The sequence below is a fragment of the Photorhabdus caribbeanensis genome (assembly GCF_018448885.1).
In the GTDB taxonomy this organism is placed as follows: domain Bacteria; phylum Pseudomonadota; class Gammaproteobacteria; order Enterobacterales; family Enterobacteriaceae; genus Photorhabdus; species Photorhabdus caribbeanensis.
The window spans coordinates 1-57,671 of the sequence record NZ_RCWB01000002.1 but is presented as its reverse complement, the minus strand read 5'-3'; the positions used below and the strand labels follow the sequence as shown (position 1 = coordinate 57,671).

The 57,671-nt window shown below is 42.4% G+C and carries 54 protein-coding genes and 3 pseudogenes (1 of these 57 running past the window's edge); 25 read left to right on the top strand and 32 right to left on the bottom strand.

Annotation, left to right across the window (positions count from 1 at the left end):
* The 10 genes and pseudogenes from EAE90_RS02225 to EAE90_RS02180 all read right to left on the bottom strand — a co-directional run.
* On the bottom strand, positions 1 to 172 hold the beginning of the coding sequence (locus EAE90_RS02225; protein ID WP_214052092.1) for an MFS transporter. It extends 1,040 nt beyond the left edge of the window; only the first 172 of its 1,212 coding nucleotides appear in the window; it begins with the start codon at positions 170 to 172; its stop codon lies off the left edge, out of view.
* A gap of 24 nt (positions 173 to 196) precedes the next feature.
* A complete protein-coding gene (locus EAE90_RS02220) occupies positions 197 to 586 on the bottom strand; it encodes a hypothetical protein (RefSeq protein ID WP_214052091.1) in 390 nt (129 codons plus the stop codon).
* A gap of 36 nt (positions 587 to 622) precedes the next feature.
* Positions 623 to 1,096 (bottom strand): ATP-grasp domain-containing protein, encoded by a 474-nt coding sequence (locus EAE90_RS02215; protein WP_214052090.1) that lies wholly within the window; start codon positions 1,094 to 1,096, stop codon positions 623 to 625.
* 67 nt (positions 1,097 to 1,163) lie between these two features.
* A complete protein-coding gene (locus EAE90_RS02210; RefSeq protein WP_214052089.1) occupies positions 1,164 to 1,322 on the bottom strand; it encodes a hypothetical protein in 159 nt (52 codons plus the stop codon).
* 316 nt (positions 1,323 to 1,638) lie between these two features.
* Complete coding sequence (locus tag EAE90_RS02205) at positions 1,639 to 2,121, bottom strand: SAM-dependent methyltransferase (protein WP_214052088.1); 483 nt, start codon at positions 2,119 to 2,121, stop codon at positions 1,639 to 1,641.
* The gene (locus EAE90_RS24195) at positions 2,109 to 2,243 is read right to left on the bottom strand and encodes a tautomerase family protein (protein WP_214052087.1); all 135 of its coding nucleotides are present in this window, start codon (positions 2,241 to 2,243) and stop codon (positions 2,109 to 2,111) included. The genes EAE90_RS02205 and EAE90_RS24195 overlap by 13 nt, the downstream gene beginning before the upstream one ends.
* 210 nt (positions 2,244 to 2,453) lie before the next feature.
* Positions 2,454 to 2,615: pseudogene (locus tag EAE90_RS02195) on the bottom strand (IS1 family transposase); the annotation flags it as partial.
* A 1,253-nt stretch (positions 2,616 to 3,868) separates the two neighbouring features.
* Positions 3,869 to 5,110, bottom strand: coding sequence for an ATP-binding protein (locus tag EAE90_RS02190; protein ID WP_214052086.1), 1,242 nt, complete (start codon positions 5,108 to 5,110; stop codon positions 3,869 to 3,871).
* A gap of 502 nt (positions 5,111 to 5,612) precedes the next feature.
* Positions 5,613 to 6,086, bottom strand: coding sequence for a hypothetical protein (locus tag EAE90_RS02185; protein WP_214052085.1), 474 nt, complete (start codon positions 6,084 to 6,086; stop codon positions 5,613 to 5,615).
* Positions 6,086 to 6,583, bottom strand: coding sequence for a hypothetical protein (locus EAE90_RS02180; protein WP_214052084.1), 498 nt, complete (start codon positions 6,581 to 6,583; stop codon positions 6,086 to 6,088). Before EAE90_RS02180 ends, EAE90_RS02185 begins: the two co-directional genes overlap by 1 nt.
* A gap of 641 nt (positions 6,584 to 7,224) precedes the next feature.
* Between EAE90_RS02180 and EAE90_RS02175 the strand changes: the two genes are divergently transcribed.
* Positions 7,225 to 8,100, top strand: coding sequence for an alpha/beta fold hydrolase (locus tag EAE90_RS02175; RefSeq protein ID WP_214052083.1), 876 nt, complete (start codon positions 7,225 to 7,227; stop codon positions 8,098 to 8,100).
* Positions 8,101 to 8,255: 155 nt separating this feature from the next.
* Here the strand turns inward: EAE90_RS02175 and cynS are convergent, their stop codons facing one another.
* Both cynS and EAE90_RS02165 read right to left on the bottom strand, forming a co-directional pair.
* Positions 8,256 to 8,726, bottom strand: coding sequence for a cyanase (cynS, locus tag EAE90_RS02170; protein ID WP_214052082.1), 471 nt, complete (start codon positions 8,724 to 8,726; stop codon positions 8,256 to 8,258).
* A gap of 51 nt (positions 8,727 to 8,777) precedes the next feature.
* Positions 8,778 to 9,413 carry a carbonic anhydrase gene (locus EAE90_RS02165; protein WP_214052081.1) on the bottom strand — a complete coding sequence of 212 codons (636 nt, stop codon included), beginning with the start codon at positions 9,411 to 9,413 and terminating at the stop codon, positions 8,778 to 8,780.
* A 343-nt stretch (positions 9,414 to 9,756) separates the two neighbouring features.
* On the opposite strand from EAE90_RS02165, the gene cynR reads away from it, so the two are divergent.
* Positions 9,757 to 10,659, top strand: coding sequence for a transcriptional regulator CynR (gene cynR, locus EAE90_RS02160; protein WP_214052080.1), 903 nt, complete (start codon positions 9,757 to 9,759; stop codon positions 10,657 to 10,659).
* A gap of 47 nt (positions 10,660 to 10,706) precedes the next feature.
* Here the strand turns inward: cynR and EAE90_RS02155 are convergent, their stop codons facing one another.
* The 9 genes from EAE90_RS02155 to EAE90_RS02115 form a co-directional block, all read right to left on the bottom strand.
* On the bottom strand, positions 10,707 to 11,903 hold the full coding sequence (locus tag EAE90_RS02155) for a Wadjet anti-phage system protein JetD domain-containing protein (RefSeq protein WP_214052079.1): 1,197 nt from the start codon (positions 11,901 to 11,903) through the stop codon (positions 10,707 to 10,709).
* Entirely contained in the window at positions 11,900 to 15,295 is a 3,396-nt protein-coding gene (locus EAE90_RS02150; protein WP_246550250.1) for an ATP-binding protein, read from the bottom strand. Before EAE90_RS02150 ends, EAE90_RS02155 begins: the two co-directional genes overlap by 4 nt.
* 13 nt (positions 15,296 to 15,308) lie before the next feature.
* Positions 15,309 to 16,205 (bottom strand): DUF4194 domain-containing protein, encoded by an 897-nt coding sequence (locus EAE90_RS02145; RefSeq protein ID WP_214052077.1) that lies wholly within the window; start codon positions 16,203 to 16,205, stop codon positions 15,309 to 15,311.
* Between the two features lie 45 nt (positions 16,206 to 16,250).
* On the bottom strand, positions 16,251 to 17,711 hold the full coding sequence (locus EAE90_RS02140; RefSeq protein ID WP_214052076.1) for a DUF3375 domain-containing protein: 1,461 nt from the start codon (positions 17,709 to 17,711) through the stop codon (positions 16,251 to 16,253).
* Between the two features lie 346 nt (positions 17,712 to 18,057).
* Entirely contained in the window at positions 18,058 to 21,330 is a 3,273-nt protein-coding gene (gene pulA, locus EAE90_RS02135) for a pullulanase-type alpha-1,6-glucosidase (RefSeq protein ID WP_214052075.1), read from the bottom strand.
* 368 nt (positions 21,331 to 21,698) lie between these two features.
* Complete coding sequence (locus EAE90_RS24590) at positions 21,699 to 21,845, bottom strand: hypothetical protein (protein ID WP_422615972.1); 147 nt, start codon at positions 21,843 to 21,845, stop codon at positions 21,699 to 21,701.
* A gap of 674 nt (positions 21,846 to 22,519) precedes the next feature.
* Positions 22,520 to 23,011, bottom strand: a complete 492-nt coding sequence (locus tag EAE90_RS02125; protein ID WP_214052073.1) for a GlcG/HbpS family heme-binding protein — start codon at positions 23,009 to 23,011, stop codon at positions 22,520 to 22,522.
* A gap of 107 nt (positions 23,012 to 23,118) precedes the next feature.
* The gene (locus EAE90_RS02120; protein WP_214052072.1) at positions 23,119 to 23,745 is read right to left on the bottom strand and encodes a response regulator transcription factor; all 627 of its coding nucleotides are present in this window, start codon (positions 23,743 to 23,745) and stop codon (positions 23,119 to 23,121) included.
* Positions 23,745 to 25,082, bottom strand: a complete 1,338-nt coding sequence (locus tag EAE90_RS02115; protein WP_246550248.1) for a sensor histidine kinase — start codon at positions 25,080 to 25,082, stop codon at positions 23,745 to 23,747. The genes EAE90_RS02120 and EAE90_RS02115 overlap by 1 nt, the downstream gene beginning before the upstream one ends.
* A gap of 730 nt (positions 25,083 to 25,812) precedes the next feature.
* On the opposite strand from EAE90_RS02115, the gene EAE90_RS02110 reads away from it, so the two are divergent.
* A complete protein-coding gene (locus EAE90_RS02110) occupies positions 25,813 to 26,508 on the top strand; it encodes a pirin family protein (protein WP_214052070.1) in 696 nt (231 codons plus the stop codon).
* 47 nt (positions 26,509 to 26,555) lie between these two features.
* On the opposite strand, the gene pckA is transcribed toward EAE90_RS02110, so the two are convergent.
* The 4 genes from pckA to EAE90_RS02090 all read right to left on the bottom strand — a co-directional run bounded on the left by pckA (position 26,556) and on the right by EAE90_RS02090 (position 31,876).
* Positions 26,556 to 28,175, bottom strand: coding sequence for a phosphoenolpyruvate carboxykinase (ATP) (gene pckA, locus EAE90_RS02105; RefSeq protein WP_214052069.1), 1,620 nt, complete (start codon positions 28,173 to 28,175; stop codon positions 26,556 to 26,558).
* A 217-nt stretch (positions 28,176 to 28,392) separates the two neighbouring features.
* Positions 28,393 to 29,265: an Hsp33 family molecular chaperone HslO gene (gene hslO / locus EAE90_RS02100; RefSeq protein WP_214052068.1), complete on the bottom strand. Its 873-nt coding sequence runs from the start codon at positions 29,263 to 29,265 to the stop codon at positions 28,393 to 28,395.
* 22 nt (positions 29,266 to 29,287) lie between these two features.
* Positions 29,288 to 29,704 (bottom strand): ribosome-associated heat shock protein Hsp15, encoded by a 417-nt coding sequence (gene hslR / locus EAE90_RS02095; protein WP_214052067.1) that lies wholly within the window; start codon positions 29,702 to 29,704, stop codon positions 29,288 to 29,290.
* A gap of 57 nt (positions 29,705 to 29,761) precedes the next feature.
* The gene (locus EAE90_RS02090; RefSeq protein ID WP_214052066.1) at positions 29,762 to 31,876 is read right to left on the bottom strand and encodes an intracellular growth attenuator family protein; all 2,115 of its coding nucleotides are present in this window, start codon (positions 31,874 to 31,876) and stop codon (positions 29,762 to 29,764) included.
* A 348-nt stretch (positions 31,877 to 32,224) separates the two neighbouring features.
* Between EAE90_RS02090 and nudE the strand changes: the two genes are divergently transcribed.
* Complete coding sequence (gene nudE / locus EAE90_RS02085; RefSeq protein WP_214052065.1) at positions 32,225 to 32,773, top strand: ADP compounds hydrolase NudE; 549 nt, start codon at positions 32,225 to 32,227, stop codon at positions 32,771 to 32,773.
* A 42-nt stretch (positions 32,774 to 32,815) separates the two neighbouring features.
* Here the strand turns inward: nudE and mrcA are convergent, their stop codons facing one another.
* Positions 32,816 to 35,344, bottom strand: coding sequence for a peptidoglycan glycosyltransferase/peptidoglycan DD-transpeptidase MrcA (gene mrcA / locus EAE90_RS02080; protein ID WP_214052064.1), 2,529 nt, complete (start codon positions 35,342 to 35,344; stop codon positions 32,816 to 32,818).
* A 119-nt stretch (positions 35,345 to 35,463) separates the two neighbouring features.
* On the opposite strand from mrcA, the gene pilM reads away from it, so the two are divergent.
* The 16 genes from pilM (at position 35,464) to EAE90_RS02000 (ending at position 47,979) form a co-directional block, all read left to right on the top strand.
* On the top strand, positions 35,464 to 36,294 hold the full coding sequence (pilM, locus tag EAE90_RS02075; protein WP_214052063.1) for a pilus assembly protein PilM: 831 nt from the start codon (positions 35,464 to 35,466) through the stop codon (positions 36,292 to 36,294).
* 2 nt (positions 36,295 to 36,296) lie between these two features.
* On the top strand, positions 36,297 to 36,848 hold the full coding sequence (locus tag EAE90_RS02070) for a PilN domain-containing protein (RefSeq protein WP_214052062.1): 552 nt from the start codon (positions 36,297 to 36,299) through the stop codon (positions 36,846 to 36,848).
* Positions 36,835 to 37,380, top strand: coding sequence for a hypothetical protein (locus tag EAE90_RS02065; RefSeq protein WP_214052061.1), 546 nt, complete (start codon positions 36,835 to 36,837; stop codon positions 37,378 to 37,380). The genes EAE90_RS02070 and EAE90_RS02065 overlap by 14 nt, the downstream gene beginning before the upstream one ends.
* Positions 37,373 to 38,407: a type IV pilus secretin PilQ gene (pilQ, locus tag EAE90_RS02060; RefSeq protein WP_214052060.1), complete on the top strand. Its 1,035-nt coding sequence runs from the start codon at positions 37,373 to 37,375 to the stop codon at positions 38,405 to 38,407. The genes EAE90_RS02065 and pilQ overlap by 8 nt, the downstream gene beginning before the upstream one ends.
* A gap of 369 nt (positions 38,408 to 38,776) precedes the next feature.
* A complete protein-coding gene (aroK, locus tag EAE90_RS02055) occupies positions 38,777 to 39,298 on the top strand; it encodes a shikimate kinase AroK (protein ID WP_036779445.1) in 522 nt (173 codons plus the stop codon).
* A 47-nt stretch (positions 39,299 to 39,345) separates the two neighbouring features.
* Entirely contained in the window at positions 39,346 to 40,434 is a 1,089-nt protein-coding gene (gene aroB, locus EAE90_RS02050) for a 3-dehydroquinate synthase (protein WP_214052059.1), read from the top strand.
* Between the two features lie 167 nt (positions 40,435 to 40,601).
* Positions 40,602 to 41,528 (top strand): SPOR domain-containing protein, encoded by a 927-nt coding sequence (locus EAE90_RS02045; protein ID WP_214052058.1) that lies wholly within the window; start codon positions 40,602 to 40,604, stop codon positions 41,526 to 41,528.
* Between the two features lie 83 nt (positions 41,529 to 41,611).
* Positions 41,612 to 42,424 carry an adenine-specific DNA-methyltransferase gene (gene dam / locus EAE90_RS02040; RefSeq protein ID WP_214052057.1) on the top strand — a complete coding sequence of 271 codons (813 nt, stop codon included), beginning with the start codon at positions 41,612 to 41,614 and terminating at the stop codon, positions 42,422 to 42,424.
* A 60-nt stretch (positions 42,425 to 42,484) separates the two neighbouring features.
* Complete coding sequence (gene rpe, locus EAE90_RS02035) at positions 42,485 to 43,165, top strand: ribulose-phosphate 3-epimerase (RefSeq protein ID WP_036779454.1); 681 nt, start codon at positions 42,485 to 42,487, stop codon at positions 43,163 to 43,165.
* Complete coding sequence (locus tag EAE90_RS02030) at positions 43,155 to 43,859, top strand: phosphoglycolate phosphatase (RefSeq protein ID WP_214052056.1); 705 nt, start codon at positions 43,155 to 43,157, stop codon at positions 43,857 to 43,859. Before rpe ends, EAE90_RS02030 begins: the two co-directional genes overlap by 11 nt.
* A 4-nt stretch (positions 43,860 to 43,863) precedes the next feature.
* Positions 43,864 to 44,901, top strand: coding sequence for a tryptophan--tRNA ligase (gene trpS / locus EAE90_RS02025; RefSeq protein WP_214052055.1), 1,038 nt, complete (start codon positions 43,864 to 43,866; stop codon positions 44,899 to 44,901).
* A 357-nt stretch (positions 44,902 to 45,258) separates the two neighbouring features.
* Complete coding sequence (locus EAE90_RS24585; protein ID WP_214052054.1) at positions 45,259 to 45,393, top strand: DUF4160 domain-containing protein; 135 nt, start codon at positions 45,259 to 45,261, stop codon at positions 45,391 to 45,393.
* Between the two features lie 133 nt (positions 45,394 to 45,526).
* Positions 45,527 to 45,820 carry a BufA1 family periplasmic bufferin-type metallophore gene (locus tag EAE90_RS02015; protein WP_214052053.1) on the top strand — a complete coding sequence of 98 codons (294 nt, stop codon included), beginning with the start codon at positions 45,527 to 45,529 and terminating at the stop codon, positions 45,818 to 45,820.
* 24 nt (positions 45,821 to 45,844) lie between these two features.
* Complete coding sequence (gene bufB, locus EAE90_RS02010) at positions 45,845 to 46,771, top strand: MNIO family bufferin maturase (protein ID WP_246550246.1); 927 nt, start codon at positions 45,845 to 45,847, stop codon at positions 46,769 to 46,771.
* Positions 46,740 to 47,498, top strand: a complete 759-nt coding sequence (locus EAE90_RS02005; protein ID WP_214052052.1) for an HvfC/BufC N-terminal domain-containing protein — start codon at positions 46,740 to 46,742, stop codon at positions 47,496 to 47,498. The genes bufB and EAE90_RS02005 overlap by 32 nt, the downstream gene beginning before the upstream one ends.
* A 1-nt stretch (position 47,499) precedes the next feature.
* Positions 47,500 to 47,979: a DoxX family protein gene (locus EAE90_RS02000; RefSeq protein WP_214052051.1), complete on the top strand. Its 480-nt coding sequence runs from the start codon at positions 47,500 to 47,502 to the stop codon at positions 47,977 to 47,979.
* 10 nt (positions 47,980 to 47,989) lie between these two features.
* Here the strand turns inward: EAE90_RS02000 and EAE90_RS01995 are convergent, their stop codons facing one another.
* The 4 genes from EAE90_RS01995 to sodA all read right to left on the bottom strand — a co-directional run bounded on the left by EAE90_RS01995 (position 47,990) and on the right by sodA (position 50,802).
* Entirely contained in the window at positions 47,990 to 48,190 is a 201-nt protein-coding gene (locus EAE90_RS01995; RefSeq protein WP_214052050.1) for an anti-sigma factor family protein, read from the bottom strand.
* Positions 48,183 to 48,773, bottom strand: a complete 591-nt coding sequence (locus EAE90_RS01990; RefSeq protein ID WP_214052049.1) for an RNA polymerase factor sigma-70 — start codon at positions 48,771 to 48,773, stop codon at positions 48,183 to 48,185. Before EAE90_RS01990 ends, EAE90_RS01995 begins: the two co-directional genes overlap by 8 nt.
* Positions 48,774 to 49,385: 612 nt before the next feature.
* Positions 49,386 to 50,057, bottom strand: a complete 672-nt coding sequence (gene yiiM / locus EAE90_RS01985) for a 6-hydroxyaminopurine reductase (RefSeq protein WP_214052048.1) — start codon at positions 50,055 to 50,057, stop codon at positions 49,386 to 49,388.
* Between the two features lie 118 nt (positions 50,058 to 50,175).
* A complete protein-coding gene (gene sodA / locus EAE90_RS01980; RefSeq protein WP_214052047.1) occupies positions 50,176 to 50,802 on the bottom strand; it encodes a superoxide dismutase [Mn] in 627 nt (208 codons plus the stop codon).
* 373 nt (positions 50,803 to 51,175) lie between these two features.
* Between sodA and acs the strand changes: the two genes are divergently transcribed.
* From acs to EAE90_RS01955, 5 genes and pseudogenes are all read left to right on the top strand, one after another.
* A complete protein-coding gene (gene acs, locus EAE90_RS01975; protein WP_214052046.1) occupies positions 51,176 to 53,131 on the top strand; it encodes an acetate--CoA ligase in 1,956 nt (651 codons plus the stop codon).
* Between the two features lie 63 nt (positions 53,132 to 53,194).
* Positions 53,195 to 53,506 (top strand): DUF485 domain-containing protein, encoded by a 312-nt coding sequence (locus tag EAE90_RS01970; RefSeq protein WP_214052045.1) that lies wholly within the window; start codon positions 53,195 to 53,197, stop codon positions 53,504 to 53,506.
* Positions 53,503 to 55,152 (top strand): cation/acetate symporter ActP, encoded by a 1,650-nt coding sequence (gene actP, locus EAE90_RS01965; RefSeq protein WP_214052044.1) that lies wholly within the window; start codon positions 53,503 to 53,505, stop codon positions 55,150 to 55,152. The genes EAE90_RS01970 and actP overlap by 4 nt, the downstream gene beginning before the upstream one ends.
* Before the next feature lie 263 nt (positions 55,153 to 55,415).
* Positions 55,416 to 56,888: a phosphoethanolamine transferase gene (locus EAE90_RS01960; RefSeq protein ID WP_246550244.1), complete on the top strand. Its 1,473-nt coding sequence runs from the start codon at positions 55,416 to 55,418 to the stop codon at positions 56,886 to 56,888.
* A gap of 31 nt (positions 56,889 to 56,919) precedes the next feature.
* Positions 56,920 to 57,124: pseudogene (locus EAE90_RS01955) on the top strand (transposase); the annotation flags it as partial.
* Here the strand turns inward: EAE90_RS01955 and EAE90_RS01950 are convergent.
* Both EAE90_RS01950 and tnpB read right to left on the bottom strand, forming a co-directional pair.
* A pseudogene (locus EAE90_RS01950) lies at positions 57,121 to 57,378 on the bottom strand (IS66-like element ISPlu20 family transposase); the annotation flags it as partial. The pseudogenes EAE90_RS01955 and EAE90_RS01950 sit on opposite strands and share 4 nt — an antisense overlap.
* Before the next feature lie 63 nt (positions 57,379 to 57,441).
* Positions 57,442 to 57,671: IS66 family insertion sequence element accessory protein TnpB (gene tnpB, locus EAE90_RS01945; protein ID WP_214052042.1), on the bottom strand; the 230-nt coding region annotated here is incomplete at its 5' end.

The window sequence follows — 57,671 nt, the reverse complement described above, 5'->3', positions numbered from 1 at the left end:
CCAATAATCCGCCAATCCCTGTCGCTGACATGTTAAACTGCCGATAAAGGATCATCGCTAAAAAAGGCCAAACCATAAAATAGGCGGCTCTTGTTAACAGTGTCCCCAGTAACATGATAAAAATTGGGGGAGGTAAATGTTTTAATAAAGATAATCTGAATAGAGATGCCATTGGTTCACCAGGATACGTATTGAGTTACTCTGACTCTATTTCGATAATAACATTTTCTTTAAGGTGGTGGCTTTCAAATTCAGCCTGCTCCGCTGTTACACCACACGCAATAGCATACCCTAATCGTTGAGAGCTATTTTTAAGTGATTCAATATGTTCTCCAACGTTAACATCAAAATGGATAAAGTCATTCTTTGTGTAATTTATCTTTTTAACAATGCCAGAAGGTGCGGTGATATAAGAAATAGCGGCATATTTACTGAACTTCTTACTCAAGTCAGGTGAAATATTTAACGAAACTTGGATAACTGCTTTCCACATATCAATACCAGTAGCCATTTCCACTAATTCAGGAATATGATCTCCTCCTAACCGAGCTCCTACTTCAATGACTTTGACACCATCACTTGTCACCTTAACCTCCGTATGTCCTCCTCCATTATATACACGTCATCTTTCAAGTTGCCTCTGGGTATAAATACCTAACGCGAACAAGGCTTGTGTTACCACTTTTTCTATTTCGATTTTTTGTTGCAATAGTATATTAGCAGGCAATGTATGTCCTAATTCAAAAAAATAACCATTATTTGATACGTATTTTTTAGTAATTGTGATAATGCTCACAACACCATTAAAGGAAATAGATTCAATACTGTATTCTTGTCTTTCTAGATATTCTTCTATCAAAAATAAAGAAGATTTTTTTACTCCGAATGGAGGAGTTATTTCACAGACTTCACGGAAATTTCTTTCCAATTCGATGACATTATCATTACGTAAAACACCTCGACTTCCGGCCATGTTAATAGGTTTTATAATGTTTGGATACCCAATTTTGGCTGCTTCTATTTTTGCGCTGTCAATATTCGAAATTAGAGCGTATTTAGGGATAGGAGCATTTTTTTGCCTAAAAGATTCTCTCATTAGCGGCCTCGCTGGGCGATGTCGGGACCGCCTGAGTCACGGATTTGCTGACCATAGTCATTCGCCCTTATGCACTGGAAACCCGCCGACACAGGATCTGATCCGCATCGCCAATCATCTGATGGAAATAGACATACATGACTTCTTCGTGGAGTTCTGCGCCTGACTCACCCACAGCACCTGCGTCAGATACAAATTGGATTCCTGAATCAGCAAATCTGCCCAAATCTCCAGCTCATGCATTTTGTCATTGGCTTTGATCCGTCGTTTGACGTAATTGCAGTAGTGACAGATGTAATCACACAAAGGCAAGAGCAGGTAGAGATGGGTCTCTTTGCCGGTACCATCAAAGTCTTTGTAGGTCTGAAAGGTGTCTTGAGAATATCCCCGTGATTTGAGGTCACGTTGATATTGTACTCGTGGACCGGAATATTGAGTTCTGGATTGTTGTGTAACAATGTTTCTAAAACAGTCGGATGGGCCATGCGCATCATGATGATGCTCCTCGAATGTCAGTGATGATTCAGGACATGAATCCCTCGTTAGTCATAGTACTGTGCCATAATGGCCGAGATCCATGCAGGCTCACGTATTGCTGTTTGTGGCTCAAAGGCTTGCATGTAAGGTTTGATGTCGATCACCGGTGTGCCATCAATGGCATCAAGGGCTTTGACGGTTAAGGTCAGCCCATCACAGGCCAGCAGTTCACAGCAAGACACCCCCAGCCGATTGGGGCGCGCTTTGGCCCGTTGCCCGAAGATGCCGACTAGCGGCAGCTCCGTCTGACCCCGCGGGTGCCTTGCACCGGTGACGATTTTTTCAGCAGGAACTTTGTGCATCGCAAACACGATTACCAAGTGAGAAAACTCACTCAAACCTTGCGTCGCTGCCGGGGTGAACTGGTTGCTATCGAGCGTGATGGTTGAGATCACGCTGCCCCAGAAATCGTCTTGAGTGGTCGTTCTCTCATTTCTCACCCAGCCAATCGGGTGTAGGGTAAATACAGTGGTATCTACTGGCTCCATAGCTGCCCTCTTACGAATAAATGGTCAGGATGTACCCGATCGACAACGATATAGATCTCATCCCGGTTGACGCCAAATACCTCAACAATGCCATTGGCAACACAGGTGATGATGTCTTGCACGGCTTGGAGTACGTGGATTTACAGCGAATTTTGACCAGCGGGGCCGGAGTGCTCGCGGTTTTTGTTTTTATAAATTATGAATGAATGTCTTGCCATGAGTGTGTTGTTACTCGGATGCAATCAACTTGTATGCCGAATGTAATTAAGTAAAGCAGTGTATCCTTAATTAGTCAAACTGAATGCAATGAATTATTTCTTCAACTAGTTGATTCAATAGTAATACTCTCTTTCGATAAACGTACCAATCACTTTGTCGTGCATAGATTTTGATTTGGAAAAGCCAATCGTTTTTCTCGCTAACCTCTTTAACCGTGTCCGTAGGGTGAGATTGGTTCGCTCTATCCTCTGTGTGTAACGTTTTCCAACAATATGTTCCAATAGTCTTGGTTGTGTTCACTTAATTCTTACAAGTTATGCTCATTTCTGGTATGTAGTGTTCAACTAATATTGGCCGCTGCGTTGTGCGCCGGCCTTTGCAAAGAAGGCTACTTAATCTGGTTTTTCTGAATGCGCTAAAATCAGGGGGAAGGTTGGTATGAGTAAAAGGAAAAACGGTTTTGGCCTGGCGTTAGGTGAATCATTACAGAGCTTTATTTTTCGAGTTTTAAAACGGACTGGATATAGTTTTAACTAATGGAGGTTGGGGGATAAACCTAGTGTTCCCTATCAAGCAAGAAGTGAATTTGAGACTTTTAATCCTAATGATTTATTCGTCCTATATGAAAAAAACAAATATGTTAATCGCACTTACTTTTCCTCCCCTTTTTCACTAAGGTCCCTTTTTATTGATGTTTTTTACCCGGAGAAACAGAAAAGCTACTCAGGGCAGCATGTCTAAATTTGCTATTGCCAAAAGTGTATTGAAAAGCAGTTATATAACTTAGGATATGCATACTTCAAATCTGATTGGCTTAAATCTAGTGGTTGCCATATTCATAATGAGCAACTTAATGTTGTAGAGAATAGGATTGTCATTAAACGAGACGAGTGAAGCTATTAAGGGCAAGAAGTCAGTAGCTGGTAGCTTAGTTTCTTGGAGGGCGGTTGAACATGATAATTCCCCTTTTTCTAGAACTGACTTGTACTTTGCAGTCTGTGCTAAGGACGCTATTTTTAATTATATCTTTTTCAATGAAGAACTCTGCCCATATGACTATATTGATCTTATACCTACAGGATTGTTAAAAAAATAAAACTCTAATCATTCTACATGGGGCGCTAGACGGCGTTCGTTGATATGTAATCTTAAATACTATTATGAAATAGCAATAGAAAGATCTCGCAGTCAGATGATGTCATACATATCTAGTCATATGATAATAGTGAGAATGCCAGCTCCTTTTGGCTTCCTCAAAGATAGCGGTAAATTTCTATTAAAGATCGAAGCTGTAGTGACTGTAGGGAGATAATTTGCCAAATGTGCTACGCTAATCGTAGTGATGATTTTGGCAAGCTTTATCTTACATGAGTTTGTTTTTAGGCAGATTTTATTTAACCTGCATAACTGGTGCAGTAACACACTAAATAAACTGTTGTGAAACTAAGAGAAGCATGAACCCATTGAAGATATCCAGACTACGCTCTGAAACCTGTAGGGAGCCACGTCCTTTAGGACGTGGTAGATATCAATGCCCCCAAAGAGCATTCATTGGTACTGCAAATGTGTTCGGTATGTGGCTAATTGGCAGGCAATTGTTACCCGTGTAAAGTAAGATGCCACCCTGCCAATCTCTGTCAGCCAATGCAGCTAATCTTGCCAACCCCATACCGTCTTTCGGCTGTATACTAGCCGCTTTTTTAACTTCAACCCCCCAGATTCTTCGACCATCTTCAATAACCAGATCAACTTCAACCTGATCTTTATCACGATAGTGGGAGAAGTGTAGTTCATGTTCGCTCCAACCCGATTGACAGATCAATTGTTGTACCACAAAGCTTTCAAGTACTGCACCAAAGTCATTACTAAGGTTATGCCAATCATCAACTCTCAGGTTGTTTAAAGCACAAGCTAAACCGGAATCTACTACATGAACTTTAGGTGCTTTTATTAAACGTTTGGCTTGGTTTTTATGCCAAGCCGGTAAGCGCCTCACTAAGAACAAACGCTCTAGAATGGTGATATATTTATCAACGGTTTCTCGCTGAAGACCTACATCTTTCGCTAATCCACTGATGTTCAAAAGGTTACTAGTACGCAATGCGAGGATCTTAATGAGTCTCAGTAATTCGTCTTCATCTCGAATCGCTGCAATGTCTTTCACATCACGTTGAATAATGGCGTTCAGGTACTGCTTGTGCCACTGACGAGCTCGCGCTTCACTGCGCGTATTCGGCTCTGGATAACCTCCTTGTACTACAGCTTCTGCTACACCTTCAATGAGGATTTGTTCCCCTTTGATTGAAGGAGAAATTTTATTAGTGATCAGCTGTTCGAGTAGCGATGTTGGACTATGCTGCTTTTCTTGTTCAGAAAGTGGCTGCAAAAAGATTACTTCGACGCGACCCGCTAGGGATTCCTGTACTCCAGGCAGCAGTAGCAAATTAGCTGAACCGGTTAGTATGAACCGCCCCGGTCGACGATGAATGTCTATAGTTGCTTTTAAGGCAGGCAGGATCTCTGGCACACGCTGTACTTCATCCAGCGTGACACGTTCCGGCAAGCTTTGTACAAATCCAATGGGATCGGATTTAGCTGTGTTAAGCAAAGTACTGTCATCGAAAGTTAGGTAAGCCCGCCCAAGCTCTAGAGATTTCGCCAACGTTGTTTTGCCGACTTGGCGAGGACCAAGCAAGCACACCACTGGTGTATCAGCCAATGCTGCCTTGAGCTGTGGTGCTATGTATCTTGGGTGTAGTGCGTTATTCAAGGTTGTTCTTTTATGTTCAATGTGGAGAATGAAGCTTAAATTGCTCCGTCTATTTGTTGGCTATGCTATCGTCTAAATGCTGGTTTGTACAGCGTCTATTTGCTGGCTATCACATCGTCCAAATGCTGGTTTTGATAGCGTCTATTTGTTGGTTTCATTCCGTCTATTTGTCGATTTCTGACGTTCTTACCATGTCAGTCAAAACTCTTCCCTTGGGCTTAAAGGCACGACTGTAACGAAAAACTAGGGTAATTGGAGGAATAAATCTAACAATATCAGCCGGTAGAAGAATCGACGCCAGCGGACTTAAAAAGCTTACTGTAAAGCTGTATTGGTGAGGAAGCCCCAATCTTGCATTCGCAAAACAAGGGCTTAATATCTTTCGCCTTACCGTCGGGGAACTGAGCACCATGACAAGATAGGAGAAGAACCGTCGACTAGCTACGCTTTGGAAGCTAATTCACAAGTAATGTTTAGCCACCAAGAATTTATTTGGATTTTATCACCTAAACGGCTTCCCCATTTTTATCGAAAAAGCATTCATGATTGAAATAACCGTTGCACATAAACTGGGCAGTAGTTGCGTAATAAAACCAAGAATAGTTCCGTGATTTACCAAGGAATGATGATGAGCCTCTCCTCCCATAGCAATTTGCATAAAGACAGAGTTTGTCAGGTAAGCATAAACCAAACCGCAAATCCCTGTAACCAACAGAAAGCTTATAAGCGTGGCAATCACCGACCCCACCCTCTGAGATAATCTTCCCCTGATTGAATTGATGGTGAGCGCGGTCAAGCAACCCGGAGCAAAACCCCATCCCAAAAGATACCAAATAATCATTAACCCCTTCAGCGGGATGCTATGTGCCATCTCCAGAATATCAGCGCGCCACAATATAAGATTCAAACATGCAGCTAATACAGCCAGAAATACGGAAACGGCGAAACTATTAGGCAAAGTTAATTTCTTATCCACTAAAAAACCTTGAGACGAGCAAGGAATCTCGCACCTGTTACAGAATTAAGAAGAAAGCTGCCCAAAATGCCAGCAATGAGTGCAGCAGTGTATCCTTTAATCAGGAATAGCAACGGCATTTCTATTGAACCCCAATAATTCAGTCCCACATTGTGGTCCAAGCCCCAACAAAGTGTTTGGCAAACACTGAATAACAGAGTGCTACTTACTGCGGTCATGATATAAGCGCCGGTACTTCCTGGCGTGAAACGTGCTGATACCAAGTAAGTCAGTCCCCCAACGGCGGCCCCCATGCCAATACCGCATAAACCAAGCGCCCATACGAGACGCCATACCAAAGGGCCATTATCGGGAAATAAAATAAGCCCCATTAAAAGAAATCCAGCTTCTGCGATAAAGCCCAGAGAAATAAATAGCTTAATCGTGCGTATGGCACGTTTCTCGCCTTCTGCCACTACATATTGCGGATCTGGTTCATTCACGATTTGAGTAGACATTTTTCATCTCCTGAATAGGTGTGTTAAATATCCGATGATGCCATTCAGTTTTATCTCTCCGAAGCAGACTACACACGCTGATGAATTGTATAAACAGAGTCGAACGTTATAGCAGAATGCTGTCAGAGCGAAAAAAATACTTTATAAAATATTTCGAAAAATGATTTTGGGTGTATTACTGATAATTCTTAATTATATAAATTATCAATCAATAATACCCAAGCAATAGATGAAGAAAATTATTTAACAATGCAATCACATAAAAAAAGTGATGTAATCACTATGGTATGAGGATGAAAATCTGTCAATGTGAAACAAGAAATTAATAAGACAACCCTGCATATGGGCTTTTTAATATTTTGATATTTCTTCTATTCCGCTTGAAAAAATATTCATAGCTTAATTAATGGGTTGCAACTTATTTTCTCTACCTGAAATATCGTAAAAACACAATAAATAAGCTCTAATATTGAGATTTGTAATAATATGAATATTCAAGCACGACACTATTTTAATTTTATAATTTGACAATAACTCTATACTTGGTTATTAATTTAATTAAGCAACTAACAAGGAAATTGTTTAATTATCTATATTTGGCTTCTATATAATCCATATCTATCAGGAGATATTTCATTACCATGAATAAGTCCGAACAAAAATTTAATATCAACGAAAGTGTCATAAACGTAGATGGAAAAGAGGTAAAGTTCTTCACATCCCAACCTCTCGATCCAATTAAGAATAACGCCAAGAGAAATCCTATCGTCTTGGTACATGGCACTGGCGGCAGCACCGAGATACATTTCGGTTATCTCTTTCAACTGCTTGCCGCGGAAAATCGAGTTATATCCCTGGATTTTTCTCAACCGGTAAAAGCAAACGAAACGCTTACCCTTGAACATCTTGAAAAACAGGTCGAAGCTGTTATTGAAGCAGCAGCGTTAGGAGAACCTGTCACACTAATAGGTTACTCGTTGGGAGCTGTCGTTACTGCTTCTGTTGCCGCTAAGCGTCAGGATTTGGTTTGTAATTTGGTTCTGATCGCAGGATGGATGAAAACAGATTTACAGATAGAACGATTTTTATCTGTCTGGCGTCAGTTATATGAGATCCAATCACCAGCTATTGCAGACTTTGTGATGTTTTGCGCTTTCAGCTCTCCCAATCATGTAAATATGCTTCCAGATCAGTTTGCAATCAGCTTCGACAATGCCATACCAGGGGAATTTGAAGCGTTACAAATGGACCTTAATGGCCGGGTCGATATCACTCAAATTGTTCCTACGATAAAAGCTACCACACTGATTATTGGCTGTACGCATGATCAAATGACACCCATCCGCCACAGCAAAGCTCTGTTTGGAACAATTCCGGATGCACGCTTTACAGAGATAGAGTGCGGGCATGCGGTCGTTTATGAACGTCCTGCGCAGTTAATGCAGGTTATTGACCAATTCTGCGCGAACCCTTCATTTTATCCTGCTGGAACCATAATCCCTTCAGACCTGCCATAATCCCTTTGATTTTCTGGAGAGCTATAGCAGGCATTGCTTTATCAAGGATTATGGGGAACTTTTAGCGGTCAAGTTAACACTCAGTAATTTTGAAACGGCAAGGGGTTTGTCTCTCAAATTCAAACCTCTTGCCGATGCCAATAATTACAATGACTTTAGAACGGTTTAGTCGGTAAATACTTCCCATCCAGCGTAATTACAGCGCGTGAACCGCCATTAGGATCATCGACCTTTTTGATATCAAGTTTAAAGTCAATCGCACTGATAATGCCATCACCAAACTTCTCGTGGACAAGCGCCTTAAGCGTTGAGCCGTAAACCTGCACCATTTCATAGAATCGGTAAATAGTCGGATCTGTCGGCACACCTCCGGGGATACTACCGCGTACAGGGATAGTTTGCAGCAGAAGGAAAGCATCTTCGTCGAGTTCAAGTCGGTCAACTACAATCCTCGCAACATCGGCGGGCAAAGGATGTTGGCCGAGCAGTGCAGCAGTGACGAATGCAAGGCTCAGACCGGTACCTTGCGCAATATCCTCAAACGTCAAATTCTTGCGTGTTTTGGCGTCGATGATAGCATCGGTCAGGGCCTGACGGGGAGTTTGGGAGTATTGAGATTGTGTCATAATGATTCCTTTGGATTAATAAGCTATTTAAATGCCGTGGTAAGACACGGATTACGTTGCAGAAACATGCGGATAGTCCGCAAGCGAAACAAATTGGCCGACCAAGCCGTCTAAAGCATCGATCGAACCAGTCTCTATGTCGTAAATCCAGCCGTGTAGATTCAAGTGTCCCTGTTCCAGCCCGAGCGCCACGGACGGATGGGTTTTGATATTAGCAATTTGAGCGATTACGTTTTCACGCACCATCGAATCAATTCGAGCAGCCTCATTAACGTGCGCCTGTGCCTGATTAATCGCTTTCGCAGAATCCGCATAGCGTAACCAGCTTGTAATCGCGGGAAGGTGATCCATACATTTACAAGTTGCAATTGTGGTCATGGCACCACAATCTGAGTGTCCGCAGATCACAATGTCGGTGACTCCAAGCACAGCGACCGCATACTCAACGGTAGCGGAAACACCGCCAGATTCTGTACCGTACGACGGAACGATATTACCCGCATTACGTATCACGAACAGATCACCTGGCTCACGTTGGGTCAGAAGCTCTGGAACCACGCGGCTATCGGAACACGCAATAAACAAAGTACGTGGATTTTGGCTGGTGGCAAGCCGCTTGAAAAGCTCGCAGCGTTTTGGGAATACCTCGCGCTGAAATTGTAAAAAGCCTTCAATAATATCCTGCATGTCTTCACTCCATCGTGATCGATAAGAAAGCGGATGGATGAAGAATGAACGAATTTATCTATAGCGTCAAAGATCGGATTACTATCATCTCTATAGTATTTTCCAATAGTTCATTGCTGTTCTGCGGCGACGTATTTGTTAACAAACCAGTAATCACCCTCTTTATTTCAGGCTCTGGCGTACAGAACGGCAAACCGGCGTTGACATGTTCAGGAAGCCCTTATAGTCTTCACCCCATCGTGGCCGATAAGACAGCTAGCAGGTGAAGAATGAACGAATTTTTCTATTGTCTCAAAGATCAGGATGTCATTATTTCCATACTATCTTCAAATAGTTAATTGATATGCTGCTGCGACATATTCGTTATCTGCTGGCAGTTGCCGAACATCAGAACTTCACACGCGCGGCAGAGGAACTTCATGTCTCGCAACCGACCCTATCGCAACAAATCAGACAACTTGAAGAGTCACTGCATGTGCAACTGTTCGATCGCTCTGGAAGGAGTGTGCGACTCACTGACGCTGGCGAGGTATACACAAGTTACGCCCGTCGTGCATTGCAGGATCTGGATGCTGGTCAGCGTGCGATTCATGATGTACAGGATTTAAGCCGTGGGTTGCTCAGGCTAGCCATGACACCCACCTTCACCACTTACTTCATCGGCCATTGGGTAGAGCGTTTCAATGCTCTCTATCCAGGAATTGCTTTGAATATCAAGGAAATGACGCAAGATCAAATAGAAGTCTCTTTAGCGGAGAATCAACTCGATCTCGGTATCGCGTTCTCAGACGTACGCTCCCCCGACATTGATAGCGAACCATTGTTCATCGAAACACTCAGCCTGATCGTTGGTCAATCACATCGATTCATTGGTCAACAAACATCATTGACGGCAAAAATGTTGGAACATGAAGGGCTAGCATTACTAAGTAAAGACTTTGCAACGCGGAGCCATATTGATTTGTACTTCCAGAAACAGGGAATCACACCGCGTATTGCAATTGAGGCCAACTCCATTAGTGCAATCGTAGAAATTGTCCGTCGAGGACGACTCGCAACTTTGTTACCTGATGTCATAGCCCACGAGCAGGCCGGACTCTATTCCATCGCACTTCAACCTACGTTACCACAGCGTAATGCGGTGCTATTGTGGCGCCGTGGTGCATATCGAAGCGCTGCAAGCCAGGCATTCGCCAATCTAATCACGCACCGTTTCTATGTACACCAAGAAAGTGACGATTTCTGATAACGATAAATAGAAAACACATCGCGTCTGGCGGCTTCCCTTCTATGTTAGGACAGCCAATTCATAAGCTTGTTTCTAATGTAATCAGATGAAAGGCGCTCTTGCTCTAAACGTGAAGATTGAAACCGGCCAGAAATGAGATCATTAAACAGCTTTGCTTCATCCTCATTTAGCGATGAAGGATTGGATTCAACTGGATTTGATTCAGGAACCATTCTCTCTTCATGAGCTTTAACGGTTTCAACATCCATCATCAGAGGCTCAATATCTACAAACTTGTTTCTGGCATCACTGAGAATAAACAACCCCCAAGTATCAATGTCTCCCCAATATCCTACACGTTTACTTCTCAACCATGCCGCATCCATCCAAGCAATGTTTTTCCCGCCGCCAATCACCGCTATCGTGTCAGGCATTTCGGGTAATGCTAAACCAGACTGTAAGTTTTCAACTACTAATATATTCGAAGCCGGAAGCTCGTGCTTTCTAAGTAATTCGCCAGGTATTTGTAATATAGGCATTCCCCCAAGCGCAGCCATCGCAGCATGGCAAAGCGGCCTGATAGTTAACCAACCTTTGGGATTTATTGCACACCCCAACCAAGCGATAAGACCTCCTGATGCCGAAACAGCCCCATTGTGAATAATATCGGCCAGCTCTTCGATCAGGATTTGGTGGTTCTCAAGAAATTTAGTATCAATCCCAATGAGTGGCAGTGCTCTTAGATATTGCCCTTCCCCTAAGCCTCGCTTTAATTGTGGCAGCAACTCTGCTAATAATTCCGCATCTCTCAACGAGAGTTTTTCCACAATATCGATACACTTAACCAATGCAGGATAGAGATCTTTATTAACCCGCAAAAATGGCTTCATATTTCTTTCCCACACTTTACTTCGGGAAAGGGCATCATTTCCTAAAAATTGAATCAGACATTGCATCGATTCAATGACAACAAAAGTTGGAATGCGCTGCTCAGATAGCTCCCTGAAATTTTTAGAAGACCACTCTACAAGATCTTGATGGGGAAATGATTTCCACTCATCAATAAGCCGTTGAAAATGAGCTATATCTAATATGGCAGAGTTCCCTTTGGGTGGTTTCAAGCCAACGCGAATAGGGAATGCCTTGATGCCTAGTAGCCGGGCTTTTAGTGAGGAAAGGTTATCCCACTCACGCTGCCTAATGATGCTCTTAACTTGTGCTGGCAATAACCCCCAACGCACCTCATACTGCCCTCTTTTCATGTCAGTTTCTCAAGATCAATATCCAGAGCAGCCGCTTCATCAAGCAACTTTTTCGCCTTCTCTTCGCCCATTCTCCGGTCAATCTCTTCCCAAGTCACTTCACATAAATGGCTGTCATGGTTTTCCTGATCTCTTTCCGCAATGAGCAGTGAACGAGCAGATTCCCTTGCCAGATTCAGGTTTTTATAAGGCGTAATCAAATTAACGTGAATATGAAGCTCTCTAAATACTCGGAGCACCCGCCGACTTACTGTTTCAGCCGTATTTGAGAATGCTTCATCCAAGAAAACAGTACAGTAAACCGGTCGATCATAGCCATCCGGCGTCAAAACATAGGCCAAACTTGCCGCGACAATAGTCGCGGCAAATGACTCTTTCTCCCCGCCTGACTTTCCACTGGATGATTCCAATACATCACGAATCTCACCGGTATTACTATCCAACTCTTCAGCATAAAATGACATCTGATAACGAGGATCAAGCAGCCTTAAACTTTCCAATGTATTTGAAGAGCCTGGCGCACTTGCTTTCCCAAGTATTTCAACTACTTTAGCTAATTGACGGAACCGTGCTTCATGGTCATCACTGGTTACTTGACTAAGCACCTTGCGCAAATGTTGTTCAAACTCATTAACATGTGGGAATTTCTCTCTCTTTGAGCCTAGCTTTAAATGTGTCCCTGATCGAAACTCTGTACGCTTGAGGACCCGGTTAATGATATCAATCCGTTCAAGGACATCTTCCCGTTCAGATTCAAGCTTAGTTTTAATCCGCGCCAGTGACTGCGTTGCATGCTTATTCAAACGTTCAATAAACTGCTCCACAAGGTTGGGAAGCCCTTCTTCTTCCAGTTGTCGCAAATGATTAAGATAATCAGGTAAGCCATCAATATTACTTTGCCAGTCAACCGTGAAGACTTGCCATTTATCGTTAGACCTGAATGAAACCATAATGCTGATGGCTGACCTTTCCGCTCTGTCTTTACCGTTTCGGCTAATATCTAACAGACGTTCTAAATCTTCTTCAACTTTCAACACCAATTCAGACGTTCGGCCTAAATCGTTTGTATTAAGTACGCCAACTCGAATTGCAAGTAACTGTCTGGCTGAATCAGGTAATCCTTTCGACGCCTTTGCCTGCGCTTTGCTCCACTCCTCTTTTGCATTTTTCAGCGTATTTTTAACACCGCCAGAATCAGAGTTGAGCTGATTTAATACCGATTGAATTTGAGCTAACTGCTGTTTAGACGACTCCCAACGCTCTCTGGCCTTATCAAGATCGCCCCCTGACTGTTCCAACATCTTAAGGTCAGCCTGTAAATCAGAAAGCTTTTCGTGCCAGTAAGGAGCATTAATATCATCCCAGCGGTAACTTTGGATTTTCTCCCAAAGAATTTTACGATCAGAAACAGAATTCAAATCTTGACGGGCCTGACTCACCTTTTTCTCGGTTTCCGCCAGTTGCAGAGTTAACTCTTTTTTATCGTTATTAAGAATGGCTAAACGTGATTTGTTCGAAAAACCCAGACACCAGCGTCTTCTGTCATCTATTCGGTGTTGATCTTTTTTCTCAAAGCGCCCTTTATCCATGTGTATTAACCCCTGCTGTGTCATCGAAAACGGGGTTTTATCCAATTCTTCCGTGCTTGCAACACATTGCAGGTCAAATCGCTGCAAATGGTGCTTAAGCCACTCCCGATAAGGGTGATTACGCCATACCAGTTTCCTTAGATAACCATCAGACTTAAACGCCACCGATTGGCCTTGAGTTGTCGAATCGTTCACAACTTGAACACGGACATGTAAACCCGTATGCCGGGCGTTCAACCAGCGAGTCACCATCGAATAACAATGATGTGGCACAGCAAGTGTTGTTCGTAACCCGCCTAACGCCCTCTCTATCGCGCCCTGCCAGCTCTTTTCACGATCTTCGACATCAATAAGCTCACCGATAAATACACATTGCTCTTTACTTAATTCTAAGGAATTAACCAGTTCATCTCGTAATTGCTGATATTTCACATCAATATTGGAATCGGGCCTTGCCTCGATCTCCCGAATTTCCTGAGAAATATCATGGATATTTGCTTGTAGCTCACTGAATTTAGCACTGATGGTGGCAAACCTGTCCTGATACTCGCCCTCTTCTTGTTGAATACTGGCAAGCCGCGTTGATGCTGTGGATTGATTTTTAAGAAATACAGCCTCCTCTAACACAGAAGGGAGAGCCAGCTCGTTGGCATGAGTTTGATATTGCGATGAATTCCTAACCACCCGATTCAACTGAGCTTGGGTATGATCAACCTCTTTTCTCAGCGACTCTATTTTATCCCCACCAAATTGGAGATATTCCTCGTGCCTTCGCTCAACCAGCTTATCCGCATCTGCTTTCTGCTCTTCAACTTGCTTAATTTCGAGGAGTAGCGCTTCAAGTTCCGACTCAATATCGGCAATTTTTTCACTCCACAGTTGCGCGAAGACTTCCCCAAAGTAAGCCGGGAGACTATTTTTTTCGACCGTTAATTCTTCAAATTCTTTCGTTGTTTTTTCAATAATTGAGTTGAGTTCAGGTAATCTAGATAAGTGCACCTTTTGTGCTCTTGCATCCACTAATTGACTATGAATTGCCACCAGATCAGCAAACTCTTCCACTACCTTTTTAGCATCATCCTTGACCGTACTCGGTTCCAGTACCAACTCACGAATCAACCCGGTTAAATCATCAATTTTTTTCAGACCTAACGCCCGTGACAAAAGTGCAGGCGCATTCTTATTGTCCATATACAGGAGCTTTCGGTACAACTCCTGATAATCAGAAAAATTATCATCACAGCACGTAATCGTCGGATCATCACGAAGCCATTGCTTGAATGCCCGGGCATTACCGTTCCCAAAAGCATTAAGCATTTCTTTAAGAGTCAGGTCTCTTTTGGCAACAACATAAACACGTGTCACATCCGCCAGCACATTCGTCGATTTAGTAATCCAGAAAAGCGCCGCAAGTGTGATTTTTGACCCATCATCACCTTGATACAAAGCCCTAAGCCCAGTCACCACGCCAAATTCACGCTTACTTCTGACTCTCGTCCCCGCTCCGTCATGGGCAGATCCAAAACTTCCTCGCATATAGGAAAGTAAAGTCCGGTCAGAACGATCACCCTGCGCCGCAGCCACATTAAAAGTGGCCTTTCCGGCAGGAAGCAGCAAAGCCATCAGGCCATCAATAAACGTCGATTTTCCGGCGCCATTATCTCCAGTAACCAGCGTTCCCATAGGATCTATCAACGCGGTATGCAAGCCATTAAATGACCCCCAGTTATAAACTGAGAGTTCAGCTAATCTGATTTGACCAACGTGAAATAATGAATTAGCCGAAAGAGTTTGATCAGTCATTTTCATCTCCTGTCTATTCCTCTTCATCTTGATAATCAACAGCGTTGCTGCCATTTTTATTTAGCTCAATACCCTTCTCTCCCGCCATTTTCAGGTATTCATTAAGCATATTTTCGAGAAATTCAGCGCTGACTACATAGCGGATCACCGGCGTAATTTCGAAGCGATCCTCGCTTCCTCGGACCGAACTCAATATTTTTTTCGTCACCATTTTATCAAGAGCGCCCTTGAGTTTTCTCCGGTCAGATTTAGTACTGTTTGTTAGCGGTAAAAACGGCGTCAAATGGGATTCTATACGTTCAATATCAATGATAACCTTTTGCTCTCCTGATGTTTCCCGGTCCTGATAGTGTTTACGCAGCACTAACAGCAACAAGGTATCGTATAAAGAGAGCGTCCTTCGGCTAATCAGAGAGACAACCTCTTCATCATCTATACCCAATGATTCAGTATCTTCCTCATTCTGAAAGCCAGCGATAAAGGCAACGCCTGCTTTTTCATCTAAAACTAACTTTAAATAGACTTCTGACAGATGTTTGCGGACAGCAGATTGGTATCGACAAAGTAATTCAAACAATTTGGCTTTCTGCGAAGACAAAATAACGCCCTGACGCAGCAAACTAACCAGCACCCGGCGCGCATCAGGCGGCATATCACTATTTGAGTTTTCAGCGTGCTTACTGACTAATACATCATCAACTTCACAAGCTGGGCTTTGATTGACAACCGAAAAAGCAACATCAGATCCAACACTGGCTGTATCTGTAAGCGGGTCATACTCTGATTGAGTATGGTGTTTTATCAACTGATCGAAAAACCCGGCTTTCCGTTCTTCTTGAGGATCAGAATTAGACTTCCCAAGGGTAGCGAGGATGCCATTATCTTTATTCAACTTTTTACCTTTGTGCATTTCAACCCTCACTATATAAATCTACAGCCACTTTCTCTTCACCATTTAAAGAACCAATTCATCCAAACTGTCTGGAAACAGGTCGGCACTCAACAGGAAAGTAGGTATAGACGCCCGCAAGCGAACTCCCCGTTTATCGCTGATTTCAATTGATTCCTTTTCTTCCAATGATGCAGCCCCGACAGATTTAGCCACTCGCAAATAGGCAACTAACTCCTCCAATCCTGAATTAATCGGCTGATAATCTGCAATAGACCCAATCGTCATTGGACCAAACTCTTTTAACGTTGCTAACGTCCTCTCAGCGATTAATCGAATTTGGACAACATCAAGGCAATCCAGCATTTGCATACTCGGTTCCCGAGAGTTGAGCTGTTCTTCGGCACCTGAAGTATCCAACTTTTCATCAGGTGATTTAAGCAGCATGCTTTCAGGAGAGCTAATACTTGCCGCGCCAACGGGCAGTGACAGAGTTGTCGCCGTTTGCAAGTCATAACCTGAGTTCTTCAATTCAATGGCGAGTCGTTCCAATTGTCCAAGCAATCTATCAACAGCACGATTTTCTTGAGCCGTGCCACTCTCTATGTATGCACGCAAACTCTCTTCCGTTCTTCGCCTGATTTGAAAAACTCGGTCACTCTCGCGGCTCAGTTCTCTCATGAGCTGACTTAAGAATTGCCGCTGTTGGGTACTTAAGTGTTCTGCGACCGGACGACTTAAAATACTTCGAAGCTGATCTCGTAGCTCCATAGTTCTATTTTGATCACATAACAAATCAAAAAAACTTTCAAACGCACTACCGGCATCCGTTTTAGCCAATAGCGCTTCTTTTTCTAAAACAGAGAGAAGCACATCCCCTCTGGTGGAGTCTCCCTCAATAATTTGAATACGAATTTCCTGATCCAGTTGGCGAATTTCATCTTCAACACGACGAAAATCACCTGTTAAAACAGAAGCCAGTTGGTAAATTTCACGAATTCTTTCCCGCTGCTCAGCCTCAGTTAATTCGGTCACAACACCAGCTCTCAGAGCATCAATCTCTCTCTGGATCTCGGATTTTCTATCTTCCAAAAGCGCGACTCGCTCATCGGCATTTGGGCTAATCGCTACTGCAAAGTCCCTGACCGCTTCCTGTACAATTCGAAGATGAGACGCAGTGGTTCCTGAATTGCGTTCATCAAGCCCCTGACTAAAACGGAGTGCAATTTCACTGGCATCCGTTTTAGTTAATGTGTCATCCATCTCACGCAACCAGCCTTCCCGAATCCATTTATTGAGATAAGTGCCCGCTCCCGTTTCAGTTTCCCAAAGGCCAAGTTCACGACAGCGTACCAACTCTGCATCAAGTGATACGCGGGCGCGACTAAAAGGGACTTCACTATCCTCGGAAAATAACTCCCCCAAAAATGCCAAAATTATAGGAGCATTATCAGCTCTTAACAGTTTCCAGGCAGCACTTTCCTGAAATAGACGGCGATACTTTGCCTGTAACCCTTGGAAATTCAACTTGCCTCCCTCTGTGTGGTGATAAGTAAAAAGCTACCACTAATAATTTTGTATAATTCGCAATCGAATAAAACCATATCATCACATTTTTTTACTATGTCAACACAAATTACTGACTTTTATAACGATTAAGTGCTGTTATCAATGGGAAAATTAAGCTTATAAGGCCATCTATTTTGTGAAGAAAGCAGCAATATGATAATGAAAAATAAAGAGTGATAATGCAGGAATATAATAAGGAGATAAGCAATATCTCAATTATTATCAGCAAAGGAAGATCCTTCGAAGTAAATATGGGCGGTCTGGACAAACCGCCCCGATGCAAACAATGGAAAATTCCTATGCGTTACTTTCTACGGACAGGCAAACCAGTACCGCGCTTCCCATCTTGCGGCAAAACCAGCACCGCTACTGACCAAGCCGGCAGCGTGACCGTGCCATCTTTCTCAATTCTGGTACCCGCCGCCAGAGATGAGTGTCCCAGTTCCCTCTGAATATCATTCAACTTTAACCCTCTGACGTTAAGATCTCTTACTGTAGCAGGATATGGAGCCGCATTAATCATCACCACCAAGCCGTCAAACCGCGAATCACGGTCATCACCAGCAGTATTACCGTCATCTATGGTCATCACCAGCAACCCAAGCTGCTGATGCGGCCCAACGTTACGAAAATCAACACGTTGTTTAACCGATACACCATCACCAAGCGTCATCAGTGGTGAAAATTGACGCAAGCGCAACAATTCCTGATAAAAAGCCGTCATCTGTAATAATTCAGTCCGACCCGGCTTATCTACCATATTTTTCACTTTTTCAATCAATGCATAATTTTCGCCATCAACACGCTGATCCGGCATACCAACATCATAGTTGTTATCCTGGTAGGTGTAGCTAACACGGTTAAACCAATCGCCGGAATTATAAGAATCGCGGGTAAAAGATTTTGAGCGCAGTAGCTCCGATCCATGTTGAGCAAAGGCCAATCCTTGTCCAAGGAATGTCGTGGAGAGAGATATTGCCTGCATACGAACTCGCGTTGCCAGATTCGCCTCACGTGCAGCTTTGTAGCTGATTATGTCCCACAACGTTTGGTTATCATGTTTAGAGACATAATTAATCACCTCAATTGGATCAGCGGCATAACCGGCTATAGCGCCTTTGTAGTTAATTTCCCGACCCGTTTTTACCGCCCCATCTTTATTTATCAGCACAAAATCAGCCAAATTGCCCGCCATGCCAAGACGTATCAGATCCGCCAGATGACGCGTCTCATTAGCATCGAACCACGCCATTTCGTTAAGTAACGTTCCAGCGCCGTTACCTACCCCCTGATTAATGCGAATGCTATCAGCGGAATCAAACGGCCCGCCCCCCTGTACCGCATCTCGTAGCCGATCAGAGAAAGTACCCACCCCTGTACCTTTAAGATTAATCTGTGAAGCGATCTCGAAACGGTCTTCCTGCCCCGAGTTCCAACCTTCACCAAAGAAATAGACCGATGGGTTAATCGCACGTACTTTTGCTAACGCCGATAAAATCTGAGCCTTCGGATGATAGCCCATTAAGTCAAATCGGAATGCGTCGATTTTATAGTCCTTAACCCAAGTCACCAATGAGTCTTCAATGAGTTTAGCGAACATGCGATGCTCTGGAGCCGTATCATGACAGCAAGTATTGGATTCAACGTTTCCACTGATTTCATTCAGGCGATGATAATACCAAGGAACTATCTTATCTAACACGGAAGACCTGTCTGTAGGGCCCGCAGCATTGGTGTGGTTATACGCCACATCCATGACTACATTCATCCCCAATTGCTGCTTGATGGCCTGAATCATGGCGCGAAACTCTTTTATACGTACCGAACCTTCCGCATTAGTGGCATAAGAACCTTCCGGTACCGAGTAATGAAACGGATCGTAGCCCCAGTTGTAGGAGTCGGTTTCTGCAATCATTGCATTCAGCTCTTGTACCTGCGGGTTATTGGCGCTGTCACCACGCAGCAACGTCTGCAATACCTCACCCACAGTCTGTGAACTACTGCAATAATTAGCGAAGCGGCTATTTTTCACCTTTGGGTTAACCTGGCACAAACGACTAAACGGGTGATTCAGATCAGCCACTTCATTGCTGAATTCATTAATGGAAGCCACATCGAATACCGGCAACAGCTCCATATGAGTCACCCCTGCCTGACTTAATGCCTTAAGGTGTCTGAACATATCGCTGTTGTTAGCAGTGAGAGCTAGATACTTACCACGCCAAGTTTCTGGTACCGTGCTATCTGCAACGGAGAGATCACGGACATGAGCTTCATATATGGTCATACGCGCAATATCCGCCGGTGTATTTTGCGAATGTGGCATAAGAACGCTATCCCAATTTTGTGGTTTTAGCGCTTCGTCGTCCAAGTTGATGACTTGGCTGTACTCCGAATTAGTGGACAAACTGTGGGAATAGGGATCAGTAACCTCGTAGTGCTCTAGATTACGGGAATATGGATGGTATACCGTTAAAGCATAGCGGTAGTAAGCACCAACCAGCTCTTTATCACCTTGCCATGACCAGGAACCACTAGCAGGATCACGATTCATTGCATGATTGGCAATGACCTGTTTATTTTCATTATAGATAACCAACCCAACATGCTGAGCAGTAGGCGCCCACAAACGGAAGGTAACACCGGTATCGTTGATCAGCGCTCCATATTCCAGTGTGTCAGCAACGTTAGCGAAGCGGTCGTCTAGCACACCAGCCGTTTGTACTTGAGTAGCCGACAATAGCAAGCCAGCTTCATTGGCGGCCAACGCCACCAGATCACCGGTAAGCAGAGTATCAACATCCGTGTCCTCTGGCAGACGGAACGCTGTTAATTTCTTCAAGTGTGGGAAGCGCTCAGCCGTCTTCTGGCTCAGAGTCGTCGGCGTTAACGTCAGATAGCTATCGATGAAGTTTCCTTCATTATTAGCTTCCACCTTGCCATTCTGGTTGTAATATAAGCGGACATAAGGCTTATCCGCTCCACCCGACCATAACAAAGTCTGGTTGTCGACCCAATGTGCCGAAGCCTGAGAAACACCAAACACGGAATTAAAGGCTGCTGCACGACTGCTGTAGATTTGATAATTGCCGGGTATCACAGAGATGGTACGGTTCTTGAAATCAGAGAAGGAGATTTTCAGATCACTGTCGATCAATTTATTGTTGTTACCATCACGCACGATAAAATTGATACAACCCTCGTTCTTGGTTAACGGTATCACCCAGTAAGGCCCATAACTATCGCTGCCAGTGGGAGTTGCATTGGTGTCGTTCCAGCTCGATGAAGGGGAAGCCAAGGCATCACAATTTTTATCGTTCCATAAGTAGAGGGTGTTGGTACTGTAATCACGGTTTGTTGTCGGACTTTGACTTAATTTAGCAATGTCCACCAAGTGGATCACTGCCTGAAAATTGTCGGCAGTGGCAGCTTCACTGGGTACTTTATTAGGGATGTGCGCCATCGGTTCCTCCGGGGTTTCGGGTAAAGAACTATTGTTATCACAGCTTGCCAATAGAAAAACAAATGTACTGCTTAATAGGGCCAGGTAAGCCCTTTTCCAGAAGGGAGCTACCATAATCAGACCTTTTTAATAGAAATAAATCGTCGCCGATATTATTGTTAATAAAATAGGAATGAAATATTAAATAATGTCTTAGATGAGTCAGCATCCTCCTAGTTTTGACACTAAGAGGGAGGAGGAGTTAGGAGGAGATACTTTTTCGTGATATTGAGCACGATAATAATGTAATAATCTTTTATTACATAAGTCTAGTGTGATTTTATTTGTATTATTTCATTAGATACAAATTAAAATGATGTCAAATACCGTCATTGTCATTTTTATATATTTTCACAAACTTTATTATTTCTGCAAAAAAGCATTTTTGTGATGCCGGATTATTAAGTAATTCCTTTACTTCTAATCCTACGTTTTTTCTTGCATTAGATATAAATGTAACTTGTTACAAGACCTACGCCGGAGTAAAAACGTAAAGTTTGATCATTGCAACCAGAACAATAGCCTAAAATAAAATTATAATCGGCAGAATTAATATAATATTGCATCTCTCGATATGTAGAACTTCTTATATCTTTAATATGTATTTATTTGCTTACATTATAACTACCTTTTCTATCACCTCTGTCTTCATTAAAAAATGATATTTCATGCAAGATCATCCTTCTACGTATATTTATATTTTCATCCTAATTAAAGCCAAGATCATCACCATGAGAAGCTGTTAAGATTAAAATTAGTTTTCAATTATAGTTTAGAGCCGTAATATAATAGAGTTTTATAAAAAATTTAAATGACAGGACATGAATCATAGAAATAACGATATTATAGTGCTATAGAATAATAATCCAAAAGCATATCTATAGAGCTAACTAAATTGAAATAATATTTGATTAAATAAATAAAACTTTCCAAATAGCCTATTCTACGTATTTTAATTTTCAATATTATTATAAAATCAACAACAGAACTAATTATATATACATTACCCAAGAATATATTTATTTATAATAATCGCTATTTTAAAATAAAACTGAGGCTAAATACAACCTATTAACCATAAAAAAATCAATGAGAGGCAATAACTTCATTCCAGTTATTGCCCCTGTGAAAATTACGATAATGAAAGATATTAAACCTAAATTCTACATTCCTAATATCAATACAACGAATATTGAAATCATAAGTAGCAATAGCGATTTAATTCATTATCGTTACCCCCTGTACATTTTATAAATCATTATTATTAAGATAAGTCTGATGAAATTTTCTGAATTGCATCAAGAGCACACTGTTGGTCTAAAGAACCACTCGGTGCGCCACCAATACCAATTGCACCAATCACTTCATCACCAGATTTAACAGGAACACCACCACCGAGTAATAGGAAACCTGGAATATCCCCTAAATATTGAGCACCAAGATTTGATTGTGCGGTTTTCATTACGTCTTCTGACGTTCTCTGGGTAGATAACGCGGTATAAGCTTTCATTTTGCTCGCTTCAACGGTATGCAACCCGGCTTTATCCATACGCTGAACCGCTTTCAGAACCCCACTTTTATCAATAACAGAAACCGTTACGTTGTAGTTATTAGCCGCACAAGCTTGAATTGCCTCAGAAGCTAATTTGTTTGCTACCTCAAGGGTAATATTACGTTCAGTAATTAGTGATGAAGCAAATGCTGTTTGAGCGAATAGACCTGCTGCCAAGACAGTATAGAAAAGAGAATGTTTCATAGGTAAACCTCATTAAGTTTAAGTTGATGAATTATCGTGCTTTAACTTAATGAGATTTATCGGCTATAGCTATTCGGCCAATTACTTATTCGACTCAGTAGAAATACTTAGTCATAAGATAATGACTTAAATAACTCATACTCTTTGACTAACTGCGGTAAAGAATGTATATCCAATTTATGAAATATATTGGCACGATGAACCTCAATAGTACGTGGCGATAACGATAACTGTTGAGCAATTTGTTTACTGGTTTTACCCTCTAAAATAATTTTCATCACTTCCCTTTCACGTTCAGATAATTGGCTAAATTTCGTTTTCAACTGCTCATATATCTGACGTTGCTTAAATACTTTCTGATGAAATAATAATGCACTTGAAACTGTTTCAATTAGCAAATCAGCATCAATAGGTTTGGTTAAAAACTCGAAAGCACCATTTTTAAAAGCACGACGACAAATATCAATATTTCCGTGTCCAGTCATAATAATGACCGGTAATGTACTATTGAGTTTCAATAGATCGGCCTGCAATGCCAATCCAGGTTTTCCCGGCATACGAATATCCAATAAAATACATCCCTGAAGCGCTGCAATATTCTCGCTATCAATTCCATCAAGAAATTCTTGCGCACCAGGAAATGAACTTACCTGCCAATTCATTGTTTCTAATAACATAGATAATGAATCACGGATCGCTTCATCATCATCAATAAGATAAATCACTGCCGCCATTATTTCTCCTTAAATTTATTAGTTGGTAGCCAAATAATAAAACGCGCTCCTCCCGTTTCACAATTTTCAGCATTAATATCACCACCAAGTTTATGAATTAATGTCTCCGTTAATGTCATTCCCAACCCCATACCTTGTTGGCGTGTTGTGAAGAATGGAATAAATACGTTTCTTAAAGCTTCATCACTTAATCCAGGACCACCATCTGTTATCGTGATTCTTATCATTTCATTAATATAGGCAATATCGATGCAGATCCAATTTTGATATTCTAACTGATCTCGCTCTTGCTGTGCCTGAATGGCATTGCTGATTAAATTATGGAATACTTGCTCAATCCATAACGGCTCGGCAGATATCATTGGCAGTTCATCACAAATATGCTTTATTATCTTGATTTTACCGGCCTTAATTTCACTTTCTAGCAATATCTCAACTCGACCTAATATCGCTTGAATATTTACAGATTGAAAAATAATACTACCGGCTGTCAGTTTTTGGCGGTATTGCGTTAATAAATTTGCGATGCGTTGAATTTGCAGAATTGATGAATCCAGTATTGGCGTTATTTTATCATATTGCTGCTTTTTCATTAACCGCAATGCGGTTTGGTTATAACTCATAATCGCCGTCAAAGGCTGATTTAATTCATGAACAACACCCGTTGCCACTTCATCCATTGTATTTAAGCGGGTAAATTCAAAGAAACGTGCTCGTAAATCAGAAATTTTCCTCAATCTTTTATTCTTCTGAATTAAAAAGATAAAACAGATAATCACTGCCCATAAAAAACTCAAACAAACAATATAGCCCCACGGAAGTTTAGACCATTGTTGATCGTTACCCACTTTAAGTACAAAAGGCTGAAAACGATTGGTTAATTTTTTCTCCCAGTTCCAAAAATAGTGCTCTTCCTCCAGCCCATACGTAATCAATGGGCGATTATTCCAATCCAATTGTACCATCCGAAATTGTGACAATAATGATAGATCTTTCATCAGAATATTGAGATCTATCAATAACCGGATACTATCACGTTTACTATTAAGCCAATATCTTCCCTTTCCCTCTTCACTGATTATAGGGAAGATTAATACATTCATTGGCATCTCTTGTAATCCGACGATTTGCGGAAAGTTTTCCTGTAGCTGATCTAATTCGATATTAGTATCCGTTAGCGATACAATAGCGTCATGTTGTGCCAACTTTTCACTCATCTCTCGATAAAGAATATTAAATGAAACTGTTTGTTGTTGATAATTCTGATTTAGTGAATGATTAATCATTCCCCAAACAGTCAAACCTGTTAACATAATCCATGCCAAAAAATGCCACATATAATTACCTGAAAAGATATCTTTCATGACGTTGAAAATACAGTCAGAATATATAAAGGAAACGGCTTATTAGAGTAAAAAGATTCAGAATGAGTTGAATTTTAGAGAACATTTGGCATTGATCAGCATATTAAAATTCATTATAGCGTAATTATTTCACCAAAACATTTCTTAAAATAAATAGTTGGCTATGGTAAATGAAATTCTAGCACTAGCTTATTTTGTCCAAGTATGTTTCAGCGCCTAATCAAATTATTTCGACAGATAGACCTCAGCTAAGGGTTTACGGTAACTCTGTCAAGGCTCTTAATATCATGTCAAATTTACTGAACAATCTAAAGTAACCACCTAATAAATCGACTCGGTGAAAGGGTTTTCTTTCCCTTGAACATTACACCGACATTTATAAAAATAGTATTATTTATCAAATAGTTAATGTTTAAACTCACCATTATTCTATATTTGACCAGAAAAAACGCTTTACAATCGATAGTGATAATTATTATCATTCGTATCGCTTTCAGATGAACTGCCTTCAGGGTACAGATGAAAGCACGACATTGCTCACATTGCTTCCAGTGTTTACTTTAGCCAGCCGGGTGCTGGCTTTTTTTTATTAATTAATCCAATCACCTATTGTTCAAAATATTTGAATTTTTAAGTCAAGTTTTTAAGCTTTAATGCTATCTCTTCTCAATTAAACTGTAAAAACTATTGAGGAGATTTGAATATGATCCATTTACGCAAAGCATCAGATCGCGGCCATGCCGATCATGGCTGGTTAACTAGCTGGCATACCTTCTCATTTGCCAGCTATTACGATACCAACTTTATGAATTTTTCAGCGTTGAGAGTCATTAATGAAGATTTCATCAAAGCAGGCCAAGGTTTTGGTACCCATCCGCATAAGGATATGGAAATACTGACCTATGTTCTCTCCGGCGCCGTTGAACACCAGGATAGTATAGGAAATAAAGAACAGGTACCCGCTGGTGAATTCCAAATTATGAGCGCAGGTACCGGCATTCGCCATTCAGAATATAATCCGAACAGTGATTGCCAATTGCATCTGTATCAAATTTGGATCATGCCAAGTAAAACGGGTTTAACACCGCGCTATGAACAACGTCGCTTTGATGATGTACAAGGCCGCCAATTGGTGCTCTCACCTGATGCCCGGGATGGTTCACTGACAGTATTTCAGGATATGACTTTATGGCGTTGGGTACTTAAAGATCACGAAGCCACCGAATATGTCGCAGAAAAAGGCCGTTACATATGGATACAAGTCATTCGTGGCGAAGTGACGGTTAATGGCGTCAAAGCCACCACCAGCGATGGTCTGGCTATCCGGGATGAAGTCAATCTTCAACTTAGCACCAGCCGTGATAGTGAAATATTGTTGTTTGACCTTCCTCCAATATAAATATCAAATAAGCCTCACCCTAATGGATGAGGCTAAAAAATTCATAATTACAGTTTAGGACCCGCTTTCACTAAAGCTTCCCCCGCCGGGGTATCGGTATATTTATCAAAGTTGTCGACAAAACGATGAGCCAAATCTTTCGCCTTCTCTTCCCATTGAGATTTATCTGCATAAGTCTTACGTGGATCAAGAATGTCGGTATCAACACCCGGCAACGCTGTCGGAACCGCCAGATCGAAAATAGGTAATGTAATGGTATCAGCTTCTTCAATATCACCATTTAGGATGGCATCAATGATTCCACGAGTATCCTTAATCGAGATCCGTTTACCCGTCCCATTCCAACCAGTATTCACCAGATAAGCCTTAGCACCTGCCGCCTGCATACGTTTTACCAATACTTCCGCATATTGGGTTGGATGCAAAGTCAGGAATGCAGCGCCAAAACAAGCGGAAAATGTAGGTGTTGGTTCAGTCACACCACGTTCGGTACCTGCCAATTTTGCAGTAAACCCAGATAGGAAGTGATATTGAGTCTGTTCAGGCGTCAAGCGAGATACCGGAGGCAACACACCAAATGCGTCCGCAGTCAGGAAGATGACCTTAGTTGCATGGCCCGCTTTGGAAACCGGCTTAACAATGTTTTCAATATGGTAGATAGGGTAAGAAACTCGGGTGTTTTCAGTTTTTGAGCCATCATTGAAATCAACCGAGCCATCTGTCAGTACAGTAACATTTTCCAGCAACGCATCACGTTTAATTGCATGGTAGATATCAGGCTCCGCCTCTTTGGACAGATTGATGGTTTTCGCGTAACAACCACCTTCAAAGTTGAATACACCGTCATCATCCCAACCGTGCTCATCATCACCAATCAGCTTACGTTTTGGATCAGTAGAAAGTGTAGTTTTACCTGTACCAGACAGGCCGAAGAAGACCGCAACGTCCCCTTTCTCACCCACGTTGGCAGAACAGTGCATCGAAGCAATACCTTTCAGTGGCAATAGGTAGTTCATCATAGAGAACATCCCTTTCTTCATTTCGCCACCGTACCAGGTACCGCCAATAAGCTGCATACGCTCTGTCAGGTTGAACGCAACAAAGTTTTCAGAGTTCAAACCCTGTTCTTGCCATTGCGGGTTGGTGCATTTTGCACCGTTCATCACAATAAAATCTGGTTTGAACTCAGCCAACTCTTCATCTGACGGACGGATAAACATGTTTTTAACAAAGTGGGCCTGCCACGCAACTTCTGTGATAAAGCGGACTTTCAGTCGTGTATCTGCATTAGCACCACAGAAAGCATCAACGACAAACAAACGTTTGCCTGAAAGCTGTTTAGTTACCAAGCCTTTCAGGTATGTCCATGTTTCCTGCTGTAATGGCTTGTTATCATTTTTACCTTTTCCCTGGTCGGCCCACCATACGGTGTCACGAGTGACATCATCACGAACAATGTACTTATCTTTGGGAGAACGACCCGTGAAGATCCCCGTATCGACAGCCACAGCCCCCAGGTTGGTCAGAGTGCCACTCTCGCAGCCTTCGAGTGAAGGTTTGGTTTCTTCTGAAAATAACAACTCATAGCTTGGATTATAAATAATTTCATTAACATCATGGATTCCATAGTCCGCGAGTTCCTGCGGGGTAATACCTTTAACACTCATGTAATTGCTCCTGGGTAGTCACGCTTTTTCTATGAGCAATAATAAATAGTTATGATTAATTAACAGCGATAGTTATCAAAAAATTGAAAACCCACTATTTTTTTAAGTTTAATCTGGAGCTAAAAGCACAAAAGTAGTTCTGAGTATTATGGATATTGACAGAAAGGCGCAGATCCGCGCCTTAAAAAAAGATGAGAAAATTTGTTTAGACAGAATATCAATGGAGCCGATTCTTTTTTTCTGTTCTGATTGCAGCAAGATCATCAGCATCAAAAATATAGTGCGTGCCGCAATACTCACACTCCATATCAATGTTGCCATCTTTCTGCAAAATATGGTTAACATCCTCATCGGAAAGTGTCACTAATGTGTCAGCACAACGTTGGCGAGAACAAGTACAACGGAATTCAACCGCTTGCGGTTCATATAATATGACATCCTCTTCATGATAAAGGCGGTGCAAGATCTCCTTAACTTCCAATGAAAATAACTCTTCACCTTTAATGGTTGCAGTCAGTTGCACCAGATGATCAAAAGCTTCTGCACTCCCCTGTTCCGCCGCTGGCAGAATCTGTAACAACATACCACCAGCAGCAACTCTACCATCTTGAATGCCAGTACGAATAAAGAGACGAGTCGGTAGCTGTTCAGACTGTCTGAAATAATCATCGAGGCAATCCGCCAGTGTTTCACCTTCCAGCGCAACCACGCCCTGATAACGCTCACCATGAGTTGGCGTAATAGTAATGACCATATAGCCGGTGCCAACCATCTGTTTCAAACTGCTATTTTCAGTCACTAATCCATCAATACGAGCGACACCACGCATTTGTTGCTGATGATTACCATTAATCACTGCCAGTTTAACCGGACCATCTCCCTGAATCTGAACCGTAATATCACCATCAAATTTCAGGGTTGCAGTTAATAGACTGGTTGCTACCAACAGCTCTCCCAATAATTGCTGTACCGGCTGCGGGTAATCATGATTTTCCAAAATATGTTGGTAAGTTTCACTGGCTAAAACCAGCTCACCACGTACAGAATAATTCTCAAATAAAAAGCGGTGTAATTGGTCTTGTTCAAACATAAATATCTCTCATTCGAGCAGGTTATTCCTGCCCACTTAATTTGTCGTTTTTAAACTTAATCAGCGTGCGTCTTTCTTTTTTATCCGGTCGGCGATCAGGATGAGGCATAGTTAATGCATTCATTTTACGGGCAATTGCCATTTTTTCCCGGTTAGCAATACTCGCTTCCGTCTCTTGGTAAAGTTGCTGCGCTTCTGGCGCACTGCGCCGATGACCGCTTAGGGCAAGAACTTCAACTATACGTTCATCATTACCCTGACGCAGTTTAATTTCAGCCCCTGGTTCAACCAATTTACTCGGTTTACTCCTTTGACCATTATAGTGAACTTTACCACCATCTATCATTTCCCGTGCAACAGCCCGTGTTTTATAAAAACGGGCCGCCCACAGCCACTTATCCAGACGGACAGCTTGATCGGAGTCTGAATTACCCTTCATCTTTCCTCTCACTATCAGCTTTGGCAAATAACGCAAAGACTAACATACCATTGTCGATTATCGCCAACGCGTAGGCGGAAAAAGTGTCTTAAAACAGTTATCGTAATATTGACTGATTTTGTTTAGACGTTGTTTGTTCTGCCGATTTTTCTTAACCACCAGCACAAAATTAATGATTAAGGTCGTAAAAAGAGCCAAGAATAAAACAGTGGTGCCAATACAACGAGCAAGCGTCATGGAATCCAGTTCATTATGCAACACAATCCGGCGGGTTCCATGACTATCTATGGACAATTCCGTGATAATTCCCGTTGTCTCAAAGGGTGTTTGCAATACCATATCCGATAACCGCTGTAATTCACGCCATTGCTCCAACGCACTATGGTCATAAGAGATGATAGCCGGCGTTATATATTCAACCAGTTGTTTACCTTCATCACTGATAAGTAGAACACCGCCAGGAGAAGGGCTATTAAGCAGCATTGCGACTTTATCTATTTCCCGGTAGATAAATGATGATGTAGTTGCATCAACTAATTTCCCCAAAGCTTCAGCACCCGCCGGACGCAATAAAACATGAGTATCAACCAGTTTGCCACTTTCTGCATTCTTTAACAAAGTTAGCCAGTCATTAACACTACCCAAGTTAACCAAAGCATTTTTCAATCGTAAACAGTCTGTTTCTTTTTCACATAATTCTTTAGTTTTCAATACAATATCAGAAAAATCATCCAATAAGATCATACCAGATTTGAAAATCTCCTGAGCAAGGTCTGGATTTATTACATCGTCATTTTCCTGTAAACGTAATTGCTTATTAACAGTGGCAATCAGTTTAGCTGCATTTTCTATAATTTCTGATTCTGGTATTGGCAGTGGATTAACTCTATTCCAATATATCCCCGAACAATCGAATGGAGAAAAATAGGTGTCGCCTTTACCGTTCATATTGTTTGGGGGCATATAACACATACCAACCCCTTTTGCTTTCAGGATATCCCCAACTCGCAATTCCATCCCTTCCATCATACTAGCGTCGGTGACGACTTTTGTGCTGCTGCCACGCAACCAAGCAAAACTGAGTTTCATCGGTACACTAACCGGTTGATAAAAATAGAGCAGTAACATAATCAGCAAGCTGCTAATAATCATCATGAGATTTTTCCCATAACGACGATAAGGGTAATTTTTCTCTTCATCATGCAAAGAGAGATAATGCCCTTGCCTGACTACCTGACCGTTAGTGTAAATATCAATATTGGTTTTTTGATCAAGATAGTGAGCAACATAGGGCTCCCAATGAGAAGGATAAATCAAATCTATTCCACCAAGTGAAATATTACTCATTTGCCCTTGTTCAAATTCGCCAAATAATCCCCATCGTTTTGGTATACCAGTAAAACAGTGAATATCCTGACGCCTGCATATTGAGAGTGGGAAAAATAGCGGCCAAAAACTGACAACGACTAAACTGCCTGCAATCAACATCAGCCACGGCAAAAGCAGTGTTGGTGAAAGTAATGCAAGAAACCAAATGAAAAATCCAAAACACAAAAACCCCCCCTCCCAAATACCCGATGAGTGATTTAACCGGTATTCTTCCAATGTCTCTTTACGGATATTTTGTAATTTTACGCTAGTTTCACCATTTTTCTGGATAGATGCCTGTTGATGAGAGACATCTGAAATTACCGGAGCAGAAGGAAAATCCTGTTGAAAATCTTTCAGAAAGTGACCATTAATCGAAATAACCAGTGGTATTGTCGCGGTGTGAACAACGTCAATAATATTCTGCTGTTTAATAAAAGGCTCAAGGAAAAACGGTAAATGAACTTCTGCCATATCAATATAATAACGCCAGCTATGTAGTTCATCCGAGGCAACAGAAAACCGGGTAATGGAATGACAGATAGTATAAACCATATCATTTTTACCCATCAGAATTGGCCAACTTGTTTTATTAATACGGTCTGTTACAACCGGCGGCAACACTCGACTCAAATAACATTCAATAGCCTGATACTCATCAGCATTAAGTTTACGATAGGTTGGCGCAGCAACAGAAGGCAGATAACAGGCGTTATCATGTAGCTTCCATTTGAAAATCAGAAAGGAAGCCATGACAATCAGGCTAATTATCAAGATAGCCAATATAACGACTGTTACGCTCATTTTATCCCCACACCCATGACAATCTTGCTATTGTTGTTTGCAAATTAGCAACTACACGTTAAATTCTGAATTAGGTTATTTCTATTTATTTTTTAATTTATTTTACAATCAGTTATATAATCACGCACTAAACTATCTACAACATAGATCTATTTCCAACGAGGATAAAGATAACAGTAACAACAATAACCAGCGATAATCACTATCATTTATCAAAATAATCGGCCATATTTAGTCAAGCTATGGAGTGTACCTAATTTCATCATAAAATCTAAGGTTAATGAAATAATTTATGACGTAATAATGCACAGGCACTCAACTCAACCTATTCAACCATCAGGGGCAATTATGAATGACCTGAAAAACCCTAAGATCCTAAACATAGAGGACATTGCCCATTCACGTTTATTTCATATTCAGTCAGTTGATCTCGAATTCAGTAACGGTGTAAAACGCGTTTATGAACGGATGCGTCCGATCAATCGGGAAGCTGTTCTGATAATCCCGGTCATCGGGGATGAATTGTTGCTTATTCGTGAGTATGCAGTCGGCATTGAGCAGTATGAATTGGGCTTTCCTAAAGGCGCAATCGACCCTGGGGAAAGTGTCTTCGAAGCCGCTAACCGTGAATTAAAAGAAGAAGTCAGCTTTGGCGCCAGAAAAATAGAACAATTAGCCAAACTCACGATGGCCCCATCCTATTTTTCTAACAAAATGAACATTGTTATTGCTGAAAATCTCTATCCAGAAAGCCTGGAAGGGGATGAACCTGAACCACTATCACAAATACGTTGGCCAATAGCAGATATGATGTCATTACTGGATCACGCTGATTTCAACGAAGCACGTAATGTCTGCGCCCTATTTTTGGCACAAAAATATTTAAAACACCGTTAAAGTTCACAGGCACAACAGCACTTCGTTGTGCCTGTTTTATCATCAGAATAATTCCTGACTTTCACCATTCTCAATTAAAGTTGTGCCAACTTCCTGTACCGCACTCTCTGTAGGTTGAGTTCCATCAATAAAGTATTCACTACGGGTATCCCCGCCTCCGCCAGCAAGTTTACCCGTCTTACGATCTATCACGACAGAAACAATTCCCGCAGGTGGTGTAACTTCTTTTTCAGGAACCCCCTCCAGTGCGATTTTCATAAAGTCATCCCAAATTGGCTGCGCACTCTTTGCACCCGCCTCACCGCCACCGGCTGCTGTACGGCCAAGGCTTCTACGGTGGTCATCAAAGCCAATCCAAACCGTCGTAACAATATCCGGCCCATAACCTGAGAACCAGGCATCTTTTGAACTGTTAGTGGTTCCAGTTTTGCCGCCAATATCACGACGTTTCAGATCGCGTGAGGCACGCCAACCCGTACCTGACCAACCCGGCTCACCAAAAATATTGCTATTCAAAGCATCATGGATCAAAAATGCCAACTGAGTACTGATAACGTGAGGAGCATATTCTTGCGCATCTTCACGGCTATCAATTACCGGCGCTCTTTCCAATTCAGGTAACGGCAATATCTCTTGCTGGCTTACATGAGATTGAGCAACATTCTCAATCGAGTTTTCAGAAAGTTCGATTGAACGTACCGTATCCCCATAAATTACTGGAATATCGCACTGCGGACACGCAATTTTAGGCTTAGCCTCAAAGAGAACATCGCCATCTTGGTTTTCAATCTTAGTAATGAAGTAAGGATCAATCAGATAGCCGCCATTGGACATGACCGAATAGCCACGTACCATTTGCATTGGTGTGAATGATGGCGATCCCAAAGCCAGAGATTCTGTACGTACTATATTTTGTGCCGGGAAACCAAACCGTTGCAGGTAATCAGCGGCATAATCGACCCCCATTGCTCGCATTGCTCGCACCATCACAACGTTCTTTGATTGCCCTAATCCCTGACGCAAACGGATTGGCCCAACATAGGTTGGTGGTGAGTTTTTCGGACGCCAGTCAGTACCGGCCCCAGCATCCCAACGGCTAATTGGTAAGTCATTCAGCAATGAAGCCAATGTCAGCCCTTTATCCATCGCCGCGGTATAGAGAAATGGTTTAATATTGGAACCAATCTGACGTAATGACTGAGTGACACGGTTAAATTTACTCAAGTTGAAATCAAACCCACCAACCAACGCCTTCACAGCACCATCATTCGGATCAACAGAGACCAAAGCCGCATTAACTTCCGGCACTTGTGCCAACCACCAAATATCCTTTACTTTCCGAACCCAAACCTGTTCACCAACTTGAACCACTTCATTCACACTACGAGGAACCGCACCCTGTGCACTATCAGACCTGAACTTTCTGGCCCAACGGACACCCGCCATTGGCAATTCCGCACTACTGCCATCAGGCAACATCACTATCGCCTGATCACTACCCGCTCTGATCACCACAGCCGGCATTAATGACCCATAACTTGCCAAGGTCTTAAGCTTCTTGACAATCTGTTCCCGATTCCAAGCAGGTTCGCCCACTTTCCACAATACTTCCTGCGCTCCACGGTAGCCATGACGCACATCATAATCAATGAGGTTATTACGCACCGCATCCACGGCTGCCAATTGAAGTTTACGGGTAATCGTAGTGTAAACTTTATAACCATCGGTATAAGCATTCTCACCATAACGCTCAATCATCTCCTGACGCACCATCTCAGACAAATAAGGCGCGGAGAAAGCAATCTGGGGTGCATGGTAATTAGCGACCAACTTTTCACTTCTAGCTTGATTATATTGCTGCTGAGTAATATAGCCCTCATTGAGCATACGGCTCAGAACCACATTCCGACGGTTAATCGCCCGACTATACGAATAAAGTGGGTTAAACGTAGATGGCGCCTTTGGCAAACCAGCAATCATAGCGATTTCACTCAATGTCAACTCTTTGACATTCTTACCAAAATAGACTTGAGCCGCCGCCCCGACACCATAAGCCCGGTACCCAAGGTAAATTTTATTGAGATAGAGTTCGAGGATCTCATCCTTATTCAGCAATTGCTCAATCCTGATAGCCAGAAAGACTTCCTTGATTTTACGCATCAACGTCTTCTCAGGAGTGAGAAAGAAATTTCTCGCCAGTTGCTGAGTAATGGTACTTGCCCCTTGTGATGCATGGCCTGAACTCATTGCGACAGACGCTGCCCGGATGATCCCCACAGGGTCAACCCCATGATGCTCATAAAAACGACTGTCCTCCGTTGCAATGAATGCCTTCACCATAATGGGTGGGATTTCGGACAGCTCAAGAGGCATACGGCGTTTTTCACCATATTGGGCAATAAGCTCGCCATCTGCACTGAACACCTGCATTGGTGTCTGTAATCGAACATCCTTTAATGTCGCCACATCAGGTAACTGAGGCTCGATATATTTGTACATACCAAAAATCGAGGCCGTTCCCAGAAAAATGCAACTCACGACAAAGACTAGAAAATACTTTACGAACTTCACCTGAAATTTCCCATGCCACGTTAGTCGGGTGGTTTATAAACAATCGGCGCGTAGTATAAAGGTTACACAGCACCTTGAATATGGTCTTTTATTAAAATTACTGATATGGAGATCGATATATGTATTCACCAAAATGGTATGTCGGATTGGACATCCAAGATGGCACCCTTCGCGCCGTCGCAGCTATAAAACGCCGAGATGGCTGGCAGCTTCGCCACTGCTGGCAATATCTTTTATCTGATGCGGTTATGCCAGAAGGCCGTTTACAACGGCCAGAAATATTATGTGATATTTTAAATCAATGGCGCCAAGAATTACCTAAAAAAATCAGTTTCAGACTCGCCCTACCTGTACAGCAAACATTGCAGAGGAGTCTGATTTTACCTCCAGATATCAATCTTAAAGAGCCGGAACAAGGCTGGTTTATCAACGCCAGTGCCGAGAAACAATTTCCCTTTAACACCAGAGAGCTAGCGTTGGATTACCGTATCATTGAACAAAACGCCTACGTCAGCGCTGCTCGCCAGAAAGATCTCAACCTCTGGCTACAATGTCTTGCACAAGCAGGAATATTTCCAGATGCTATTGATATTGCCCCCTGTGCTCTTCGCTATATAGCACAATACGCCGGCGTTCCCGCTGATAGCTGGCTGTTACACAGGCAACAATCTGGTTGGCTATGGGTATCTCCTGCCAATGCCCCCTTCGCTTATGATCTGATATCAGCAAACACCGCTGCTTCTCCACAACAGATTATCCGTCAATTATCTGCCTCATCGATGGCTGAACAACCGGTTTACTACAGTAGCTACCAGCAAGAAGCCCTACCGGAAGGAACCTACTCTTGGGATATGTTGACAGCATTTCGCCACTATCAACCACCACTGCCAGTTCAACTGATGGAATATGTGATAGCCGGTGGTTTAGCACTCAGACCGGATGATAAGTAACGATGTATCAGGTTAATTTTCTGCCTTGGCGACAAACCCGGCTAAGACATCGTTATCGTTGGTGGGCAATTCTTCTCTTATTGCAATTGATATTGTGGCTGACAGTACTCGTCTGGATGCTACTAAAGCAACAGGAAACGATTAATCAGTATCAAAGGCAATTACAACAACTCAGCCAGCAACAATTACATTTGCAACAACAGATAACTCAGACCGAGGAGTCTATCAATCTTCACAACAAACTGACCTATAAATTAAAACAACAACAAGCATGGCTGAAACAGAACCAACAACATTGGCAATTATTCAATGAATTACCTGAATTATTACCGGAAGGAAGTTGGTTAACTGCTTTCGATGATCAGGCCGGTCAATTAAAACTGGTTGCTAATAGTCTGGATTATTCCAGTATGACATCTCTGCTGGATAACCTTGAAAACAACAAGCAATTGTCTGAAATTCAACTAAAAAAGATGACCACCACCGAACAACAAATCAGACAATTTATTATTGACGCTAACTGGCATACGGAGATTGCCAATGATAAAAAGTGACTACCTATGGTGGTTTGCCAAGCCAACCTGGCTGCTCTTTATCTGGCAGCAAGCTATCATCATGCCATTTCTGATTCTGTTTTATCTTTTCTTCTGGCAAGAAAAAGCTGAACAGAGAAGTAGCCTGACAGCAAAAATAGCAGCTCAACAAATCAATACCAAAGCAGCCAATGAACGACTAAATCAGCTACCGCTATTGGAAGATATACAACAACACATCAACCAAATAGAAAACGAACTCAGTAAGCCACGACAAAATGCGGTAAAAATTACCGCAATAAAACAACTACAACAGCCATTGATAAATTCTGGCGCACAAGTTCTTGAGTGGCAACGTAAAAAAGAAGGGGAAAAAACGCTCTGGCAAATCACAATTTATTTGAACTACGAGCAGATGCTGAATTTTCTTGCGGCGTTACAAACGTTGTATCCACCGTTGTTGATTAAACAGCTTGCCATTTCGCCATCAGGTGAATCCCTAAACGTCAAAATCACTCTGTCAGAAACCTCACATGAGGAATTTTATGACTAAAAAATTTATTCTGTTTACCCTCTTTCTGCCCGCTATTGTTGTTGCAGAAATAAGAAATCCTTTTGCACCTCCGATGATAGAGGCAGAAGAGCAATCGGTTGAATTATTTGATCAATCAGTCAATGAGACCGAAATTCAGTCCCTCTCAACCGTATTACAATATGCAGACGCAGAAAGAATCGCCATGAATCTCAGGCAAAATAGACCCGCACTGATAACAAAAGAGGGTAAAGTTGATTTTGATCCTGAAACTAATAGTCTGATTTTACAGGATACTCCCATCGCTATCGCGCAGATAAAAAGCTGGCTGAAAGAGATAGATACACCACAACAGCAAGTGCAAATTACAGCACATATCGTGACCAGCAGCAGGGAAGCACTACATGAACTCGGTATTTATTGGGGCATGCCGATAGGAGAACAAATTAACGCAACAACGGGTATAAACCGCCTCAATATCAACCAAGCTGCCAACGATAACATGCATCGATTTGCGCTCAATATTGCCCGCATTCACACCAGTTTGCTGGAAATGGAACTCAGTGCCTTAGAGCAAGAAAACCAACTAGATATTATCGCTAGTCCAAGACTAACCGCCTCACATCAACAGCTAGCCAGCATCAAGCAAGGCTCTGATATTCCCTACGTCAGCCAAGAAAAAGAGAAAAGTACCGTGCAATTTAAAGAAGCCGTACTAGGTATGGAAGTTACCCCTCATATACTGAGAAAAAACAAAATCAGGCTCTCTCTGAAAATCAGCCAAAACATGCCAGGGATCTCAATAAGTCAAGGAGGAGGTGAGAATTTAACCATCGACAAACAGGAAATCATAACTCAAGTTACTGTAAAGAATGGCGAAACCCTTATTCTCGGTGGAATTTTTCAACAGAAAAAAGGCGAACAAACCCAAAAGGTGCCTTATCTATCAGACATCCCATTAATCGGTTCACTATTTAACCAAAAAGGCCATAAACACAGCCGACGTGAGTTAGTAATATTTATTACGCCTCAACTGATGGATATTTAATCACAAAGAAAAATATAACCATTATATCAGTAAGTTGGATATAAAAAACTTAACTATTCCATATGATAATACGCAGATTTTTCCAACTAATCTTGTTTATAGATTTGACGCTGGGTCCGATTTAGCATACAAGAGTTAGCTAATTGAGTGGTCGGGTTTAACATCACAATAATCAGCTAATGAAACCAGAGCTTTCGTTACAAAAAGCTCATCATTGATTTATATAGTTGCAAAACTGGCTGATGTACTGAGATAATTTTGTTATCTGATCTCACATTACCGCTCATGAGGTTTCAGTTTAGGTCCCGCTGCTGATTTGATTAGCGGGGCGGGTTATCATTAACGAATAGTCTTAGTAATACCAAAAACATGGCAGAGAAACGTAATATCTTTCTGGTTGGGCCTATGGGTGCCGGCAAAAGCACTATTGGTCGTCAGTTAGCTCAGCAACTCAATATGGAGTTTTATGACTCCGATCAAGAAATTGAGCGACGTACCGGAGCTGACGTGGGCTGGGTATTCGACGTGGAAGGCGAAGAAGGCTTCCGCGAACGCGAAGAAAAAGTGATTAACGAACTCACTGAAAAACAAGGCATTGTATTGGCGACTGGCGGAGGCTCTGTGAAATCCAGAGAAACCCGTAATCGCCTGTCTGCCCGTGGTGTCGTGGTCTACTTGGAAACCACCATTGAAAAACAGTTAGCACGCACCCAGCGCGATAAAAAACGCCCCTTACTTCAAGTTGATGCACCAGCACGCGAAGTTTTAGAAAATTTAGCAAGCGAACGTAATCCTCTATATGAGGAAATTGCTGATGTCACTATCCGTACCGATGAACAAAGCGCTAAAGTTGTCGCTAACCAAATCATTGAGTTACTGGAAAAAAACTGATTCAAGCAAGTCTGTACAGCGATAAATAATTAAGGCGAAGGCTGCTTATGGAAAAGATCACTGTCACTTTAGGGGAACGTAGTTACCCAATTACCATTGCAAAAGGGTTATTTTGCGATCCTTCTGCTTTTGCACCACTAAAAGCAGGCCAGCAGGTTATGCTGGTAACGAATCAAACCCTAGCCCCGCTGTATTTGGCAAAAGTAAGAGCCACCTTGCAGCAAGCCGGGATTCGGATAGATGAAGTGATTCTGCCTGATGGTGAACAGTACAAATCTCTTTCCGTATTGAATGACGTATTTTCTGCTTTGTTGGAAAATAACCATAGCCGGGACACAACACTTATCGCTCTCGGTGGCGGCGTAATCGGTGATTTAACTGGTTTTGCCGCTGCCTGTTATCAACGTGGTGTCCGTTTTATTCAAATGCCTACCACCCTTCTTGCCCAAGTTGATTCCTCTGTCGGAGGAAAAACCGCAGTAAACCATTCCCTCGGCAAGAATATGATAGGCGCATTCTATCAACCAGCCTCTGTGATGGTCGATCTCAACTGCTTGCAAACGCTTCCAGCCCGCGAACTCTCTTCCGGTCTGGCTGAGGTCATTAAATACGGCATCATTCTCGACAGCGCATTTTTTAGCTGGCTTGAAGATAATATGGATAAACTCCTGACTCTCGACAATCAAGCAATGGCTTACTGCATCCGTCGTTGCTGCGAATTGAAAGCTGAAGTTGTCGCAGCAGATGAGAAAGAATTGAGTGGCTTGCGTGCCCTGTTGAATCTTGGTCACACCTTTGGTCACGCCATTGAAACAGAGATGGGATATGGTGTCTGGCTACATGGAGAAGCGGTTGCCGCAGGAATGGTCATGGCAGCAAGAACAGCTCAACTTGCTGATAACTTCTCTGAACAGGATACTCAACGCATTATCCGATTGTTAGAGCGGGCAAATCTGCCGGTACACGGGCCACAAAACATGCCGCCAGAAACCTATCTCCCACATATGATGCGAGATAAGAAAGTGATAGCAGGTAAATTACGGCTGGTTCTTCCAACCAAAATAGGTAAAGCCGATTTCCGATCAGATATTGAACACAATTGTGTTATTGACGCTATTCGTCAATGTTTACCGTAAATTTTAAGTAAGTTGTATGCTTATCGTATTAAATTAAATGTTTCTTTGCATACATCTGATTGTTGTGTCATAAAATAACTATTCTATCAGACAAATTTCTATCTTAGTTAAGTCAGCCAGACTGGCTTCAATTGCAATTGACGGTATTGGCTCTGTTTGGAGGGCATATGGACGAATTCAAACCAGAAAATGAACAAAGAGCGGATAATGAGTTTAGGCCAGATACCTCAGATCGCCGTCCTTCACCACGCTCGCGTCAGCCATTAAACAAACCTAAATTTGCGATTTCACGTCAGCAAATGATGCTCGGCATTGGGATTTTAGTGCTGCTACTGCTGATTATTGCTATCAGTTCTGCCTTAAAAGCCCCAACTGAGCATGAAAAACAGCAATCGCCAAATGTTGCCGAGAAGAATATTGATTTATCAGGTTCATCATCCAACAACGATAACAATCAATCCATAACATCAGAGAGTAACACCACAAATACAATTAACAGGCCACAGGAAATTCATGTTCCTCCTGTTAGTGGTACTGCAATTCAACCTCATCAGCCTCAAACTAACAATGGCGAAAACCAAAATCAGCGCCTTGAATTACCAGGAAATATTCCTGATGCACTGACTCAACAACAAAGTAATATAAATCACGCGGTGCAAAATCTGAATCAAGCCCAACAACAGACAGTAACACCGCCGCCAGTGATACAACAGAAATCGGAAAATATCCGTCCACTAAAATCAGAAACACCGGCTAAATCAAAACCATCGACAAGTCATACTAACAGTAAAAACCATGAGGTCAGCAGCACCAGTAATGATCTATTGAAAACCCCGGCAAACCACTATACTTTGCAATTAAGCAGTGCCAGCCGCTCAGATACACTGACCGCTTTTGCTAAAAAGTATAGTCTCACTCATTACAAAGTTTATGAAACTAAACGTAATGGAAAAGTTTGGTTTGTTTTAATTCATGGTGATTACCGTTCCGTTTCTGAAGCCAAACGGGCTGTTTCATCTCTACCGGCCGAGATTCAGGCGAAAAAACCTTGGGTCAGAACGATGCAGCAAGTGCAACAAGACCTAAGAAAATAAAACAATATTTATTAGGCGCTGATATGCTGTCCTAAACAGAGTACAATCTGCGGCTCTGGAATGATTGAGTAATTATTGACAGCATGAAAAAAAAACGCGCTTTCTTAAAATGGGCCGGTGGAAAATACCCGTTGGTAGATGACATCAAACATCATCTGCCAGCCGGTAGTTGTCTGATAGAGCCATTTGTTGGCGCAGGTTCTGTCTTTTTGAACACCGACTACGATTCTTATATCCTCGCTGATATCAACAGTGACCTGATTAACCTGTACAACACAGTAAAACTCAGGGCTAATGAGTTTATCGTCCACACACGCCCTCTGTTTACCCAAGAATACAATACAGCCGAACATTTTTATCAGTTACGGGAGCAATTTAACCAAAGCACTGACCCGTTCTATCGCAGCGTGTTATTCCTTTATCTCAATCGCCATTGTTACAACGGTCTCTGTCGTTATAATTCTCATGGTAAATTTAACGTACCTTTTGGCCGTTATAAAAAGCCCTACTTTCCTGAAGAAGAATTACACTGGTTTGCTGAAAAAGCCAAAAATGCGACTTTTATCTGTGAGCATTACCAACACACGTTGAACGAAGCACATGAAGGCTCGGTTATCTATTGCGATCCCCCCTATGCTCCTTTGTCAGCAACAGCGAACTTTACGGCGTATCACACCAATAGTTTTAACATTGCAGATCAGGAAAATCTGGCAAATATTGCATTTAAGTTATCATCAGAACGTGCAATTCCTGTTTTGATATCCAACCACGATACGCCAATGACACGAAAATGGTACTATCAGGCTTCACTTCATATTGTCAAAGCACGTCGTACTATCAGCAGGAATATCCTTGCCCGCAGTAAGGTAGACGAACTCTTGGCATTATATCGCTGATTTATCCACTCCCCTTTTGCCTGGCAATTAAGGGATGATAGAAACGATTTGGAGAAGATAATGAAAGATTTTCTGATTGCCCCATCCATTTTATCTGCAAATTTTGCACGACTGGGTGAAGATACCGCTAAGGTGCTGGCAGCAGGGGCAGATGTTGTTCACTTTGATGTTATGGACAACCATTATGTCCCTAACCTGACTATCGGGCCGATGGTCTGCCAGGCACTGCGAGATTATGGCATCACCGCGCCAATCGATGTCCATTTGATGGTAAAACCGGTTGACCGCATCATCCCTGATTTTGCCAAAGCAGGAGCGACTTACATTACCTTCCACCCAGAAACCAGTGAGCATATTGACCGCAGTTTACAACTGATCAAAGAGCATGGTTGTAAAGCTGGCTTGGTATTCAATCCTGCAACTCCATTGAGTTATCTTGATTATGTCCTGGATAAACTGGATATTATTCTATTGATGTCGGTAAATCCCGGTTTCGGTGGCCAATCTTTCATCCCTGGAACACTAGAGAAACTGCGTCAGGTTCGTAAAATCATTGATGAAAGCGGTTATGATATCCGTCTTGAGGTAGACGGTGGTATTAAAGCTAGCAATATTGCCGCGGCAGCAACCGCGGGGGCGGATATGTTTGTTGCTGGCTCCGCCATTTTCAGTCAACCAGATTACAAAACTGTTATTGATAATATGCGTAGTGAATTGTCAAAGGTATCTCATGGCAAGTAAGGTATTAAAAGGTATTCGTGCTATCGCTTTTGATCTGGACGGCACACTGGTAGACAGTGCCGGTGGTTTGGCTGATGCATTGGATCAAGCGCTGTTAGCCAAAGGTCTCCCTGCTGCGGGAAAAGAGCGGGTTGCTGCCTGGATAGGCAATGGCGCAGATATTATGGTCGAACGGGCGTTAACATGGACCAGCGTCAAATTGACTGCGCAACTGCATAAAGAAACCCGTGAGCTATTTGACCGATTCTATAAAACAACTGTAACAACAGGCAGTCAACTGTTCCCAGAAGTCAAAGCTACATTGGCTGAACTGGCAAAACACAATTTGCCAATGGGTATCATCACTAATAAACCAACACCGTTCATTGCTCCTCTGCTGGCTTCTTTAGGTATCAGTGAATATTTCTCATTAGTGTTAGGTGGTGATGATGTTAAAGAGAAAAAGCCACATCCGGCACCTATTTATTTAACAATGGGCACATTTGGACTGCGTAAGGAAGAGCTGCTCTTTGTCGGTGATTCCCGTAATGATATTTTAGCAGCACAAGCGGCTGGTTGTCCTTGTGTTGGTTTAACTTATGGATATAACTACGGTGAATCTATAGCATTAAGCAATCCAGATTGCATATTAACGAATTTTTCGGATCTGCTATCCACAATTGGACTCCCATCTTTAAAACTTCAGGAAGCATAATAAAATGAATGAACCCACTGTATCTGAAACACTCAACTCCCAAAAACCTATTGTATTCAGCGGCGCACAACCTTCCGGTGAATTAACCATCGGTAATTACATGGGTGCGTTACGTCAGTGGGTTAAAATGCAGGATGATTATGACTGCATCTATTGCATTGTTGACCAACATGCAATCACAGTCCGCCAGGACCCAAAAGAATTAAGAAAACGCACTCTGGATACACTGGCGCTCTACCTAGCTTGTGGCATTGACCCAGAGAAAAGTACTATTTTCGTCCAATCTCATGTCCCACAGCACGCTCAGTTAAGTTGGATTCTAAACTGTTATACCTATTTCGGTGAACTCAGCCGCATGACTCAGTTTAAAGACAAATCAGCTCGTCATGCCGAAAATATCAATGCAGGCTTGTTTGACTACCCGGTATTGATGGCTGCGGATATTTTGGTATACCAAACAAACCAAGTTCCAGTAGGTATCGATCAGAAACAACATCTTGAATTGAGCCGTGATATTGCTCAACGATTTAATGCCATCTACGGCAATATCTTCGCTGTACCAGAGCCGTTTATCCCAACGGGTGGCTCCCGTGTTATGGCTCTTCAAGATCCAGAAAAGAAAATGTCCAAGTCAGATGATAATCGCAATAACGTTATCGCTTTGTTGGAAGATCCAAAATCAGCCGCTAAAAAGATAAAACGCGCCGTCACAGATTCAGAAGAACCTGCCCGAGTTCGCTATGATCTGGAACAAAAACCGGGAGTTTCCAACTTATTAGATATCCTCGCGGGTGTTACCGGCAAAACCATTCCTGAACTGGAAGCAGAATTTGAAGGCCAGATGTATGGTCATCTAAAAAGTGCTGTTGCTGACGCCGTTTCCGGTATGCTGACTGAGTTACAAGAACGTTTCCATCATTTCCGTAACGATGAAGTCCTGCTGAATAAGATCATGGCGGAAGGCGCAGCGAAGGCAAAAGCCCGCGCTCAGATCACGCTAGATAAAGTGTATGAAGCTGTTGGCTTTATTGCCCATCCTTAAATCGATAAAATGTGCACGTTCACTACGTGCACATTTCAAGCGACAGAAAAGCAATACAATTGGACAAGATTAAAACTGTGTAAAGCAAGCCTAAACTGACCTATTAAGGTATTCCGATTTTTCATATTCGATTATTTAACTGGTTTATTAAAAAGTTTATTCTACGGTTGAAAATATTATTAAAGCAGTTCATTTTCCATTAATAGTTTCATGACAGGCAGATTTTAAGCCATTATTAAAGGCCATTGCTTTACCTTCTAGTTTTAATCAGTACAAGGTTTTGACCGTTATTTTTACCACTTTTAACACCTGCTTTTTATAAGGTTTAATCGGAAGTTTTTTTGCATCTTGATACAGATGTACTATGACGACCACAACCCACCCCACTTTCACACCTACTACGATGAACATACGGAAAAGATCCTAAAACAAGTCTGTTTCTTATACAGACCGATATCTGATTCAAAAAATAAGTCATTAAAAATCAGTTAACTATAAAAAAATCGTTTTTTTTCTCATATTCACTGTAAGAAATTGATGTGTAGTGCGACTAATTGGGTGAAGCAAATGCTTGTTTCAGCAAAGCAGTAATTCACCTTCTACACAAATATAAAAGGAACGTTCTATGACTAAGCAAACAACAAAAGCATTACTGGCTCTGGCTTTAGGCAGCGTATTTATTGCGGGAAGCACTTCAGCAATGGCGGATTCCGGCAGCAAAACGGAGAAATGCTATGGCGTTTCTCTGAAAGGGAAAAATGACTGTAAAGCAGGTGCAGGCACCACCTGTGCTGGTACCTCAAAAAAGGATTATCAGGGTAATGCCTGGAAAATGGTACCGGCAGGCTCCTGCGTAAAAATGAAGTCTCCTACCTCCCCGACCGGTTTTGGTCAACTAGACGCATTTAAAGAAGTGTAATTCCGGTATTAGGCAGGAGCTCATATGATGACAATTTCTTTACCCTCACACAGCGTCTCTCGTGATGCTCCTGACCGCCTCATGGTAAATAAGCTTCCGGCCAGAGCAGGGATCGGATTAAAGCCGGAGCATTTTCGCGCTATTTTGCGCGATAAACCCGACATTGGTTTTTTTGAAATTCACGCGGAAAATTATCTGGTTGCAGGTGGTCCGTTTCATCAGGCGCTGACCGCCATTCGCCAAGATTATCCGCTCTCTATTCATGGAGTGGGCCTGTCCATCGGGGGAGAAAATCCTCTAAATCAGACCCATTTACAACGTGTTGCTGCGCTGGTTGAACGCTATCAGCCAGCCGTTTTTTCTGAACACCTTGCCTGGTCGACTCACAACGATCTATTTCTCAATGATCTGCTGCCGCTGCCTTATACTGACATCACACTGACTCGGGTCTGCGAACACATCGATCAGGTACAGAATGCGCTGCGTCGCCCCATTCTGCTGGAAAACCCGTCTACCTATGTCGAGTTCAGTGCCTCAACCATGAGCGAGACTGATTTTATCTCCGAAGTGATACGCCGCACCGGATGCGGACTACTGCTGGACGTGAACAATCTCTATATCAGTGGCGTCAACCATAATCGCTGCCCGTGTCAGATGCTATTCGAGCTGCCACTTCACTGCGTCGGTGAAATTCATCTGGCGGGCTATACGGAAAGCCGCGATGGAGCAAACGACCTGCTGTTGATTGATTCACATGACAGTCATGTGACCGAGCCTGTCTGGGATCTTTATAACAAGACCTTACGTGAAACGGGGCCGATCGCCACCCTGCTCGAATGGGACAGCAATATTCCACCATTAGACGTGTTGCTGAACGAAGCTAGCTATGCCCAGCGTTACATTACGGAGAACACGAAACATGCAACAACAACTGTATCAAGCACTGCTTGACCCCGACCTCATGGTACCAGAGGGGTTGACAGCTTGGAACGGTAGCGATCCAGCGGTACGTTTTGCGGTTTATCGTAATAATGTCATGGCGTCGCTGATCGACGCACTGGCCGAAAACTGCCCCATCCTGCTCGCCCAGCTCGGAGAGTGCTTTTTCCGTGCGATGGCGGCGGAGTTTATACGTCAACAACCGCCTTCTTCTCCTGTTTTGGCGGGCTATGGCGCACAATTACCAGACTGGATTGCAACGTTTCAGCCGTTGGCAGACTGGCCCTGGCTGAGTGATCTCACCCGGCTGGAAATGTTATTTATTGAATCGCTGCACGCGGCGGACCCTACCGAACAGACGACAGAAGCGGCCCCTGTTGACGATCCCGCACAGTTGCGGATGGTGCTCCATCCTTCGGTACGGCTCTTCAGTTCAGATTATGCCGTCTTCAGTCTGTGGGCCTCACACCAACAAAGTGAAAACGAGGAAAACGAGATGGTGCTGGACCCATTCCAGCCTGAACATATGCTACTGTGCCGCGTTGCCGACGACGTGCGAATAATGTCGCTCAGCCGTGCGGAAATGCAATTTGTTGCCATGCTCCAGTCCGGTCGGTGTCTTACCGAAGCCCTGGATATCGCCGCCAAGGAGGATGCAACTTTTGAACCTCAGCCGGTTTTACAACGCATGCAGCACTATGAGCTGATCCTTTCTCTATATAGCAACACGGAGCGCTAAGATGGCATTATTCAAAACATTAGTGTTAAAAGGGCAAGACATTGTACAGGAAAGTGTTATCCCCCTTCTGGCACGCATTAGCCTTGCCGCAACATTCTGGCTGTCAGGCCAAAGCAAAGTGGTGGGATTAAACATAGATATTCTGGAGACAAGCACACCCTGGCAACTAGGGATTCCGCGCGTTACCGACAGCTCAGTGTCGCTCTTTACCAGCGAGTACAAGCTCCCTCTGCTACCACCCGATGTTGCTGCCATCATGGCCGCGACCGCAGAACACTTGTTTCCGCTGCTGCTGATTGTCGGATTAGCGACACGCTTCTCCGCGTTAGCATTAATGGTGATGACGCTGGTGATTCAGATATTTGTTTACCCAGATGCCTGGCCTGTTCACGCTACCTGGCTGACGGCTCAGTTGTATCTGGTGACATATGGCGGTGGGAAGTTTTCGCTTGATCGCCTGATTCACCGCCATCGTACCTGATTCCCCCTTCCTACGTTACTTTATTTTGATTCTCGTTTTCGCCACGAGCGAATGCGGAAGTGATAGTGCGCAGATCGGCAAGCTGTTGTCTGACGTTTCGGCACCCGTCACATATTCGCAAATGCAGCATCAGCTGAACATGTTGGGAAAGTACGATTTTTTCATCCAGCGCCTGAGACATCAGGCGCGTAGCTTGATAACAACTAAGCATATTTACCCTCCTGGGAAAACCAGCGTTGTGACAAACATTCGCGTAAACGCATACGCGCACGCCAGAGCATCACATTCAGGTTGCTGACAGAAAGCGCCATTTCCTGACAGATCTCCTGAGTCTCAAGACCAATAAATTCGCGCATCATAAATGCCCGAGCGTTTTGCGTTGGCAATTGTGTCAAACAAAGTTCGAAAACTGTCCAGAATTGCTCCTGCTCGGCCGCTTCATCCGGTAAATGCCAGCGCTGAGGATGCTCGTTTCGCGGCCAGTGACCAGATTCATCAAACAGCGCTTCGAAATTTTGCTCATCAACATCATCAGTCAGTTGCACGCTGCTGTGCCGATAACGCATACGCAAGGCGTCCGAGATTTTGTTGCGCAGGATCGTAAACACCCAACTCTTCCAGGCTGCTCGCCCGGCAAAAGAAGCGGCATTCTTCATCGCCCCTTCCAGCGCCTCTTGGACAACATCTTCCGCCTGATGAAAATCATTCAACTGCAAGCTGGCAAACTGCAACATTTGTTTATGCAGCATAGAAAAAAACTGCGGATCCCGCAGCAACTTACTGATATCGGACATCTTGGTTTCTATCTCAACAGGATTGTTCTGTATAACCGGATATTATTGGCAGAATCGTTTAAATTGATTCACATAACTTAGAGGCCGTTTGGGGAATGAAGGTAATTCTAAATTAAATCTGTTTTTTGTACAGCAAGGGAAGTATCTTTTTCCGAGAGCAGCTTATTTTTCATTCACCCTCATCAAGTCATGGAGGATGGTATCAGTAGTTCAGTAACTGCTAACGAGCAACTGGGTTTAACCGTCTGTTGGATCGCCTGGAGGCTGGGGGCATTCTTGTCGTTACTCAACTAACAGATTATGACGAAATGCAATGGATATCAAAAAGACAGTGGCAGAACTAACTGCTAAGGAAATCAAGGTTCATTATTTCGCAATCGGGGAAGTGGAATCTGACCAGTTCTGCCAAGAGAATGACCATACAGATAATAGCTCATGATAGAGTTTGAACAAGATTTACTGATGAGCGCCCTCATTCTGGTATTGCAAGCAGAAAAACGCATAGGACGCCTTTCGGTACTGAATGAGAAACAACAACGGGTGGCGATTGAACATCTGAAAGCAGGAAGTGGTATCAAGACTAATGTGCACGTTCATCACGTGCACATTTTATTACTTCCCGAACAATCTACGGTTAAAATTTTCAATCTTTCCAAACATCACCCGCTTTTGCATAGTCAGGCTCCAACTAGCAGATAACCCTGCGGCACTCATCAGCCGACGATATTGCTCCTCATCAAATGGCATATTAAAAGCAATCGCTATTGCTTCTTTAACTAAGACATCACTATTACGGGAAACAAGAATAAGAGGCTCATCTGGGCTAACATTTCCTGCGGCAATAATTCTATAAAACCAGCCACAACAGCCACTATCCTGCATAATGGCCGAAAAATTACTGATACCAGAATGACAATTAAGTTTGTAGCAAGGCGAACGAGGCTGAGTTACCTGAATCATTGCCTCACCCCAACTGAAAATGTCACCAATACAAACATTTTCTTCTGTCAATCCCGTTGTGGAAATATTTTCACCAAACGCTGGAGCAATAAAAAAATCTTCTTGATCAGGAAATTGATGTTTCCAGAAATCATAGTGTTCACGAGGATAATGACAAAGTGCACGATCAGGGCCGCCGTGGAAACGGGTTTCGGCCTGCTCATCACCTTCTAATCCAAGAGAAGTCAGACGCAGGCTACCATCAACCATCCGTTTGTTAATTGCGCTGGCAGAAAGTTTTCCTGATATTTCAATTTTACCTGTATATACCTGCGGACAATACATAATGCACTTTCCTTATTGAAATCAGTCTGACATTACCATCATAAACTAACATTCAACCAATAAAAATGCCGGCAGTCATATCAGCCGGCATAGCAGAAAAGAGAAATTATTTAGCAAGTTATTTCACTTTTTCCTGATAACGTATTGCTGCTTCATCCCAGTTAACAACGTTCCAGAACGCTTTAATATAGTCAGGACGACGGTTTTGGTACTGTAAGTAATAAGCATGTTCCCAAACATCCAGACCAATAATCGGATAACCAGATGCACCAGAAATAGCTTCACCCATTAATGGGCTATCCTGGTTAGCAGTCGATACAACCGCCAGTTTGCCATCATCTTTCAGTACTAGCCACGCCCAGCCAGAACCAAAACGAGTAGCCGCCGCCTGCTCAAATTTCTCTTTAAAAGAATCTATGCTACCGAAATCACGTTCAATAGCTTCTTTTAATGGGCCTTGCAAAGTTGTACCTAATTTCAGACCTTTCCAAAACAAGCTATGGTTAGCGTGTCCACCAGCATTGTTACGTACAAAAGTACGTTTATCAGCAGGTATCTTATCTAATTGCTGAATCAGATCATCAATATCCAGCCCCACCAGCTCAGGGAAAGCTTCCAAGGCGCTATTGGTATTATTGACGTAAGTCTGATGATGCTTGGTATGGTGGATTTCCATCGTCTGCTTATCAAAATGAGGTTCCAGAGCGTCATAAGAGTAAGGGAGAGAAGGTAATGAATAGCTCATATCATGTACTCCAGTCATATAAGAATGGTTCAAAGTCCACACCTTGTGAACAACGTGATCATTATAATTAATTAAATATTATTGGAAATGTTTATCAATACCACACCAATACTATGGTTTTATTATATAACTGTGTTTCAGCGACTTATCAGTCAATTTATCTATATTTGACATTATTATCGGATTAGGATTTTGAATTACTATTTTTGGTTAGCAATTAAAACTAAATAAACCTGCCACACTAAATGACAATTACGTGAAAAATATTCTTTTTATTGCGTGATCTTCCGCGCAAAAAAAAAACAAAAATTCTCTTTACACTTTAGTTAACTTTGATTTGACATAATATTAACATTCGTAAGGAGAATATTATATGACCAAAATAATGAAGCACCCTATTCCTGTCGCCATTGCAGAACATGCCCTGATGAATAAACAACAATACCAACAAGATTACCAATTATCGTTGCAAGATCCTGAAAAGTTCTGGAGTGAGAAAGGCCAAATTGTTGACTGGATTAAGCCTTACACCAAGGTAAAGAATACCTCTTTTGATCCTGGACATGTCAATATCCGCTGGTTTGAAGATGGAACACTAAACTTAAGCGCAAATTGCCTCGATCGTCATCTACAAGAACGTGGTGATCAAACTGCTATTATCTGGGAAGGTGATGATCCGACAGAATCCAAAGCAATAACCTATCGTGAACTACACCATGATGTATGTCAGTTTGCCAATGTATTAAAAAATCTGGGTATTAAAAAAGGCGACGTTGTTGCTATTTACATGCCTATGGTGCCAGAAGCAGCGGTTGCTATGTTAGCCTGTGCCCGTATTGGTGCTATTCACTCTGTTATTTTCGCAGGTTTTTCTCCTGATGCCGTATCCGGGCGTATCATCGATTCAAACACCAAATTGGTTATTACCGCCGATGAAGGATTGAGAGCCGGACGCACCATTCCCCTGAAAAAGAATATTGATGACGCATTAAATAATGAAGCTGTTGTCAATGTATCCAATGTGATCATTTTTAAACGTACTGGAAATATTAGTCACTGGCAATCTGGCCGTGACCTTTGGTGGCATGAATTGGTCGCAGACGCTAGTGCCGACTGTCCAGTTGAAGAGATGAATGCAGAAGACCCGCTGTTTATTCTCTATACCTCAGGCTCTACCGGTAAACCTAAAGGTGTACTGCACACCACTGGAGGTTATCTTGTATATGCATCTCTAACATTTAAATATGTATTCGATTATCAGCCGGGGGAAGTCTATTGGTGCACAGCAGATGTGGGATGGGTTACTGGGCATAGCTACCTACTCTACGGCCCCCTTTCCTGCGGCGCTATTACCCTAATGTTTGAAGGCGTACCAAACTATCCTGCGGTTAACCGTCTAAGTCAGGTTATTGATAAACATCAGGTAAATATCCTGTACACAGCACCCACAGCGATTCGTGCCCTAATGGCTGAAGGTGATAAAGCTATTGAAGGAACGAAACGTACTTCTCTGCGGATTATGGGATCAGTTGGCGAGCCGATTAACCCGGAAGCTTGGGAATGGTATTACCAGAAAATTGGTAACAGCAAATGTCCGATTGTCGATACCTGGTGGCAAACAGAAACTGGTGGCTTCATGATTACACCACTGCCAGGCGCAACCGAACTGAAAGCAGGTTCTGCAACGCTACCTTTCTTCGGCGTTCAGCCCGCGTTGGTCGATAATCTTGGTGAACTATTAGAAGGTGTTTGTGAAGGAAACTTGGTTATTACCGATTCCTGGCCTGGACAAGCACGCTCACTATTTGGCGATCATGACCGCTTCGAACAAACCTATTTCTCTACCTTTAAGGGAATGTATTTTAGTGGTGATGGCGCACGCCGTGATGAAGATGGCTACTATTGGATAACTGGCCGTGTTGATGATGTGTTGAATATTTCCGGCCACCGTCTAGGTACTGCTGAAATTGAATCTGCTTTAGTCTCCCATCCTAAAATTGCAGAAGCTGCTGTCGTAGGCACCCCACATAATATTAAAGGGCAGGCAATTTATGCCTATGTCACCTTGAATCACGGTGAAGAACCCTCGCCAGAACTATATACAGAAGTCCGTAATTGGGTACGTAAAGAAATCGGCCCGATTGCTACACCAGATATCCTACACTGGACAGACTCCTTACCAAAAACCCGTTCAGGAAAAATTATGCGTCGTATCTTGCGCAAAATAGCCTCCGGCGATACCAGCAATTTAGGAGACATTTCAACACTAGCAGATCCAGGAGTAGTAGAAAAATTGTTGGAAGAAAAGCAAACAATGAGTATTTCGTGACAGATCATGCCGCCGTAAGGCGGCTGTAATTAAAATATAATAAATATAAGAGGATATACTCTGATGAATAACGACATTTACCAAGGGATCGAGAATAACCCTCGTTTCAAAGAATTGGTTGAAAGACGAGGACATTTTGCATGGTTACTATCAATAATCACATTAATTCTGTATGTCGGTTTTATTTTTCTCATTGCGTTTGCACCCGAATGGCTAGGTACTCCCCTTTATAATGATTCCAGTATTACCCGTGGAATACCAGTTGGTATCGGTTTAATTGTTATTTCATTCATCTTAACCGGTTTATATGTAATCAGAGCCAATAGCGAGTTTGATCACCTTACCTCACAAATTCTCAGCGAGGTAAAGAAATGAAAAAGTTCCTGCTATTAGCAATAGTGCTATTTCCTCATCTCTCTTGGGCTAACGCAATCTCTGAAACTGGAGAAAGGCAACCTATCAACATTCAGGCCATTATCATGTTTGTCCTGTTTGTTGGTTTTACACTCTATATCACTTACTGGGCCTCAAAAAAAACACGCTCCCGTACTGATTACTACACGGCAGGTGGACGTATTACTGGTTTTCAAAATGGAATGGCAATTGCGGGAGATTTTATGTCCGCAGCATCATTCCTTGGCATTTCCGCTTTAGTCTATACGTCTGGTTATGATGGACTAATTTACTCTATCGGTTTCCTGATTGGCTGGCCTATTATCCTATTTCTGATTGCCGAAAGATTAAGAAATCTTGGACGCTATACTTTTGCTGATGTCGCTTCTTACCGGTTACAGCAACGCCCAATCCGTACGTTATCTGCAATTGGTTCACTGTTTGTCGTCGCCCTTTATCTTATCGCTCAGATGGTCGGGGCAGGTAAACTTATCGAATTGCTTTTTGGGCTTAATTACCATGTAGCGGTCGTATTGGTTGGCATCCTGATGGTACTTTATGTTCTGTTCGGCGGTATGCTAGCAACGACCTGGGTACAAATTATCAAAGCTATCCTATTGCTAGCTGGCGCCACTTTTATGGCCCTTATGGTCATGAAAGCAGTAAACTTCAATTTCAATACATTATTCAAAGAAGCTGTTGCTGTTCACTCCAGAGGTGAAGCCATCATGAGCCCAGGAGGGTTGGTATCTGACCCAATATCCGCACTTTCTCTCGGTCTTGCATTGATGTTTGGTACTGCTGGTTTACCTCATATTATTATGCGTTTCTTTACCGTAAGCGATGCAAAAGAAGCACGAAAAAGCGTTTTCTACGCTACCGGCTTTATTGGTTATTTTTACATTCTGACCTTTATCATCGGCTTCGGTGCTATTTTACTGGTTAGTCCAAACCCTTCCTTTAAAGATGCTACCGGCGCGCTCATTGGTGGTACTAACATGGCAGCCGTTCATCTCGCTAATGCAGTTGGAGGCAACTTGTTCCTGGGTTTCATCTCTGCTGTCGCCTTTGCCACAATTCTAGCCGTTGTTGCGGGGCTAACGCTGGCTGGTGCATCAGCAGTATCACATGACCTATATGCAAACGCCATTAAACGCGGTAAAGCCAATGAACAAGATGAATTGAAAGTATCAAAAATAACAGTTGTGATACTTGGGCTTATCGCAATCGGATTAGGTATTTTATTTGAAAACCAGAATATAGCCTTCATGGTTGGATTGGCATTTTCTATTGCTGCAAGCTGTAACTTCCCAATTATTCTTTTATCTATGTACTGGCGTAAACTCACTACCCGTGGTGCCTTAGTCGGGGGTTGGCTAGGATTAATTACAGCGGTAGTTTTGATGATTCTCGGCCCAACAATCTGGGTCAGCATTCTCGGTCACGAGAAACCAATCTATCCTTATGAATATCCAGCATTATTTTCAATGATTATCGCTTTTATTGGCTCATGGCTATTTTCTATCACCGATAATTCACAACAAGGTATGCAAGAAAGAGAGCAATTTAGAATCCAGTTTATTCAATCACAAACAGGGCTTGGTATCGCTCAAGGAAAAACACATTAATTAGTTTGTATGTCCAGCCTCTCCTTCGGGAGAGGTATTTTCATTAGAAGCCACCTGAATTCAGAGCTATTTCACGAGTTAGCCTCTTGTTTTAATCCCAGGTTAATGATTAACTCTTTTATTTAAATTTATTAATTAAACTATTAATCTATATGAGAAATAAATGGCCGATTATTATTATTTTGACTCTCTCTTTACTACCGATAATTTTTACTAGTAATTTAACAAGTGAGTATAAGTCAAAAATAATATTACTGAGTTTCTTGCTAGCAGGTGTTAACGCATTTTTTTATTGTTATAAATATCTTAAGCCATTGATTTTACTTATTTCTCTATTGTGGTCGCTTAATATATCCACATCTTTTTTCTTCTTTAATGAACATCAGATAAGCTTTTCTTCAACTATTGCCAACACTTTTATTAATACAAATAGCAATGAAGCTGTAGGTATGTTGTCCTACAACAAATACTATGTGCTTTTCTTTATTTTCATGTCATTAATATATTTTTTGTCTATTAGATGGCTATCAAAAAATATAGACAAAAGATTACTCAAATCCAGTTCATGGGTTTTTATTTTTGTCTGCCTGTTAGTGCCTGTTGACTACTATATCTCAGGAAAAAAATATTCAGATGATATTATTCTATCTGAACACTTTTTAATGGGAACACCATTCCATAACTCATCAGCAATGGTAAAAGCAATATATGAAAATCAACAAATTAAAAATATTTCTTCTGTTAATGTGAATTTTAATTACATAAAAGAAGATAAAGATATTGATATTTACATATTGCTGATAGGAGAATCAGTAAGAAGAGATCATATGTCTCTGTACGGTTATAACAAAACCACAACACCAACATTAGACACGATGCAAAGAAATATGTTGATATTCAATCAAGCTATTTCTCCTGCTCCAGTTACTATATTATCCTTACCTATTTCGCTTTCTAATATTACTCTATATCAGCTCAGAAATAAGATCCATTATGCTGACAATATTATATCTTTAGCTAAAGATGCAGGATTTAAGACAACTTGGATAAGTAACCAAGGAAGATCTGGTAAAAGCAATAGCCTGATCACAGTTATTGCTAATATGGCTGAAAGCCAAAAATGGAATGAATATATTGGATATGATGAAGAGTTACTACCCTATTTAGATGATGCACTAAAACAGAAAGGTAAAAAATTTATTATTATGCATATCTATGGCAGTCATGAGCCATCCTGTAACCAATTTCCCGAAAATAAACTGGTATCTTTCTCATCGAACGAAGATGATAATTGCTATGACAGCTCAATAGTCTATACAGATCAACTAATAGAAAAAATTATTAATAAAATCAAAGACTATAAAGCATCTATTCTCTATTTTTCAGATCATGGATTACAACGTTTAGATAAAAACGGTGACATTCGTTATCACCACGGAGTTAGCCATCCTCGGAAAGAGGCTTATAATATCCCCTTATTTATCTGGTATAACGATAATGTTAATCCAAGATATCGTCATACTGGTGTAATAAATACCCCTTTCTCAACTTCAGATAATTATTACCTTATCAGTAATTGGCTAGGTATTTATCATAAATCTCCAGAATACTGCCGCTCACCATTAAGCAATTGTTTCAAATCACAAAAAGAGCTAATAGTGATCGATGGTAATAAAAACCTGATGAAATACAGTGAGCTTTCTGATGAGAAAAATATCAAAACTTTAGGTAAATGACTTGGATTTCAATATCCAAGTATCATATCGCAAGGCTAAAACCACCAGGATCGCTTTTATTGACTCAACCAAATTTACGGTTTGTCACAATCTTTGTATTCCCCGGCATCGGGTATTTGAAGGCATGGCACAGCGAGGGAAAACCAGTACAGGGGGTTTTATGGCTTTAAAGCTTCATTTGGTTTATTAATGATTGTAGGGAACTTTTAACGGTCAAGTTGACACCCGGTAATGTCGCGTTTTCCTTGATATGCAGGCGTGACAGCTGGGTTTCCAGCACCGCGATATCGGTATCGGCATCTTCCTCAAACTGACTGCGTTTGGGACCGGCAGGCAGGGTTTCGCTGTGCGCGCCAAAACGCCAGCGTTGCGCCTGTTTCAGGGCCTCTTCCCGCTGGCGAATATAATCACCTTGTTGCTGAAGCAGCGCCAGTGCCCGCAGGCGGAACTGCCCGGAGTCATCCAGCGCGATTAAGTCATTGAGCGTCATGCCGACAGTGTATCGGATAATTCCCCGCCGTTATCCGGTAAAAGTGTTACCGGGGTAGCGGAATTAGCTTCGCCAGCCGGACAGGTCATCTCCCTCGACTTGTTGCCAGTGAATGCCGCGGATGAGCCAGTCAAACTGGGCGGGCGTCATCACCCAGCTGCGCTCACCCTGCTTCGGCCAGACAAAATGGGCCCGGTGCAGACGGCGGGTACACAGCCAGACGCCGTGTCGGTCCCAGCGCAACACCTTGAGACGGGAGCGGGCCTTATTGCAGAAAACAAAAGCGGCTTCGT

Coding starts and splice junctions, on each gene's coding strand:
- EAE90_RS02165 (WP_214052081.1), bottom strand. CDS start 9,413: ATGCAGGATATTATTGAAGGCTTTTTACAATTTCAGCGCGAGGTATTC.
- EAE90_RS02205 (WP_214052088.1), bottom strand. CDS start 2,121: ATGGAGCCAGTAGATACCACTGTATTTACCCTACACCCGATTGGCTGG.
- nudE (WP_214052065.1), top strand. CDS start 32,225: ATGAATGACCTGAAAAACCCTAAGATCCTAAACATAGAGGACATTGCC.
- EAE90_RS02000 (WP_214052051.1), top strand. CDS start 47,500: ATGGCATTATTCAAAACATTAGTGTTAAAAGGGCAAGACATTGTACAG.
- EAE90_RS02005 (WP_214052052.1), top strand. CDS start 46,740: ATGCAACAACAACTGTATCAAGCACTGCTTGACCCCGACCTCATGGTA.
- pulA (WP_214052075.1), bottom strand. CDS start 21,330: ATGGTAGCTCCCTTCTGGAAAAGGGCTTACCTGGCCCTATTAAGCAGT.
- EAE90_RS01995 (WP_214052050.1), bottom strand. CDS start 48,190: ATGCTTAGTTGTTATCAAGCTACGCGCCTGATGTCTCAGGCGCTGGAT.
- EAE90_RS02145 (WP_214052077.1), bottom strand. CDS start 16,205: ATGCACAAAGGTAAAAAGTTGAATAAAGATAATGGCATCCTCGCTACC.
- hslR (WP_214052067.1), bottom strand. CDS start 29,704: ATGAAGGGTAATTCAGACTCCGATCAAGCTGTCCGTCTGGATAAGTGG.
- EAE90_RS02155 (WP_214052079.1), bottom strand. CDS start 11,903: ATGAAAAGAGGGCAGTATGAGGTGCGTTGGGGGTTATTGCCAGCACAA.
- EAE90_RS24585 (WP_214052054.1), top strand. CDS start 45,259: ATGTACTATGACGACCACAACCCACCCCACTTTCACACCTACTACGAT.
- EAE90_RS02115 (WP_246550248.1), bottom strand. CDS start 25,082: ATGTGGCATTTTTTGGCATGGATTATGTTAACAGGTTTGACTGTTTGG.
- cynS (WP_214052082.1), bottom strand. CDS start 8,726: ATGACACAATCTCAATACTCCCAAACTCCCCGTCAGGCCCTGACCGAT.
- bufB (WP_246550246.1), top strand. CDS start 45,845: ATGATGACAATTTCTTTACCCTCACACAGCGTCTCTCGTGATGCTCCT.
- cynR (WP_214052080.1), top strand. CDS start 9,757: ATGCTGCTGCGACATATTCGTTATCTGCTGGCAGTTGCCGAACATCAG.
- hslO (WP_214052068.1), bottom strand. CDS start 29,265: ATGTTTGAACAAGACCAATTACACCGCTTTTTATTTGAGAATTATTCT.
- sodA (WP_214052047.1), bottom strand. CDS start 50,802: ATGAGCTATTCATTACCTTCTCTCCCTTACTCTTATGACGCTCTGGAA.
- EAE90_RS02030 (WP_214052056.1), top strand. CDS start 43,155: ATGGCAAGTAAGGTATTAAAAGGTATTCGTGCTATCGCTTTTGATCTG.
- yiiM (WP_214052048.1), bottom strand. CDS start 50,057: ATGTATTGTCCGCAGGTATATACAGGTAAAATTGAAATATCAGGAAAA.
- EAE90_RS02015 (WP_214052053.1), top strand. CDS start 45,527: ATGACTAAGCAAACAACAAAAGCATTACTGGCTCTGGCTTTAGGCAGC.
- EAE90_RS02175 (WP_214052083.1), top strand. CDS start 7,225: ATGAATAAGTCCGAACAAAAATTTAATATCAACGAAAGTGTCATAAAC.
- EAE90_RS02150 (WP_246550250.1), bottom strand. CDS start 15,295: ATGACTGATCAAACTCTTTCGGCTAATTCATTATTTCACGTTGGTCAA.
- EAE90_RS02180 (WP_214052084.1), bottom strand. CDS start 6,583: ATGTCTACTCAAATCGTGAATGAACCAGATCCGCAATATGTAGTGGCA.
- actP (WP_214052044.1), top strand. CDS start 53,503: ATGAAAAAGTTCCTGCTATTAGCAATAGTGCTATTTCCTCATCTCTCT.
- EAE90_RS02065 (WP_214052061.1), top strand. CDS start 36,835: ATGATAAAAAGTGACTACCTATGGTGGTTTGCCAAGCCAACCTGGCTG.
- dam (WP_214052057.1), top strand. CDS start 41,612: ATGAAAAAAAAACGCGCTTTCTTAAAATGGGCCGGTGGAAAATACCCG.
- EAE90_RS02215 (WP_214052090.1), bottom strand. CDS start 1,096: ATGAGAGAATCTTTTAGGCAAAAAAATGCTCCTATCCCTAAATACGCT.
- aroB (WP_214052059.1), top strand. CDS start 39,346: ATGGAAAAGATCACTGTCACTTTAGGGGAACGTAGTTACCCAATTACC.
- EAE90_RS02090 (WP_214052066.1), bottom strand. CDS start 31,876: ATGAGCGTAACAGTCGTTATATTGGCTATCTTGATAATTAGCCTGATT.
- EAE90_RS01970 (WP_214052045.1), top strand. CDS start 53,195: ATGAATAACGACATTTACCAAGGGATCGAGAATAACCCTCGTTTCAAA.
- EAE90_RS01990 (WP_214052049.1), bottom strand. CDS start 48,773: ATGTCCGATATCAGTAAGTTGCTGCGGGATCCGCAGTTTTTTTCTATG.
- rpe (WP_036779454.1), top strand. CDS start 42,485: ATGAAAGATTTTCTGATTGCCCCATCCATTTTATCTGCAAATTTTGCA.
- aroK (WP_036779445.1), top strand. CDS start 38,777: ATGGCAGAGAAACGTAATATCTTTCTGGTTGGGCCTATGGGTGCCGGC.
- pilM (WP_214052063.1), top strand. CDS start 35,464: ATGTATTCACCAAAATGGTATGTCGGATTGGACATCCAAGATGGCACC.
- trpS (WP_214052055.1), top strand. CDS start 43,864: ATGAATGAACCCACTGTATCTGAAACACTCAACTCCCAAAAACCTATT.
- EAE90_RS02070 (WP_214052062.1), top strand. CDS start 36,297: ATGTATCAGGTTAATTTTCTGCCTTGGCGACAAACCCGGCTAAGACAT.
- acs (WP_214052046.1), top strand. CDS start 51,176: ATGACCAAAATAATGAAGCACCCTATTCCTGTCGCCATTGCAGAACAT.
- EAE90_RS02125 (WP_214052073.1), bottom strand. CDS start 23,011: ATGAAACATTCTCTTTTCTATACTGTCTTGGCAGCAGGTCTATTCGCT.
- EAE90_RS02045 (WP_214052058.1), top strand. CDS start 40,602: ATGGACGAATTCAAACCAGAAAATGAACAAAGAGCGGATAATGAGTTT.
- EAE90_RS02110 (WP_214052070.1), top strand. CDS start 25,813: ATGATCCATTTACGCAAAGCATCAGATCGCGGCCATGCCGATCATGGC.
- pckA (WP_214052069.1), bottom strand. CDS start 28,175: ATGAGTGTTAAAGGTATTACCCCGCAGGAACTCGCGGACTATGGAATC.
- EAE90_RS02120 (WP_214052072.1), bottom strand. CDS start 23,745: ATGGCGGCAGTGATTTATCTTATTGATGATGATGAAGCGATCCGTGAT.
- pilQ (WP_214052060.1), top strand. CDS start 37,373: ATGACTAAAAAATTTATTCTGTTTACCCTCTTTCTGCCCGCTATTGTT.